This is a genomic window from Salinivibrio sp. SS2, assembly GCF_001722075.1.
GTDB lineage: Bacteria > Pseudomonadota > Gammaproteobacteria > Enterobacterales > Vibrionaceae > Salinivibrio > Salinivibrio proteolyticus.
In genome coordinates, this window is sequence record NZ_MEBP01000064.1 from 56,448 (window position 1) to 114,118 (window position 57,671).

Here is a 57,671-nt window from a genome sequence, read left to right on the forward strand (position 1 = left end):
AAACAGCACCATACCGGCACCCATAGGCGCATAGAGTTGCTTATGCGCATCAATGGTGACAGAGTCGGCCCGTTCAATGCCCTCCAGCTTATGTCGCTGATTATTCGACATCAAGGTCGCACCACCCCAAGCCGCATCGACGTGGAAGTGGATCCCTTCACGCTCGGCAATGTCTGCGAGAGCATTAAGCGGATCAATGTTGCCTGTTTCTGTGGTCCCTGCGACACCGACAATCGCAATTGGCTTGATATTGGCTTGGTTAAGCTCAACAATTTTCTCTTCCAGTGCATCAATGCAAATGCGGTTATTGTCATCAGCAGGAATAGAAATCAGCTGGTCTCGACCGATGCCTAATACATCGGCGGCTTTGCCGAGTGAATAATGACCGCGCTCAGACACCAATATGGCTAGATCTTGGTAGCCATAATGGCGCATGGCACTGAATAGTCCCGCTTTATGAATGCCGGGAAAATCACCGTCTGGTTTCAATACATTGTTACGAGCGACCCAAAGGGCGGTCATATTGGCAATGGTGCCTCCCGAACAAAACGCCCCTAAAGAGTGGTTAGCACTGTGCATCCAGCTTTGGTAGAAGGCATCGTCTTGGCCGTAAATCAAGTTATGTAACATGCCCAAGACTTGACGCTCCAATGGCGTGAAGGCCTTCGATGTCTCGATTTTCACCGTATTTTGATTTAGCCCGATCATAATTTTAGATAGCGGCATCAAAAAGTACGGCAGCGCCGATGTCATGTGACCGATAAATCGCGGCGAGGAAGTATGTACAGACTGAGCGACCAATTTATCGAGCAAAAACTGGGTATGGTCGGACACAAACGCAGGATCTTCAGGGATCGTCGGATCACTAAAGTCACTTTCAATATCTGCCAAAGAGCGATCGCTGGCGGCAATATGGTTTTGCAAAAATCGATTGAGGTTTTGCGAGATCTCTTGCTCGATTTTGCTCAGTGTTGAATCGGGCGCTTCTGGAACAGTAAAAATCCGGTGCAGCGTTTCCGGTGTGGCGTCCGCAGCTTTGTTTTGTGTTGCCATGGAATTCTTCTTTTGTATCTGCTTCGCAGTTCAAGATTGGCCATCATAAAGTGACAAGGTCATTGATGGTCACGAGAGCACTTGCTGAGAAATGGCCACAACATAGCAAAAAAACCGGCTAGCATCAGGCTTTTTTTATCAGTCAGCAAGGTGTTATCCCCAACGCGTAGGGGAGTGAAAGCGAAATGACGTCGTGCTTTGTTCACCGGTAGATGGACAAAGAGCCGGGGTGAACCGGCTCTACCTGCAACCATTCAAAACTAGGTGGCGTTTAAGCGTACAGCCTATTTACACTGGCGCTGATTAATCGCGGCCATTTGATTGTTGTACTGATTAAGCGCGGTATCAATTTCTTTGGGATGGCTGAGCAAGTCGGCGAGTGCACTGCGCAGCGCATAGTTCCCTTCCATGGCTTCGCCTTGGCGAAACTCAAAGACTTCTTTGGCGAGCTTAGCTGGTGGCAATGACGATTGTGAAAGGGCTTTGACGTCTTCTTGCGTGAGTTGTAGCCAAGATTCAACTGGGGCATCGAGGCTTAGCTTGGCGGTATCGTTGCTGAGATAATAGTCAAAGGCTTGTGCGTTGAGCTTAAAATGGTTTTCTCGGCCACGTAAGAACCAATCGGCAACGTCTTTTAACGACTCGTCTTTACTGACAGTCAAGGAGACTAAATCTTGGTACCAGTTGATCGAGGCGTCAACGTAATCGTGGTATTTGGCGGTATAGCAATCCGCATTCTCGACGGGAGCCGCCTGTGACATCGCTGGCATTACCGCTGCTAACAGCGCTAGGGCATAGCGTTTCATAACATTATCCTTATCGTTATTATCATCGCTCTATGCGTTTCACTGCCACAGTTGGTGGTGACAGGGCGACATAACCGCGAGCGATACGTGAGGTTTTGGGCGTTAGTTTAAACGTTAACGGGCGACATTGTAGAACGAGCCTTTGTTAAAGTTAAATAAAACATTGATATAAAAAGCCATCTGTCTAGCTAGGTATGAGGCAGGTCGCAGATTTGGTGGTGATTTTTCGTCCGAACGATATCAAATTGCGTCCTATTATCCCGACATAGCGCGCCTTCGGTTAGCCGGTTATTGACGCTTGAGAGTGAGAAGTTGGTGCGCAAATTCCGCGAAGCCAAAACCGCCCGGTTGGGTGGTGATCCACTGTGGGGGATGGGGCAGTGAGGGTAAATGGTGCGCGATATTCGCGACGCCTACGCTCAAGGGAAACGAAGCGAACATTTGGCTGTCATTTAGCGAGTCGCCAATAAACGCAACTTGTTCACTGTATTGTTTACCGGATAATCCTTGCTCGGCTAAATAGCGAAAACTCGATACCTTCTTACTGTGATCGCCTACCCAGGCATTGATATGAATGGAGCTTGCTGTCGCATTGGCACCATAGGCATGGAGCGCATCAAGAAGGGCTTGGATTTCATCCTTTGGCGCAGCCGGAGTGTGCTGACCGATATCAATCGCCACTTCTGCGACACGGTAGGCTTGATCGCTGGCAATGCGCCGTGCCGGATACTGAGATAAAAGCGTTTGTACGAAAGCGAGTAATGCCGCTTGTGCTTGCTGGGCAGTGTGATTGATGGTGGTGTTTAAGGTTCCGTTTTGACGCTGCATCACGAATGCACCATTTTCTCCAATCACGGCGTCAACGGGCCATGCATTTGCAATATGATCACACCAACCTGCACACGCCCCCGTTACCGGTACCACGCGGATTCCCGCATCGCGAAGTTGGCTAAGTGCCTGTAACGTTTGCCAAGGCAGCGCCCCCTGCCAAGTGAGCGTGTCATCCACGTCTGTTAGCAACCAACGCAGCTCACGCCAGTCTGCAGCAGACTGTGACAATTGAGCAATCGGCAAAGGGGCGGTCATAGGGATACTCCGATGTTAGGATACCGTCTCAATCTGGCGTTCTGGTTGTTGTAGCGTGACATCCAGTCGTTTGCCATGTTCACCGTCGAATACGTGCAGGTTATGAGCAGCTATCGTCAGCGGCAACTGATCGCCTTCTTTCACTTTGGTATGGCCTTCAAGGCGGAGCGTCAGCAAGCTATCGGTGTCACGTATGTGTCCATAAACCAGCAAATCTGCACCGAGTGACTCGGTGAGGGTTACCGTCATGGTGAACAACGCTTTACTCGTATCAACCACTTTCAAATGCTCTGGTCGTAACCCAACAGAGACGGATTGATGACCTACCACATCACAGGTTGCCAGTGTGTGTGCACCGATGTTGAGCTGACCGTGCTCGAGGCTTCCGGTAACAATGTTCATGGCGGGTGAGCCAATAAAGGTCGCGACAAACAAGCTTGCCGGTGCGTCATAAACCTCGAGTGGTGTGCCAATTTGCTCGACGTTGCCACCATTAAGAACCACCAAGCGGTCGGCTAACGTCATGGCTTCGACCTGATCGTGGGTGACATACACCGCCGTGGTATTCAGTTTGCGTTGTAGGCTTTTTATCTCGAGCCGCATTTGTACCCGCAGTTTTGCATCCAGGTTTGATAGCGGCTCATCGAACAAGAAGACTTTTGGTCGACGCACAATGGCGCGCCCCATGGCAACACGTTGGCGTTGTCCACCAGAGAGTTGATTTGGACGTCTGTCTAGTAAGTGGTCGAGTTCAAGCATGGTCGCGACTTCTTGGACCAATTGCTGGATTTTGTCCTTTGGTGTTCCGCGGTTACGCAAGCCATAGGCCATATTATTGAACACACTCATATGCGGGTAGAGCGCATAGTTTTGAAACACCATCGCGATATCACGTTCGCCGGGCTCCAAGTTGTTGACCTTTTTCTGGTCGATAATCAGATCGCCTTTAGAGATCCCTTCCAGACCGGCAATCATACGTAGCAAGGTCGATTTACCGCACCCACTGGGACCGACGAGTACGATCATTTCGCCATCGTCTATGGCTAAATCAATGCCATGAATTGCTTTAAACCCGTTTGGGTACGTTTTCTCAATATGATTAAGGGTTACCGTCGCCATTTACTTCTCCGTCTCCACCAAACCTTTTACAAACAACTTTTGCATCCCCAACACGACTAAAACCGGGGGAAGCATGGCCATCAATGTGGTCGCCATTACGCGGTTCCATTCCACTTCACCATCACCGACCGAGAGCATACGTTGAATACTCATCACAATGGTGTAGTACTGATCGTCGGTGGTGATCAAAATGGGCCAAAGGTATTGGTTCCATCCATAGATAAAGGTAATTACAAACAAAGCCGCGATATTTGTTCGAGAAAGCGGCAGTAAAATGTCTTTGAAAAACTTAAAGGGGCCTGCTCCATCAATGCGTGCCGCTTCTAGCATTTCTCCGGGGACCGTCATAAAAAACTGACGGAATAAGAAAGTGGCGGTGGCACTGGCAATTAACGGAATGGTTAATCCCGGCATTGAATTGAGCATATTGAGGTCAGCAATCACCTGAAACGTGGGCATAATGCGGACTTCAACAGGCAGCATCAGGGTCATAAAGATCACCCAAAAAGCCAGCATGCGACCGGGAAAACGGAAGTACACCACCGCATAGGCCGATAAAATAGAAATGACCAGCTTACCCAGTGAAATTCCCATTGCCATTAAAAAAGAATTCCACAACATGCCTGCGACCGAGATCTTGAGTTCGCGCGAGGTGCCTTCTGTGAGGACCTCTTGAAACACCGACAAACCTTTGTCCCCAAACCACAGCGGCGTCATGCCACTGACAAACGCACTGCTATCGTGTGTAGCGGCAGTAAGTGCAAGCCATACTGGCAAGGCCACTGACGCAACACCCAGCATCAATACCAAGTGCGAGAAAAAAGTTAACCAAGGGCGACGTTCAACCATCAGTAAGCCACCTTCTTTTCAACGTATTTAAATTGGATAACGGTCAGCGCACCGACCAATAGCATGAGCACCACAGATTGCGCCGCTGATGAGCCCAGATTTAGACCGACAAACCCATCGGCGTAGACTTTGTAAACCAAGGTGGTAGTGGACTGGCCCGGGCCACCTTGTGTCATGGCATGAATAACGCCAAAGGTTTCGAAAAAGGCATACACCAAGTTGACCACCAGTAAGAAGAAAGAGGTGGGCGAGAGCAGTGGGAAGATAATGGTAAAAAATCGCTTACCCGGGCCGGCGCCATCAATGGCAGCCGCTTCAATCAAGGAGCGAGGAATAGACTGCAACCCTGCGAGGAAAAACAGAAAGTTGTAGCTGATCTGCTTCCATGTTGCGGCAATGATCACCATGGTCATTGCGTCTCCCGAGTGGGTAAACGGGTTCCAGTCTAGCCCCAGCGCTTTCAGCGCATGTGCCAATACGCCGACGGTTGGGTTAAACATAAAGAGCCACAGCACCCCTGCGACAGCTGGTGCGACGGCATAGGGCCACACTAATAATGTTTTGTAGCCTGTGGCCCCTTTGATCACACGATCAGCCATGACTGCGAGGATAAGGGCAGAGATCAGCGCTATTCCCGCGACGGCAAAACTAAAAAACAGCGTGGTGAAAAAGGAGCCGTAGTAGCTTGAATCACCCAGCAGTTCGATAAAGTTTTCCGCCCCGACAAATTCTGTGCTCAGGCCGAATGGATCCTCTAATAAGGTTGATTGCCAAATGGCCTGTGCGGCGGGCCATAAAAAGAAGACAAACGTAATCAATAACTGAGGTGTGAGGAGCAGTATTGGAAACGCACAATGGTTAAATGTGGGTTTATTGGACATAGGCTTTCTCAATAACGGAGCGGGCCTAAGGCTCCGCTCCTTGATACAACAACTAACTTATTTGTTCGCTTTCGCAAATTTAGACAGCAGGCCATTGGCACGCTCAACGGCTTCATCGAGCGCTTCTTGTGCCGATTTGTCGCCAGACCAAACAGTTTCAAGCTCTTCGTTGATCACATCGCGGATCTGCACGAAGTTGCCCAAGCGAATCCCTTTTGATGCCGGTGTTGGCTCTACTTCTGTCATTTGCTTGATAGCAATGTCAGTCCCTGGGTTCTGCGCATAGAAGCTTTGTTTCTTGCTCAGCTCGTACGCTGCATGGGTGATGGGTAAGTAGCCAGTAAACTGGTGCCAATCAGCTTGGATGTCAGGTTTAGAGAGGAAAGAGAAGAACTGGGCGACGCCTTTGTATTCTTCAGACTCGTGGCCTTGCAGGACCCACAGGGTGGCGCCACCGATAATGGTATTGCGTGGCTGCTCGACCGCTTTGTTCCAGTAAGGCAGTTTTGCAACACCAAACTCGAAGTCTTTAACGCTTTCTTTCACACCGGCATAAGAGGCCGATGAGTTCATGTACATGGCACACTCACCGCTGTAAAACAGTGGAGCACTGTCAGAGCGACGACCACCGTATTCGAAAATGCCAGCTTGCTGCCAATCGGCCATCTTCTGAATGTGATCGACAAAAGGTGCTTTGTTGATCAACATTTTGTTGTCGATACCGGCAAAGCCATTGTCATTGGTCGCAATCGGTGCGTTGTGACGAGCGCCTAGGTTTTCGATTTGTACCCACGATTGCCAACCTGTGGTAAAGCCACATTTCGCGCCGTTCGCGAGGAGCTTTTTCGATGCGGTTTCAACTTCTTCCCAGGTTTTAGGAGGCTGAACACCGGCTTGTTTAAACAAGTCTTTGTTGTAATACAGGACGGGCGTTGAGCTATTGAAAGGCATTGACAGCATGTTGCCGTCTTCATCCGAATAATAGCCGGTGACAGACGAAAGATAATCAGATTGATCGAAGGGCTCGTTGGCATCTTTCATCAGCTTGTACACCGGATAGACGGCGCCTTTTGCTGACATCATGGTCGCGGTGCCAACTTCAAACACCTGCACGATATGAGGTTGTTTGTTGGCGCGGAACGCGGAGACGGCGCCGGTCATGGTTTCGGTATAGTTGCCTTTGTATACCGGTTTAACAACATAGTCATCCTGACTGGCATTGAACTTTTCAGCGATTTCATTCACTTTTTCGCCTAGGTTCCCGCCCATCGCGTGCCACCATTCAATTTCGGTTGCTGCGTTGGCAGAAAAAGAGGCCAACAGAAGGGCCGAAGAGATCGCGGTTAAGCGTTGGGTTTTCATGCATAACTCCTTTTGAGTGGGTGTGAACATGACGCAACTTAATGAACAAAAGTGAACATAATATGAACGGGTATGAAAAGGGAGATGACGATTTGATGACTTTTGACTGGGGTCGCACTTAAGGTTAAATCTCTGTTAACAGACGCAGACTTTGTGCATGAAAACACTGAAATATCTGACACCTGCAAGTAACAAAACTGTAAGCTAGTTCGGCGACAATGCGTCCACTGCGTGCCAAATTGGCGCTGCCATTACTGACTAAAGAGAAATGTTCAAATGAAAATTAGCCCCAAACAACTCTGTGGCCACCGAGGTGTCGCCGCGGATGCTCCTGAAAATACCTTGGCGTCGATTCGCCAAGTGCGCTTGTGGGGAATGGAATGGGTTGAAATCGATGTCCAACTGACACAAGACGGGGTACCCGTTGTGTTTCATGATGACACACTGAGTCGTTGCACCAATGGTGTGGGGCGGTTAGGGGAAACGCCGTATGCACAGCTTGCACAGCTTGATGCCGGTGGATACTTTGACTCGCAATATCAAGGCGAGCGCGTTCCTACTTTGGCCGCCGTGCTAGCCCAAGTGGCTGCCGATGATCTACACATCAATATCGAAATAAAAACTTACCCTGAAACAGATATTCCGCGTTTGTGTGATGCGGTTGCCGTCACGCTGAGTGAAACCGGTTTCCCACTCGAGCGGATACTGCTTTCTTCATTCTCTCTCGAGGCGCTTGCCTACTGTCAAACGGCGATGCCGAGCGTGGCAAGAGCGATTTTATGGGATGTGGTGCCCGAAGACTGGCAACGTTATCAAGATCTCGCAACCTACAGTATCCATTGTCACTATCGCGGCATAACAGAGGTACAAGCCAAAGCCATTAAAGCGTGCGGTTTAAAGATTAAGTGTTACACCCCTAATCACCCTGAAGAGGTTGCGCACCTTTGGGAGTGGGGGGTCGATATGATGATCACTGACGCGCCATCTAACTATTTAGGTTCTGAGCCAACGGAATGAGCGAATCTAGGAGAGGAATACGTTGACAGACGTGGCCGATTTAAACCGACGTCAGCAGGCGATTATGCGCCAGCTCAATGAGGTAGAACACTTAGAAACGGATACCTTGGCGGCCCAGTTTTCGGTGACTACCCAAACTATTCGTCGTGATATCAATCAACTGTGCGCACTTGGGTTAGCGCGACGCCATCATGGTGGGATCAGTGTGCCGGCAGCGTTGGCCAATACCGACTATCAGCGACGCTTACAAAGCCATTCACGCGAAAAAGAAGCCATTGCTCAGGCGGTTGCTGCGCGTATCCCTGATGGTGTCACCGTGATGTTAGGTATTGGCACCACAGCGTCGGCGGTGGCGGATCAGTTGCTTTCTCGTAAAGACCTACGGGTGGTGACTAATAACCTTAAGGTGGCGCATCGTTTGGGGGCGAATCCGCATATTGATGTATGGTTAGCTGGGGGAAAACTACGCGCCAATGATCAAGATATGGTTGGCCATTCGGTAATCCAATTTTTGTCTCGTTTTCAGCCTGATATTGCCATTATTGGCTGTGCGGCTGTCAGTGAACAAGGGTGGGCGTGCGAGTTTACTCCTGACGAAGCGGCGGTGAGTGAGACGATTTTAGCCAATGCAACCGCGCGATGGCTGGTGGCGGACCGCTCAAAATGGCAACGCCAAGCGCCGGTTCGTGTGACATCGCTTGCGACGTTTGATTGTGTCTTTACCAATTACACCGGATTGGATGACACCATTCCTCGCGTACTGTGTCAGCATGATGTGCCGATGGGCGAGGCCTAATATACTGAATTAGGCCTGCGCAGATAAAATGGCGCGATAGAGGGCTTGAGTCGCCTCCTTGGGTGTTTGCTTAGGGTTATAAAAGAACTCATTAATCACATCAAAAATCGCGCTTTGGACGTAACGGGTGGTCGACAATCCATGTGACATGCTTGGGCTTAGTGTGTTGTGCTGCTCGGCGTAGAGAAAGGCCTGACGCGATTTTTCGGCACAGGTGTCCCCGTTCGGGAGCGGGATATCAAAGCGAATAGGCAGTGAGCCTTTGTAGCGATTGAAATCGCGTTGAAACTGGGATGTTAACAAGTATTCAGCCATATCCGTTTGGCTTTGTCGCTCTTCTGCATTGTTTGGCTTGAAAAAGACAAAGCTATCTATGTTATAGCTAAACGCTTGCTCCGTACCGGGGACCGCGACACAGGTAAAGTTTTTTCCTTCTTGCTGATTTGCTGCAAGAAATTCACCTTTCGCCCAATCGCCCATCACTTGCATGCCTGCTTGGTTATCGATCAATAATCGTGTGGTGTCACTCCAATTCCGACCGAGATTGTCGGAGTCAGTGTAGGGGCGCATTTTGGCCAATAGAGAAAATGACTTTGTGACACTGTCACTTAATAGCGCCTCGCGATCAAAGTCGAGAAAGGCTTGTTGATAATGTTCAGGCCCCATCACGGATAAGGCGAGTGTGTCGAATAAGGTCGCCACCTGCCAAGGTTCTCCGCCTAATGCCAGTGGGATATAGCCAGCCTGTTGTAGTTTATCGGCAGCGGTAAAAAAGCTTTCAAAATCATGGGGAATGGCAGCCCCCGCGTCCTTAAAGGCACGTAGATTGATCCAGAGCCAGTTGACGCGGTGAATATTAATTGGGGCCGCGACATAATCCCCTTGGTATTGCATCACGTCACGAAGCGGGGCTGGAATTTTGTCTTCCCAGTGTTCTGCTTCCGCAATGTCATTGAGGTTGCGTAAAAAGCCTAAACGCGCCCATTCGGTAATCTCTGGTCCTTTAATTTGTGCGGCGAGGGGAGGGTTACCACTGATTGCGCGGATCCTTAGGGTATTCATCGCGCTGATCCCCGCTTGTCCGCCGACCGCAAAATCACGCCACTGATGACCGCGTTGCTCGATCCCGGCGCGTAAAACGGAGGCCGATTTGGCTTCTCCCGCCGATGTCCACCAATGGAGCACTTCCACCTCGCTGGCATGGGCGGCAGGCGTAATATACAGCAGTGTCGATTGAATGACGCTGGCGCACAGTGCTTTAAGAGTCAATCGCATTATTCTTCTACCCGTGGAAAACTAATATCGACTTGCAGGCCACCTTCATTGCGGTTGCTGAGTACCATGTCACCGCCGTGGGCATGAATAATATCACGCGCAATGCCAAGCCCTAACCCTGATCCCTCGTTATCAGTGTGAAGGCGCACATAGGGGTCAAAGACTGAGTCGAGCTCTTCTTCCGGGATCCCTGGCCCTTGGTCGATTAGGGTGATATCCAGCGTATGTTCGGCATCCATCACATAGATGGTGACTTGTTCGCCGTATTTAACGCCGTTATCAATCAAATTAGATAGGCAGCGTTTAAACGCCAGAGGTTTACAGGTAAAGCCTTTCACTGCCTCACATTCGATGGTGACACGCACCCGATCTTGATTGTGGGGCTCGGCAATTACCGCCAAGAAATCAATCACATCAATCTCGGCCATGTTTTCGTGAATGTCGGTATCACGCACGGTTTGAACGGCGCCTTTTACCATGATTTCAAGCTCATCCAAGTCTTTGTTCATTTTGGCGGCCTGGATATCATCATCAATCAATTCGGCCCGCAGACGTAATCGGGTTATCGGGGTTTTTAAATCATGTGACATCGAGCGAAACAGGGTTTCACGCTCTCGCAAATGCCGTTGCAATCGACGCTGCATACGGTTGAATGCGCGTGTCACAATCGCGATTTCTGCAGCGCCTTCTTCTTTTAGTGGCGGTTGTTCAATGTCTGTACTAAATAGGTTAGCCGCTTTCGCTAAGCGTTTGAGTGGTCGCGCTTGTTGGCGAATCAAACTATAGGTAAACAGCAAAAGTAACGCGGTGATCACCACAATAAAGACCACTTGATCCGCTGTAATCAACGTATCGTCCAAGGTGACATACGGCGCGGGAAGCAGGGCAGCGATGTAAATCCACTCATTAGTTTTGAGCTCCATTTGCACCACCAAAATTGGTGGGTTGAGTGGCTCAAGGCTTAGCGTGTGATGCGCCCATGACTTGGGCAGGTCGCGGAGTAAAATGTCGTTATTTAAAACGCGCAGTGTCTCGGGGCGTGAAAACTCCACGTCAATGGTGCTCAGCGCGGGCAGTTGCGCCTCTAGCACTTGCGAGACGGTATTGACCGCCACCTGTTTCGCTTGAGTCTCTTCTATTGGCGTGATGGTAATTTTTTCTTTATTGAAAGAGACAAAAAACCGCGTTCCGCCCATATTGCGTAGCTGATTTAATGCGATGTGGCGATACGCGACGGGCAAGGACTGAAAAAAGGTGGTTGTCGAGGCGAACATATTCGCCAAGCTGGCTGACGCGGACTCTAAGCCCGCCAGCTGTGTGCGTTTGGATTGAGTATACCAAATGGATGTCGCGATCACCTGTGCGAGCACGACAGACAATAGGGTCAGGAGCAGCGTACGCGAGAGGAGAGAACGCGGCACGAGCCGTTGTAACCACTCATGATTCATATTGGATCTCAGCGACAAACATATAGCCCGCACCGCGGACGGTTTTGATTAGGTTTGCTTTACCATTATCACGCAGGCGCTGTCGTAGGCGACTCACTTGGACATCTATGCCTCGTTCTTGTGGCTGAGCGTCGCGACCGCGGGTGGCTTGGCTAATGGCGTTGCGATCTAGCAATTGGTGGGGATTGTCTATAAACAACATCAGTAGCGCATAATCCGATGCAGAGAGTTCAATCTCCATGCCGGTAACTACTTGATGTAGCTGTTGTGTCGCCGGTTCCAAGCGCCATTGACCAAAACGGATCGCTTTCGGCCGTGACAAGGTCGTTTCTTGCAACTGTTGGGTGCGGCGAAGCAAAGCACGAATACGCGCAATGAGCTGACGAGGGCTAAAGGGTTTGGCAATATAATCATCCGCGCCCAGCTCTAAGCCAACGATTTGATCGGTTTCATCAGACACCGCGGTGAGCATAATGATTGGCACGCTGGAGTCTTTGCGAATGGCTTTACATAAGGTAAACCCATCATCACCGGGAAGCATCACGTCAAGTAAGATAAGGTCCGGGTATTGGACCGCAAGCTTAGAGCGCATTTCATGACCATTTTGCGCGGTGGTCACTTCATATCCTGCTTTGGACAGATAGGCCTGCAAAAGCTCGCGAATTTCTACATCGTCATCAACCACTAAAATGCGTTTGGCTGCAGCCATAGCGCCGATACCCTTTCTTACCAACATCAATGAGCGCCATTATCGGTGGTTTGGGCCTGTGATGCTACTGACAATGACGCACTTTGCATAATTAATCAGCGACTTGATCAAGGTCAGACCACATCCCCTAGACAGGACGAACGAGAATGCAGGCAAACAAAGAATCAAAATCGCTGGAAACGAAAAGCCCTCCGAAGAGGGCTTTAGAAACCTTAGTGAGATGTCAGACAGGATTACTCGCTATCGCTGTGCATCGCTTTGTGAATACACAGTGCCGCGCCACCCCATGTGACCGCGAAACCAATGATCATCATTACAATTGCGCCTGTGGTCATGATTCTGTCTCCATATCGCGTGCGGGCGTTGTGGTTGAGTTCACGATGATACCAACCACAACCATGGCTGCGACGAGCCCCCAACCTAGGGTGATGAGTTCGAACTGTGCATAGCCGCCGTATCCTTCATTAACCGTGTTGATCAAGTTTTTGGTGATGATCACGGCCAACATAATTGGGCTGACAAAGCGGATACACACTTCCATCCACTGGCCAACACTAAACTCAGATACGCGGTTAACGTATTGGCGAATATCGGAAAGTTTCACCAACCAGCCGACGACAATGAGCTCAATCAAACAGCTTGCTAGCAGCGCTACGTTGTTGACGAAGTAGTCCACCAAATCGAGAAGCAACAAGCCGCCGTTAGTTGCAAAGGCCATCGAAACCACGAAGCCAACGCCGCAGACGGCTGTCGCTGCCTTTTCACGTGCAAGGTTCAGCTTATCCATGATCGATGCAGTCACTGCTTCGATAATCGAAATGTGTGAGCTTAGCCCAGCGACGACGAGCGCAAGGAAGAACAATGGCCCGAGGATGTAGGGGATCGGCAGTAAGTTGATCGCCGCTGGTAGCGTGACAAAGGCAAGTCCTACGCCGCCACTGACAACATCGGTAATGCCTTTGCTTTGCTCTGCCGCCATGTAGCCCAAAATGGAGAAGATCAATACCCCCGCCACAATGGAGAAGCCACAGTTGATCAGCACTGTCATCAAGGCGTTATTGTTCACGTCCGACTTTTCAGGCAGGTAGCTGGAGTAGGCCAGCATGATGGCAAATCCCACGGACAAGGTGAAGAAAATCTGCCCATAGGCGGCCGACCACACTTTTGCATCTAACAACTTGCTAAAGTCAGGCGCAAATAAGTAGTTCAAGCCATCGAGGGCACCCGGCAGCATCACTACGCGGCCAATCAGCAAGATCACCATGATGAATAGCAGTGGCATCATAATCTTGCTGGCTTTTTCAATCCCGCCTTTGACGCCACGATAGACGGCTGCATAAGTGATTGCCCATGCGATGATCATCGGAATAGCAATATGCCATTGCCAATCGCCTAAGTTGGTGGGTGAATTTTCTCCCAGTTTTAAATAGTCAGAGAAAAAGAACGCGTTGGTATCTGTGCCCCAATCTTGGCCAAACGAGAAGCCAAAGTAAGAGATGGCCCAACCAATAACGGCAACATAGTAAATACCGATGGTTGCGGCGATCAGAACTTGGAACCAGCCTAACCATTCGAACTTGGTATTGAGTTTAGAAAAGACCACAGGTGATGAGCCGCGGAGTTTTTTGCCTAACCCAAACTCCATGATCATAAAGGGGATACCGGCGGTGAGCATGGCGAAAAGGTATGGAATAAAAAAGGCGCCGCCACCGTTTTCGTAGGCCATATAAGGGAATCGCCAAATGTTCCCTAAGCCAATCGCTGACCCGACAGCGGCTAAAATAAAGCCAGCGCGCGAGCCCCATTGTTCTCGTTTCATATCTACTCCTTTGCGAATCGCTACCATCTTTCACCATATAGGTATCGCAGTGTTGTGAGGCTGCAGATCGTTTTATGGCTTATATGAAAGAAATAGCACATTCCCACAATTATAAGTTTTAACTTCCTGTTGCCCGTATGTTGAAATTTTTATCTAGGACGGGCATTGATGGCAGATTAAGCACTGGTCAGGCCTAAATCAATAGCCGCAAAACCAAGCAGTTAGCACAAAAATTTTTGTTAACTTGGTGTAAACAATTATAAGTGGTGTTTCATGCTGGGCTTTTACTTTTGAGGCAGATGATTGAACTATCAAGATTATCAATAGAGGCGAATGATCGTTATTTTGATTTGCTGTCTGGGTGACGAAAAAAACAGCAAAATGCCTCTTGAATTTAAGTTCACGCGCACATCATCACTCGCGGAGCGTCACGGTGAGGATAAGGAAATATGATTATCGCCTCAGATTCGCTCTTTAGTTCGCGACATAATGGTAATGTTTTTCACCTTTTAATCAGCAGTTTAGCTTTATAAGAGCCAACCTAATCGACGTCGGTGCAGCTTTGACAGAAGAGGGTATATACTTGGATTAACAGGTATTGCACCTGACTCGCGGCGTCTTTGAGGTTAATCATTATGTCAACAAGGAGTATCAGCATGGATAAAACACTTGCATACGCACTGACAACCGCTGTTTGCGCGCTGGGTATGATTTTCACCTTTGCTGCTGTCGCTGTGTTGTCTTAATTATCACCGATTCGCTGTTAACGAGAACGGACACTTAAGCCCTAATTGTGAGTGGCGACGTTGCGCGGTAAGCGTTACCATGCACAGCGGCCAGCGTGCTGGAAGTGAACTAACACACTGAAAGCGATGCGTTAATCAAGAGCTGTACGCTAATAAAGAGCTTTGCTCGCATAAAGCGTTATGCACGATGAATAAGGGGCGAAAGTGTTAAGAAGTAAGCAAGCTTTGACAGACAACTCTCCCGGTACGGCAATGCCAATTGCTCCGCGCCATTTTACCCGGCCACAGCGTATCGCGCTGGTACTGCAGGGAGGCGGGCAACGCGGGATTTTTACCGCAGGCGTGCTTGATGCATTTCTTAATGCCCGATTTGATCCATTTCAACTTTATTTAGGGACGTCTGCCGGCGCACTCAACTTGACGGCGTATGTATGCCAGCAGCATCGCTACGGGCATCGGTTTATCACTGAGCTCACCACGCAAGAGCGCTTTTTTCATCTGATGAAGTACGTGCGCCGTCAACACCATATGGATTTAGATTGGGCGCTTAGTACGGCATTGCCGGGTCATGAGGCTGCGCTGGACATTGAAACAGCGAAGCTACACTTGAACGGAAGAGAGGCCTACGCGTGCGTGACTGAGGTTGATACCCTGAAACCGGCCTTTTTCTCGATTACCGATGACACTTGGCCAGATGCACTCAAAGCAACCTGTGCCATCCCTTTGCTTTATCCGCACCCTGTTTGCATTAATGGTAAGCGCTATGTTGACGGTGGCGTGAGTGCCGCGGTGCCGGCGAAAGAAGCCTTCGCCCGTGGGGCGGATATTATTGTAGTGATTCGCACCGAGCCGGCGTTGGAGCAAGACAAAGGTGGCCCAGAAGATCAAAGCCACTTTTTGGATACATTACGGACCAAGTTTGAAGCCAAAAAGCCGCAGTTTAAGCTCTCTGACTATCTCTCTAATTTTGAATTTAAGTACCGTCTAACCCGGTTTGAGACCTTCCAGAAGGAGTTGAACAAGCAGTTGGCCGAACTCTCCGAACGCTACAAGTCTAGCCGTGAGCAATGGGTGAGCCGTGTTCGCGATGGAATGAGAGAAAAAGCGATGCAAAACGGTGGACGCTGGCTCTTTGGCGGCGACACGATTTACCGGTTGCAGTCGTTATCGGGTAAACCGCTGAGCAGCGAGATGCTCAAAATGCTCACTACGCACTATCAAAGCTATCAAAACGAATTGCAGTTTTTAGCCGAGCCACCACCTCGTGCACAGGTGTTACAAATTGCGCCGAGCGCACCGCTACAAAGCAGTGCATTATTGAGCAAGCCTGAGCAACTCGATGCGGACTATCAACTGGGCTTATCGCTTGGCAATCAGTTTATGGCGCAATACGGCGATGCTTTCAATACCATATCAACCGTTAAAAGTGAGGCTTTTGAGCCCACCTCAATAGCGTTACCACACCAAGGATAGGCGATGACGGAGTTTGAAAAAATGCAGCGGGGGTTGCCGTATTCCCCAGCCGATGAGGAATTAACCTTATTTCGCTATGCTGCGCGCCGCTTATGCCAACAGTTTAATCGTATCGATCCTGAAGACGCCGATAACCTTGCGATAGTAACGACCAAGCTATTTGCAGGGATTGGATCCAATGTGGATATTGATGCGCCGTTTTTTTGTCACTACGGAATGAATATCGAAATCGGCGATAACGTCAGTATTGGACCTAATTGCACCATGCTTGATGGGGCCCATGTTCGGATTGGGCATAATGTCAGCATCGGTCCCAATGTGGGTATCTATACCACGCGCCATCGCGTACTGCCGCTCGACATTGCTCGCGGAGAGTGTGAAACCTCACAAAGCGTGATTGTCGGCAATAACGTCATTATCGAAGGCAACAGTGTGATCAAAGCAGGCGTTGCGATTGGTGAAGGTGTGGTGATTGAGGCGGGATCAGTGGTGGATACAGATATCGAACCCTTTTCCATAGTGGCAGGTAATCCAGCCGAGGTTGTCCGGCGTTTACAATAGAGGTAGCCATTACTTGGGTGGAAAATGTTATAATATAACATTTTCTAATTGGCATCCTGGTAACGCTGTAGTAATGTTAACGCCCTGATTCGGGTGTCAGTAGTAAGAGACAAATTCTAATGGTAAAAGTAAGGGCTCGGGTGCCTCTGAACGTTGGAGTAGGGAGCCACATCCCTGCCGAAATTCTATCTTTTGAGGGACTAGCGTCTGGACAGGAGCACGTTGCGCTTATTTTTAAACAAGCGGACGTGACCGATCAAACTCCCCTAGTGCGAATGCATTCTGAGTGCTTAACGGGCGATGTATTCCATTCATCACGGTGTGATTGTGGTGAGCAGCTCGAAGAAACGATCCAAAAGATGGGTGAAAATGGCGGGATTATCCTCTATCTTCGTCAAGAAGGGCGTGGAATTGGCCTATACAATAAGCTTGATGCTTATGAGCTGCAAAGCCAAGGCATGACTACTTACGAAGCCAATAACCATCTTGGCTTTGCGGACGATTTACGTGACTTTACTGAAGCCGCACAAATGCTAAAAGCCTTGGACATTCATCGCATTCGGTTAGTGACCAACAACCCGAAAAAAATTGAAGAACTCCAAGCTGCCGGTATTGATCTCAAAGAAGTGATTGGCACCAAAGCGCACCTCAAAGAAGGTAATCGCAATTACTTAAAAGCTAAAATTGAGCATGGCAAACATCGTCTGAATATCGAGCAAGACTGAGTGGTAGTGAGTTGTGCTTAGTCGCAAACTTTACGCAAGGGCAGTGACAGTCACTGCCCTTTTTCGATACAGTGCGGCGCGATATATAAGCTTTCACTCAAGGACGAGTCATGAAAACGCAATTTTGGCAGTATGTTTTCCCACCTTTGCCACCCATTGCGATGTTACTCACCGTGGGTTTCGGTGTGTTGCTCAACCACTATTTTTCTTTTCCGTTCACATTAGGTTCGCCATATTGGGCTGTATTTCCTCTTACGCTCGCCATTGGATTGCTGGTGGCGGCGAAATGGGCATTTCATCGTCATCATACCACCGTTGATCCAATCAAAGAGCCATCAGCCCTGGTCACAACCGGCATTTATGCCTATACGCGCAATCCGATGTATCTCGCTTTGGTATTGCTCATCGTTAGCGCTGGATTCTACTTTAACTCTCTTTGGTGTTGGGGCTTGGTGCCCGCTTATATGACCTACCTGTCAATGACCTTTATCTTCTCTGAAGAGCAGCGGCTCGCTGCGCATTGGCCCGACGCATTTACTGAATATCGGGCACACGTCAGACGCTGGATTTGAAATTATAAAAACTAATCTCAATCATGATAAAGAATCGTGTTGCGGCGACTAAACACCCATTGCTTTCCTCACTGCTCAGGCCTATTATCGCGCTGTCTTTGGTTGTTATGTTTTTTCGTGTGACTAGCGTAAAACTTTGCAACATCCACTTATCAAATCATTATTTCGCATAATTCATTTTTAGGAGTGTAGGAATGTCTTCGGCAATGCCTATGGGTAAGTTGTTGCTGCTCATTGTAATGCTGGCTGCGGTGGGTCAAATGACTCAAACCATGTATGTTCCATCGATTGCAGCGATGGCCGCAGATTTCTCGGTATCACCGGCGCTATTGCAGGCGGTGATGGCGTGCTACTTGATCCCGTACGGGCTGTCTCAGTTTATTTATGGCCCCATCTCCGACCGCATTGGACGTAAGCCCGTTATTTTGGCCGGGCTTGCCTTATTCTTGGTCGGGACAGGGATCACGCTGTTGGCGCATTCCTATACGTGGTTTTTAGTGGGTAGTGTGGTGCAAGGCGCTGGGATTGGCTGTGGTGGTGCCATGGCGAGAACCTTAACCAGAGATTGTTTCTCTGGCGCGAAGTTGCACCGTGCCAACAGTTTAGTGAGTATGGGGCTTATCTTCTCACCATTAATGGCCCCTTTATTAGGAGGATACCTTACCGAGGTGTTGAACTGGCGGGCGAGTTACTTTTTCTTGCTGCTGTTAGCGATCGTGGTCTATGCAGTGATGGCGCTGCGTTTTACCGAAACGTTACCGCAAGAGGCTCGTCAGCCCGGTAATTTTATCGGTCGTTACCGCCATGTCATGAGCTCGCGGCGTTTTCGAGGTTACCTATTGTGTTTGATTACGGTCTTCTCGGGCGTGTCGGTCTTTGAAGCGGCCGCTGGGGTGATTATGTCTGATGGATTACAATTATCACCGACGCTGATCAGTGTCCTTTTTGTCGCGCCACTGCCTGCCTATTTAGTGGGCTCGGGCCTATCTAGCCGCTTTGCCGATACCATAGGCTACTACGCGACATTGACGCTGGGTAGCGTAATGGCATTAATGGGAGCAGGGATCCTTGTTGTATCAGGACTAATGGGCGAGATTTCTGTGTATAGCTTAATTGGTGGCGGTTGTGTGTATTTTGCCGGTGCAGGCGTGTTATTCCCAGCGGCCAGCACGGGGGCACTGAGCCCATTTCCTTATCATGCGGGCACAGCCGGTGCTATCTTGGGGGGCGCTCAAAACCTGCTTGCGGGTCTTGTGACGCTAGCGGCCAGTCGATTAGGTGTCGCGAGTCAGCTTTCTCTGGGCTCAATGATGCTTGCTCTCGGCATACTCGCGAGCATTGGCTTAATGATGAGTTATCGTGCGGACCAACACGGGGACGATCCCACCTCGGCACCAGTCCACTAAGGATACAAATGCAAACGGCAGCATGGGCTGCCGTTTTTAATTTCTCATCCTGACCATAGCGGTCGATAAAGGCGAGCTGTCACGTCAATCATCGACGTGAGGTCTGCCATCAGTGCAGTTGTGTGGGGCTGCGTTTCCATAGTAAGTGACAGAATTTTTTTTCCGGATCACGGCTGAGTAGCATACGCACAAACACATCGGCCAAGGCGCCTTCTTTTGCCATCCCAATTTGTACTTCCGCACAGTGGGCGAGGTTGATGTCAGGCCCGACATGCTCAGGCCAATCGCTGCCGACTTCAACCACGATGGCGCCGCCGTTTTCCTCAAAATGGGATTCGTATGCCGCCAAATCGTCATACTCCAAGTTATCTGGTGCCATCTCCGCGAAGATCTCAAAGGCGGTTTCGAGGATCTCATCCAAGCTCATTAGCGCTGATTGCGTCATTGGGTGCTCTCTATTCGTTCTGGGCGTGCTCGGACTATACCACGGTGGTTACGAATTCTCAGCCCGTCAATTATCCAACGCGACAGCTGGCAAGGATTATGCTTAACTTTACGCAAACGCCTGTACTCAATTTAAGCAAGCGCGTTGATACAGGGTGAGATTCGGTGGTAGAGCGTTGATTTGTCCATGCAGATGACCAACAATAGCGCACGCATTCAACCTTGTGTGAAAGTCGTGACTCAGTTGCAATCTCAAACGGCTTATTTACCAGAGCCGGATCGGCGCTCGCCGCTACAATCTGAATTTATCCCTGTCATGGTCAAAGCGATCAAACAGCTTCGTGCTTTGATCGGTAAACGGCTCCACAGTGTCTACGTGAGCGGCGATATTGTCTGGCGCCGTGCGACAGTAGGGGAGTCTGTCCTGCATTTAACCGTGGTATGCCACCAACCACTAACGCTTGACCAATCCAGTGCCATGAATACCTTGTTGTGGCGAATTAAAACCAGTCATAGCAAAGTCATCGATGGCTGTCATATCGACACAGTGACAGTGTCACAAGTCCGTGATTTGGCCGAAATCTTTCACTGGGGCTTCTTTTTTAAACATCGTGCAATGTGCCTGTATGGCCAAGATCTTTCCGAGAGTTTTGGCCATTTCGAGGCGAGTTGGGAAGTGGCGAAAGCGATGAATCCCGATTTGAGCGGTAAACTCGCACGTGCCAAGCATAAAATACAAGCGGGCACGACATGGAACACGCAACTGACTGCAGCACAGTGCATTGCCGATACCTTAATTCGTGGTGCGTTTGGTTTGGTATTGCATAAAGAAGGGACGTGGACGGAATCGCTACCTGACTGTGCAGAGTTGTTTATTAAGCATTATCCTGCTAAACAACAAGCAATTGAGCGACTTTTTATCCTGCTAGATCGCAAACCTGTAAAAAAACGTGCTGTTATGATGCTCCTCAATGACTTTGGTGACTGGTTGATCAAAGAATATGCGCGTATTGACTTTAAAATCGGTTAGCAGGACCAATACGCAGCGTATATCAGCTCGTTATCCAAAAACGTGGTTACGATAATCTGTGAGCTGGCCCACCTTATGCCCTACAAGTCGCTAACGGAATCTGATCTTGGTCAATAAAATAGTGTAACAAACTTTTCACAAATGAAGGTTTGATGAACTATAAAACGCAATTGAGCCGTAGTAGTTGTGCTCTATAGATGTATTTATTCAGTATTTATGACTAAATAAACATTTACATCGCATGCATGATTCGGTAATCTCGATTGCAGATAGTCACTGTGAGTGAATAATTAATCGACAATTCGTCGTTTTGTCACGGTGATACAAATAAAAATTCAGGATTCAGACGTATGCAAAAAACTGACTCTCTCTCGACGACGGTGCCTTCGATGAGAAATATTCTGATGTTCGCCATCCCATCGCTTCTTGGCTTACTCCTCTTTATGACGCCGGTAAACTTCGGCGATGGTGTCACCATTCCCATTGCGGTCATGGCTGGCAGCGTTCTTGATTTATTGGGTGGCTCGGCAACTGCTGTGGTCACCGCATTGGTGGTTTTCAGTGCGGTCACCTCATTGATTGTTACGCTAACAAAACCCCGCTTTATTACTCGCCACGGTTTTCTCAACGGCCTATTTAATGTTTCACCGATTTGGCTAGCCACCCGTGTGATCGGTGGTGTATTTGTTGCCATGACCTTCTTCGGTTACGGATCTGAACTTATCATGGGTGAGCTCACTGGCGCGTTCGTGCTTAATGATTTGCTGCCTATCCTGCTTTCTGTGTTTATTTTTGCTGGATTGCTGTTGCCATTGCTGACCAGTTTTGGCCTGTTGGAGATGTTAGGCGCCGTTTTCACCAAAGTGATGCGTCCATTGTTTGGCTTGCCTGGCCGCTCGGCGGTTGACTGTGCGGCATCGTGGTTAGGAGACGGCAGTGTCGGTATCTTGATGACGAGCAAGCAATACGAGCAAGGTTTTTACACACAGCGTGAAGCCGCGGTTGTCGGCACCACCTTCTCTGCGGTATCGATTAGCTTTAGCTTGGTTGTGATCGCCCAAGTTGACTTGATGCACATGTTTACTTGGTTCTATTTAGCAGTGTGTCTGGCGGGGATTGCTGCAGCGATTATCGTTCCTCGTCTTCCGCCGCTTTGCTGGAAAAAAGACGAGTTGATTGACGGCTCAACCCGCCAATCGAACGAAGAAGTGTTACCTGAAGGCCATACCACGCTGAGCTACGGCTTACAGTGCGCGCTTAACCGTGCTGAAAAAATTCGCTCGGTGAACAGCGTGCTCAAAGAAGGGGCTCAAAACGCGGTTGATATGGTGCTGGGCGTACTCCCTGTTGTGATGGCGATTGGTACAGCGGCATTGATGGTGGCTGAGTACACCAGTATCTTTAACGTACTGGGTGCACCGTTTGTTCCTTTGCTTGAGCTACTGCATATTCCCGAGGCGGTCAAAGCATCAGAAACTATGGTGATTGGTTTTGCGGATATGTTTATCCCTGCCATTCTTGCCGCGGAAATTGACAACGAGATGACTCGCTTTGTGATTGCAGCGATGTCTGTCACCCAGCTGATTTACATGTCAGAAGTTGGTGCTTTGCTGCTAGGCAGTAAAATTCCAGTCAAAATCTGGGAACTGTTTGTGATCTTTATCTTGCGTACCTTGGTGACCTTACCGGTGATCGCGGGTGTCGCACATTTGATTTTCTAAGCCGATAGGCCAAGAACAGTCTGTTAAGCGCCTCGCGTTTTCAACGTGAGGCGTTTTTTTGGGTCACGAATCCATGCAGTAGCACGTTATGCTTGGTATGGTAAATGCGTGCGAACTATCTGGCATGTTACCCCTCGTCTATCACCAACATAATGAGCGGTAAGGGTTTAATAAGGAGATGGGATGAAAATAGTGACACTTCATGGGCTGTACATGCACGGTGTGTTTTTGATCCCGCTAAGTGAACGCCTAGAAAAGCAAGGACATGAGGTGCTCAACCTTTCTTATAACACCCTAGATCCGGACTTTGAGCAAATTGCTCGTCGCATCAATGCGTTTATTGATCATCAGCCCACGATTTTAATCGGCCACTCGATGGGCGGGCTGATTATTCGCCGCTATTTGGAGCAGAGTGCGCAACTAGAAGATAACCCTGCTGATGCGGTGCACGCGGTGATTACCCTCGGCACCCCCCATCAAGGCGCAACACTGGCCAAAGTATTTGATGATTTAGGGTGGGGCGGCTGGCTGTTCCAACGGAGCCAATCTATTTTATTGCCCGATGAGGTGATGCCCTGGCAGGGATTACCACCTTTGCACAGTATTGCTGGAAATTGCCCGTGGGGCCCAGCATCGCTGCTGATAAAGAACCAAGTTTGCGACGGTACTGTGCTGGTCGAAGAAACTAAAATCGAAGGCATGAGCAGTCATGATATCTTTCCGCTCACCCACATTGCATTGCTTTTTTCTCGTCGGGTGAGCGATAAAGTGATCGCCATTATCGACAGCTACCAGCCTGCTTCCGACCAAGCCGCACAAGTTGAACCCTAACGCTAATGTGACGGAACCTCATCGGCGAGCCAGCGAGCAATAAACGTCCCCTCAGGATCGTATTGTGCAGTTTGCTTGTCGAGATTAAACCGACGACTGCCGCGCGGGTCTGCACCGACACCGGCGAGGTGTTGCCAATTACCATAGTTAGCGGCGACATCGAAATCAATCAGTTGCTGCTCAAAGTAAGCTGCGCCGTAACGCCAGTCCACACCGAGCTCATGTACCAAGCAGCTCGCGACTAATTGACGACTCCGATTCGACATCCATCCCGTGTGTTTTAGCTGGCGCATGGCGGCGTTGACGATCGGGAAATCGGTGTTGCCTTCACGCCATGCCATAAAGGCTTCGGCGTAAAACGTGGTGAGCGGACGTTTATCGGCAATGCCTTTAAAACGGAAAAAGCGCGCTCCGTAGTGATACAACATCCACTGGAAATACTCCCGCCACAGGAGCTCAAAATAGAGCCAATAGGTAGACTCATTTTTTTCCACATTACGCTCATAACGGTCCAGCTCTGCAGCGACCCAACGCACAGACAAACAACCATTGGCTAGCCATGCGGATAAACGGGATGAAAAATCCCAACCATCCAAACCATTTCGCGTCTCTTTGTAGCGCTGAATACGATGGGTATCCCATAAGTAATGATTCAGTTGCGCGCGGCCAGCAATCTCTCCACCTTGATATGGTGCAATACGGCGATCCGATAAAGGTGCGGGCTCGGTAACTATGCCATCGATAGGACGCGGTAAGGACTCTGGCACGGCAAGCGGTAGACGTGGCGGAATGTCGCGCTTTTCGACCGCTTTTCTAAATTGCGTAAAGGTGGCTGGAATATCCGGTAAATCAAAGGGTAACTGATGCTGACTAAACAGCGTATGTGCATCAGACACCACCACACGTTGTGGAAACCGGCTAACAAGGGTATCTATTTGCTGGCGCTCAAAGGGGCCTGGGTGATCGGTGACACCAATAACATCAATCTGATGTTGAGTACACAGGTCGGCGAGCACTTCCAAAGGTGCGCCTGTTCTAATAATGAGCTTTTGTCCCATGACGTCGAGCGCACGATGAAGTTCGATAAGGCTTTGCCATAAAAAGGCTTCGCGCTGAGGGCCGAGATGTTTACTTTGGAAGTGATCGGCGCGTGACCAGCGTGGATCAATGACGAACACACAGGTGATCTCGTCACAGCTCGAAGCAAGATTGGCGAGAGCAGGGTTGTCATGAATTCGAAGGTCGTGGCGAAACCACATCAGTCCGCGTTGCATGTTGATCTCCTTTTTCTCGCCAATACGCCGAGAATCGACATCCAGATTGATCAGTAAGTATGGATGCCGATGTTTTAAACAGCGAATTGGGTCTAGGATTAGATCTGTCGTTGACGTTGCGCCCAATAGCCAACAAACACAAAGACGCCTACCACAGCGCACATCAGCCATTGATCAGGCCATGCGCGCATTTTCGCGGCGAGCCAAGGGGAGACTGCCACAATAAATGCGCCATAGCCAAATGCATTGATGCCAATAAACACCAAGGTGCGGACAAAAAAGTTGTGGCCGGTCAGTAAACGACGCAGGGTACGATTAATGTCGTTACCAAACACCACCAATAAAGATGCGGTGACCGCAATGGCGATCTCGTTTAACCAAGGGGTTAGCCAAGCCCCGCCTTGGGTAAGCCAAGAGATAATAATATTCATAATTCGTCACACTCTGTAGAATGCTGCTAGGTTACTGATTTCTACTAGCGACTTCCAGTCTCAGCGTAAGTCGCGCGGTAAGGAGAAAACATGAGAATTGCCTCGATAGGATTGGGTGATATCGCCCAAAAAGCATACCTGCCACTGCTTGCAAGTTGGCCCGAACTTGACTGGGTTATGTGCAGCCGCCAAGCCGATACACTAGCGGAATTGGCGCAGCAGTATCGGGTGGCGCACACAGCAGCCAATGTTGAAGAAGTATTGGCGTTGAACGTGGATGGGGTGATGATTCATGCTGCCACTCATGCTCATCCGGCGTTGGTGCGTCCGTTCTTAGCCGCAGGTATTCCCGTGTTTGTCGACAAACCGGTGGCCCAATCGGGGGCGGATGTTGAAGCTCTCTTTAACCTTGCTGAAAAGCATAATACGCCTTTGTTTGCAGGATTTAATCGCCGTTATTTGCCGTTGTTAAACGCCCATTTAAACGGCCAGCGCCCAGAAGATGAACTCGGCTCGCCCCTGTTATCGTTGCGGTGGGAAAAGCATCGTCATGCACTGCCAGATGCGCCCCGTCGATTCATTTTCGATGACTTTATTCACCCGCTTGACAGTATTAACCTGCACGGTGACATGAACATTGATGATTTGGATGTGTTTGCCCAGTTTGATGAAGGACTGCTTGCGCGTTTAGATATTCGTTGGCATCGCGACAATAGCTTATTTGAAGCCAGTATGAATCGCCAATATGGCGCCACCAAGGAAACTATTGCCGCAGCCTACCGTAACGAGTGTTACTTCTTTGATGGATTTACGCGTGGTGAGCGCATGCAAGACAATCAAGTCGCGCAATTGGCTCTACCTGATTGGACGGGCATGCAGGCCAGCAAAGGGTTTGAAGCCATGCTGACCCACTGGTTTGAGGTCGTCAAAACGGGCCGGATAGATGCCGCTATCACCGCACGCAGTGTGGCCTCTCATTGGGTGGCCGAAGACTTAGTCGCCTATTGTGAAGCGCTGCGAGACAATGGTTAATTTGGCTTCACGGTTACGCTGTTTTTACGCGTTCTGCCGTGAGGTAAGGCATCAATAAGGCTCGCACATTTAAGGTGACATCCAATTTGGCAGCCAGCAAATACAGCCCCGCAATTTTACGATGCAAAAATAGCGCATCCGCCGGCGGCGTATGCCAATAGCCTTGCTCCATACTCAGCGCCATCCCACGGTTGCGTAAACGGGTGGCTAAATCGGCTTGACCAAAATTAAAGGGCGCGTCCGTCGCTATTGGCTCACAGGCGGTGTTCACAAGCTCAAGCACACTGGCTTTTTGCTCCGGTAAGATCGCCTCGGCAAAAAAGCCAATCTGGGTCAGCGCTGCGTCAATGCCGGGGTTATCTTTTTCAATGGCAGCTAAGAACAACTTGCGATAGCCCTCAGTAAATCGTGAGGTGTACTGACGGGTGGCACCAAAATCGAGCAAGACGATACGGCCACTTTCTGGTTGGTATAAATAATTGGCGAAGTTAGGATCTGTTTGGACTTCCCCAAACACAAACACCTCTTCAAAGAGTAGGGTAAAGAGTTGACTCACCGCGCGGTGACGCACGGCAGGCTCGGCTTTTGTTAGGGTTTCAATCGGTTCACCCGCCATAAAATCCATGGTCAACACGCGATCTGTGGTTAAGGTTGAATGGATATTGGGCACCACTAAATCCGTATGGGCATTCAGCCGCTCGTTAAAGCGCATCATGGCCTTCGCTTCTTTACGATAATCGGCTTCATCATGCAGCTGTTGCTTCGCTTCATCGAGTAAAGCTTGGTAATTCGCGTCTTTGGGGATCAGGCCACTCAAGCGCAATAAGGTAATCACATTATCAACATCGCTATCGATGCTGTCTTTAATCCGCGGGTACTGAACCTTCACCGCCACTTTGTCACCAGCATCAGTATAGGCTTCGTGCACTTGACCTATCGACGCTGACGCGATGGGCGAAAAACGAAAGTGGGTAAAATCTTGCTTCCATTCGGGCCCCCACTGCTCGGTGAGTACTTGGTTAAGTTGGGTTGATGGCATAGGCGTGGCATGATTGCGTAATCGAGCCAATAAATCACTGAGCTCGGGTGGGATCAAATCTCCCGCATCCATTGACAGTAACTGACCGACCTTCATTGCCGCGCCGCGCAAATCCGCCAGTTTATCCGCTACATGAGCAATATTAGCCGGCGACATCACCAAATCTTTACGGCTCGGCCGATTGCCTTGTGCAAACTGCTTCGCACCTTCCCACGCCACATTCGACGCCACACGCCCCGCTAGGGAAGCCAGCGCTCCTAACCGAGAATACCGCCCATGAGGAACCTTGCTACTTTTCATCACCGTCTCCTTATCAGCCAATAAGTGTACGGTATAAACCGAGGAATGGTTTGGTTGGGGGGGTTGGTTGGCCATTCCAACATTGTTTGTTCTTACGCTTCCACCCAGTAAGGTATAAGGTTCCCGGGTTGTTCAATATACCATCATCCGATTTGTAGTGTGATCTAACAACTGGTGTAGGAAATTGCCTACATATACACTTAGCCGCAACATAAAAGATGCCTCGAACAATACAGTCGCTATTGTGTACGAAGCCGGCTGATTTCTCGTTTCCGCACAGGTACGAAAGAAGGCATAAAAAACAGGAATGTTTATTAATATGGTTAAGAAAAACACAAGTATCATCGGCAGATTGCTGTTCGGCATTGCATTCTTTTTGAAATGGGCTTGGCTCTTAACGCTATTTTTATTAGGCCTATTCGCCTATGCGTTGACACCTTTCGAGGTTTTTGAATACGTCTTTTCTTTCACAGAGATCGATCTAATCGAGACACTGTTTTTAGTTTTCTTAGTGGTATTTTTTTATCATTACATAAAGCGTTGCTGGCAGATAGATGTACCAATCGTAAGAAAAATTATCACGCCGTGGGTGCATCAGGCTTGTGTGCTTTTACTAGTGATTGCTGTGTTTGTAGTAAATAAGCAATACTTTCATTTTAACTGGGAACGCTACGCTAGATTACCTTTGGTTGATTTATTGTCTTATCTGTCGATGGCAGTTACCTTCCTTTATAGCTATTATCGAATCAACACGCTTGCTAGAACTAAATACCAAACGAGCGAAATCAACCGCGAAGGAGTTGCAGAATGAGAGTCGTTTGGTATTTAGTATTATGCCTTTTATGCGTTGCTAAGCCCAGCTACGCGTTAATACATTCGGATGCTAAAGCAGGCAGTGCTGATTTTTTGATCTCCGCTTGTCAAGAATATATCGAAATCTATGACAAGAAAGATGCTCCCTATTTTGGTGCCTTTCTCACCACTTCGAAGGAAGAAAGCTTTCGTGCAGGATATTGCTTAGGAGCACTCATGAATGCCGACAATATGTGTACCAGTTATGGCACACAGTCTGTGTATAGAGCCGCAGAGATAATCGCCTCTGTGACGCTTGATGATGCCTATTCTGAAACGCGGTTGTTGGAGCATGCTGTATGTCGTTAATGAATACCAATGAAGCAGTGAAAAGTCTATTCGGTGTTGAAGGAAGCCAGCTCCTTCGCTTAAAAGCGAACAGCTACGTGCGCAACCAAGTCATCCCGCCTACGCCTGAGTGGGTGCGAAAAGAAGAGTTTAGTGACGCAAGCATAAACAAGCGTGGAAAAACGTATTTGACCTCACAAGGGCAAGACTGCTTGTTTAACGCACTGGTGTTAGATGCTTTTTTTAGTGACACCAAATTCGTCAAAAAAGTATTTGATGATTCCTCCGCTCGTACCGAAAGCGCCACCTTATGCGAAGAGATCTTGCTCAACGCGCAATCTGTTCAGTCGACTGCACATTTAACACAGGCGGCGCAGCAGTTTATCGGTGAGATGCAAAATGGTGGGTTCAAATTGCGAGAACAGCGTTTAACGAGTCCCTTCCCCGATCAGCGCTTACCCAATGCGGATATGGCGATGCATAACACAGGGCTGCTCTATCAATTGCTTAGAGAACAGCGGTTGTCACTGTCATTGAAAGAGCAAATTCTCTTTCACTGGTTCGAGCAAGATCTGACAAAAGCGGCACAACTTGCCGAGCAAGTCGATAGTGCCTTGATGGACCGTGATCACGGTTTAGCTGCGCTGGTGAGTCGGGTGAATCAAGAGTATCAAGAGGCTCTGCGCTTTACGTCATTGCTAAACAGTTTACCCGAGTAAAAAAAAGCTTTTTTGTGCACTGCACAAATCAACACTACTTCTGTCACCCAGAAGGAGTAGTGTTATGAACAAAGCAAATCAACTCGTTATCAATTACCACATTACTGAGAAGTGCAATTACGACTGCCATTACTGCTATGCAAAATGGGCAAAGCCTAATGAGATCCACCGAAATATAGACGATATGCGGTCGCTGCTTTTCAAGCTAGCGCAGTACTTCTTTTCACCAAATCCTATTAAGAAAGAGTTGAAGTATCAACGTGTTAGATTAAATTTTGCAGGTGGAGAGCCTTTGCTTTTAAAGCAACGCTTTATTGACGCATTGGATTATGCCATCGAGTTAGGCTTTGATACATCTATTATTACGAACGGCCATTTAATTACAGACCAATTTATTGAGGCGCATAGCCACAAGCTCCAATTACTGGGGATTAGTTATGATGCTTGCGACCTCGAGCGACAGCAGATTATTGGTCGCAAGACAGCTGCGGGTCATGCGTTATCTTTCCACCGACTAGACTCAATTTTTACCCAAGTAAAACACTACTCACCTCACACCGAACTCAAAGTTAATACCGTCGTCAATACGTTTAATATTGAAGAAGATTTCACCACTTTAATGGCACGCATTCAGCCCCATAAATGGAAGGTACTGCGGGTATTACCTGTGTTTGATTCAGTTCAAGCCATCACGGACCAACAATTTCAGGCGTTTGTTGATCGACATCGTTCCGTGTCTCATTGCATGTCGGTTGAAGATAACGACTCAATGACCAATTCGTACCTTATGCTCAGTCCTGATGGTGCATTTTTCCAAAATGGGAATGATGGGCAAGGTTACTTTAAAAGCCGTTCATTGCTTACCACGCCTGTTGACGTTGCATTAGCGGAAACCGGATTTGATGCCGAGAAATTTTCGCAACGTTATCAGTAAGGAGGGGAGCATGACAAAGGAAATTGTAAGTGATGGTGTTAGCGTTCAAATCATTATGCCTAAAACCTCTTCTCGACTTCTCCATCAAGCTGAAGAGGTGGTGGTAAAAATATTGGATCACAAGATCTCGCCAGGCATGCACCCAAAGGTTATTCAGACGAACAAGGACTGGCTAAGTTATCGCGTTAATCGAAAATATAGACTGTTGGTAAAGCGCTCTTGCATTTCTACCGGCCCATATCACTGTATGAGCCATAAAGAATTTGATCGGTGGGCGAGTAAGCGCTGGATTAAAGCTCCGCAACGAAAGAAATTCCCCAGATACAGAGTAATATGGTCTAAATAATACTAGTCTTGCTCGTTCCCGCATGGGAACGAGTCAAATCCACGCCACGATATGACACGGTTCCTACCAGTTACATGACACTTCAACCAGTATCACAGCTTCGCTAATTGAGTGTCGCTTAGTTCATAGAAAACAGCTGGTTATGTTTTATCCTGTCTAGCTAAGTAGTAGCATTTGCTTACAAAATTAGTCTGTAGGGTAAATGCTAATGAAGCTGATGTTTAAAACAAAAATACTGCTGCTTGCCATTGTGCCGCTAATTGCCTCGATATTGATTTTGAGTGCGATCACGGCACATAACGAGCGGACATTAATAGAAGAGAACATTGCCACGTTTCGGGAAAAATTAGTCAACGAGCGTAAAAAACAACTCGAAGAAGTGACTCAGGTGGCCGAGAACATTGTAGAACGCATCAATCCCGGTACCAGTGAGGCACGTCTAGCGGCGCTGAAAACGGCGCTTACTGATGTGAAATTTGGCGAAGCGGGTTACTTTTTTATCTACAACAAACAGGGGATTAATGTGTTTCACCCTGTTAAACCAGCCCTTGAAGGGAAAAACCTGATTGATTTTACCGATCCGAAAGGCAACAAGGTTATTCAAGGCCTGCTTGAGGCCGCACAGCAAGGCGATGGCTTTTTCAATTTTATGTTTGATAAGCCCGGCGCTGACCAGCTGATTGAGAAAATTGGCTATGCGGTGATGATCAATAATGGTCGATGGTTGCTTGGTACCGGTGCCTATATCGATGATATCGAGCGAGAGGTAGCCGCTTATCGCAGTGAAGCAGAGCAAGCATTGGATGCTCAGATCTGGCGTTTAACCTTGCTTGGTTTGGGCACGGTGATTATCACAGTGTTGCTAGTGAGCTGGTTTGCGCAGCGCATTGGTGAACCAGTGAAAAATATGCTCGATAAGCTTAATGATATTGCCAGTGGCGAGGGCGATCTCACTCAGCGCTTGCATGTGCACGGCCATGATGAAATTGCCCAACTTGGTCATGCGTTTAATCGCTTTGTGGACAAACTGCAGCAAACTATTCAACGGGTCGCTCAGGTCACCGCACAAGTGAATAGCACTGCCAGTGATATGGCGCGGCAGACCGCGACGGTAGCCCAGCACTTACAAACTCATGATAACGAAACCGAGCAAGTGGTAACCGCGGTGACAGAGATGAGCTCTGCTGCGCAGGAAGTAGCACAAAACACCACGCAGGTTGCTGATGCCGCTACGTCTGCCACCCAAGATGCGCAAAACGCGCAAACCCAAGTGCATGAATCTATCGCGTCGGTTGAGCGGTTGGTGGCAAAAATGAGCGAGTCGAGTCAGCAAGTGGATCAGCTTAAAGCCCAGTCAGATAAAATTACCTCGGTACTGTCTGTGATTGGTGAAATTGCGGAACAAACCAATCTGCTGGCGCTAAATGCAGCGATTGAAGCCGCCCGTGCGGGCGAGCAGGGCAGAGGCTTTGCGGTGGTGGCCGATGAAGTGCGCACCTTGGCCAGTCGTACCCAAACCAGCACTCATGAGATCCGTGACATGCTTGATGGTCTTCATGTGCATGTAGATAGTGCCGTCAAAACCATTGCCGACAGTGATCAAGAGTGCCAAAGCATGGCAACGATTTCAGCGCAAATTGGCGAACGAATCACCTCGGTGAGTGCGGCTTTCTCGCAAGTAAACGATATGACCTCTCAAATTGCTAGCGCGGCGTCAGAGCAAACCACGGTCACAGAAGATATTCATCGCAATCTGGTATCGATTCGCGACATTGTCGCTAGCTTGTTGACCTCCAGTGAGGCATCGTCACACGCGGCGGAAGAGCTGAGCTCGCTTGGCCAAGATCTCGATACCTTGGTCGGGCAGTTTAAAGTCGCCTAAATCTCTCTTGATTCGCTCCCACGCGAAAGCGTACGCGCAAGGCATGATAAAAACGTTAAAGGACACTTACGGCAAGTGTCCTTTCGCTTTACAATAGGTATTTTAGCGGTATTATGCTCACGCAAACGTTTGCTTTGAACATATTGTGCGCTATTGAGAGGGTTTCATGCTGCCTGATGTCGAGATCTGTCGTAACACCACACTCGCCCCCATATCTACCATTGCCAAGCAAGCTGGCCTCCTTGACTCAGAGTTTAAAACGCAAGGTAGCTATAAAGCCAAAATCTCTCTCGATTGCTTAAAGCGTCTTGCCCCCAAGCGAACGGGAAAGTTAGTCCTGGTCACCGCCATCACTCCCACGCCCTTGGGTGAGGGCAAAACCGTCACCACCATTGGTTTGGCGCAAGGCTTAGCGAAGCTGAATCATTCTGTGACGGCGTGTATTCGTCAGCCTTCGATGGGGCCCGTATTTGGTGTGAAAGGTGGCGCAGCTGGCGGTGGTTATTCGCAAGTGGCTCCGATGGAGGAGCTCAACCTCCACCTGACGGGAGATATTCACGCGGTGACCGCGGCGCACAACTTGGCTGCTGCGGCTATTGATGCGCGAATCTATCACGAGCAACGTCGAGGCTATGACGATTTTGAGGCGCGTAGTGGCTTAAAAGCGTTAAAAATCGACCCAAGTCGTGTGGTATGGAAGCGGGTGATGGATCACAACGATCGCGCCTTGCGTATGGTAACTGTGGGTAAAAACGAACCGGGCAAAACCATCAACGGCTACGAGCGTGAGGGCGGATTTGATATCTCGGCCGCCTCTGAGCTAATGGCGATTCTGGCGTTGGCGAGCGATCTTCGCGATCTGCGTCAGCGCATCGGCCGCATAGTGCTGGCTTATAGCCATACCGGTGAGCCGATCACCACCGAAGATTTGCAAGTGGCCGGCGCGATGGCGGTCAGTATGAAAGAAGCGATTGAACCCACCTTGATGCAAACCCTAGAAGGTGTGCCGACACTGATTCACGCCGGTCCGTTTGCCAATATTGCCCATGGCAATTCGTCGATTATCGCCGATAACATTGCGCTTAAGCTAGGTGATTATACCGTCACCGAAGGTGGCTTTGGCTCGGACATGGGGTTTGAAAAAGCCTGCAACATTAAAGCGCAAGCATCCGGTAAAGCGCCAGACTGTGCAGTGATTGTGGCGACATTGCGTGGCTTAAAAGCCAACTCGGGTCACTACAATTTACAGCCTGGTCAGCCTATGCCCGACGCGCTCTTTGCGGATGATAACGAGGCATTAGTCGCAGGGTGCGAAAACCTCAAATGGCATATCAATAATGTGACGCAATATGGTGCGCCGGCGGTGGTGGCGATTAATCGCTTTCCACAAGACAGTGATGCGGAGCTTGCGACACTCAAGGCGATGATTGAAGCACTGCCCAACAAGGTGCGGGTAGCGATCAGTGATGGCTTTGCCCAAGGTGGCGAGGGTACGCGTGAACTGGCGGAACAAGTGGTCGCGCAATGTGAAACCAATGCATCATTCTCGCCCTTGTATCGTGCCCAGCAAAGCTTGGAAGAAAAACTAATGGCGGTTGCGGAAGTTGGTTATGGTGCGGGAAGCGTGACGTTAAGTGAGACCGCGAAACAGCAACTGCAACAATTTAAAGCGCAAGGATATGACGGCTTGGCAGTCTGTTTGGCGAAAACGCCACTGTCTATTTCAACCGATGGTGCTATAAAAGGCGCTCCCAAAGGCTTTGATGTACCGATCCGCGAGTTGAAATTGTGCGCGGGTGCCGGATTTGTCTATGCCTTATGTGGCAACGTGATGACCATGCCCGGTCTACCGGAAAAACCAGCGTTTATGAACCTTGACCTTGATGATGAGGGTAATATTGTTGGGTTAAGTTAATGACTTAGCGTTCGAGCAGAGTGCTAGGGTTAGATGACGTTGCTCGTTTAAAGGTGAAATCAATGGATGATCAACAAACTACGGATAAAGCTATAAAGCAAGCAAAAGCAATGAAAAAAGTGATTGCCAGAAAGCTTGTTGATCATTTGCCCGAGGAGGAGGAAGCGGCTTCTGTATTTATGGCAGGGTCGCCAGGCGCAGGTAAAACGGAAGCGGCTAGAGCGATGGTTCGTGCTTTCAAGAATGAACACGATCTGACATTGGTGCACATAGAGAACGATGAGTTAAGAAAGGAGTTTGAAGATTATCAAGGTTATAATTCGCCCTTGTTTCAGCGTCCAGCTACAATCTTGGTAGAGGCGATTCATGATCGCGCTTTGAAGCGAAGAGTCAGCTTTATTCTTGATTCAACGCTGTCCAATTTCGAAAAAGCGAAAGATAATATTGAGCGATCTTTGAAAAAAGGCCGCTTTGTCATGATTGTTTTTGTATATCAAGAGCCAGTGCAAGCTTGGCGGTTAGTGAAAGCGAGAGAAAGCGTTGAAGGCCGTCGTGTCCCTAGTGAAGTCTTCATAAATCAGTTCCTAGAGTCACAACGTGTGGTGAGTGAACTAAAGAAACTATTTAGGGATCAGATTGATATCACTTTTATTGAGAAAAACGTCGATGGCGATAACAAGAGACCACACTTTAACGTCAGTGACATTGACGCACTATTGCGCAAAAAGTACAATCGAGAGTCGCTTGAACGTATCGTCGGTATAACGAGAGGAGGAAGCCATGCAGAACAAGCGTAATAAGGTAAAATCTACCGCTTTCTCTGACTTCGTGCGTCACTCATCGTCGAGAGAAAAGCGAAAGTTTTTTGATAAGATAGTGAAAGAAACGATCAAAGAGCAGCAAGACATGCTCACAAAAGCAGAGCAAATAGCTAAATGTCAGTGATCGTTTATATACCTCGCGAGAGCCGCTGTTATCAGCGGCTTTTTTGTTTGTGCTAGATGCGGCCACGCTGACATTGTCTTCACGGTTGCGTGATGTGGTATCCTCTCTGACTTCAATTCTCCCACCGACTGTGAGCCTGACTTGAAAAAAATCGCGGTTTTTGTCGACGTTCAAAATATCTACTACACCACACGCCAAGCCTACGGGCGTCAGTTTAATTATCGCCAGTTGTGGCAAACCCTCAATGATATGGGGAAGGTGGTAACCGCGTATGCCTACGCCATTCGCCGCGATGACGATCAGCAAATCAAATTTCAAGATGCCCTTCGCCACATTGGCTTTACCGTCAAGCTTAAACCTTATATTCAACGCGCCGATGGCAGTACCAAAGGCGATTGGGATGTGGGTATTGCCATTGATGTGATGGAAACCGCACCCGAGGTTGATACCGTGGTGCTGTTATCCGGCGACGGAGATTTTGATTTGCTGATGAACAAAATCCGCTTGCGCTATCACACTGAAGCGGTAGTGCTTGGTGTGCCTTCCCTAACGGCTAATTCCTTGGTGAACAGTGTCGATCGCTTTATCGCGATTGAAGACGATATGTTGTTGTAGGCACGGCGTTTAGTTTGCGGTTCTGGGACAATTTCTGATTTTATGTTGATGTTGAAGTGAGTAAACGATGTACAAATTAATCGCCCTAGATATGGACGGCACCTTGTTAAACAGCGAGAAAGCAATATCTGCTGAGAATAAGCAAGCCATTGCCCGCGCGCGTGAGAAAGGCGTGACTGTGGTATTAGCGTCTGGCCGTCCGCTTGAGGGCATGCAGCCTAAGCTAGACGAACTGGGAATCGGGTCGGATAAAGACTTTGTGCTGTATTACAACGGCTCGATGGTGAAAAACGTGGGGACCGATGAGGTGATCTTGCAAAAAGGGCTAGACGGCAAAGCCGCGAAAGCGCTGGCTCGACATGCTGAAGCATTGGGTGCCTACGTGCACGCGTTTAGTACTGAGCACGGTTTAATTACACCAGCACAGAATCCGTATACCGAAATTGAAGGCAAGATCAACGGCCTAGATATTACCGTGATGGATTTCGAGACCCTAAGCGATGATCATCCGATTATCAAAGTGTTGATGGTGGCAGAGCCAAGCAAGTTAAACGAAGTAATCAGTGCGTTACCATCCGCGCTACGCGAGGAATTTACGGTCGTGCAAAGTGCGCCTTTCTTCCTCGAGTTTTTAAATCCTACGAGCAATAAAGGGGCGGGGGTGGCCGCCATTGCAGCGCATCTAGGTATTCAACCCGATGAAGTGATTTGCATGGGCGATGCTGAAAACGATCACGCGATGTTGGAATACGCGGGCCTTGGCATTGCGATGGCGAATGCCATGGAAGCAACCAAGCAAATCGCGGATTACATTACCGAGAGCAATGATGAGCACGGTGTGGCCAAAGCGATTGAAAAGTTTGTGTTAGCAGCGGATAGCGCCGTAGCGTAAAACGAACAAGCATGAATCAATGGGGCGGGTGCTTGTGCCTGCCTCGTTTTAATTTCATGGTATTGATGGTGTTGTTTACTGATGTGGCGTGAGCCTATCTTGCTTTAAAGAACAGGTAGCGGTATTCGCGGAAAACAAAAAAACCTGCTAAAAAGCAGGCTCTCTGGAAATGGTGCGTCCGGGCAGACTCGAACTGCCGACCCCCGCCATGTCAAGGCGGTACTCTAACCAACTGAGCTACGGACGCGAATTTCAAAATGTGGTGCGTCTGAGTGGACTCGAACCACCGACTTCCACCATGTCAAGGTGACACTCTAACCAACTGAGTTACAGACGCATAATTTGTCGTTTCAAGCAAAGTGGTGCGTCCGAGTGGACTCGAACCACCGACCCCCGCCATGTCAAGGCGATACTCTAACCAGCTGAGCTACGGACGCACAGTGCTTGAAAGCGGGATGAATAGTAGCGAGTTCATCTGTGTCACGCAAGCGCTTGAGCGCACTTTTTTACACATTGACGTCTGTTTGGCGATTTGGTGGTCAAATTGATGGTTTTTCACCATTTTTCTTTATGATCGCGACGTGACAGGCGGACACTTACCCGCCTAAGGTCACGTTACAGCGTTGGAACAGCTGTTGCCATACATCGGCATGATGACGAATGGCCTGTTTATACGCCGTGTATGCCTCGCCTTGCCAATAGGCGGATTTATACGCAGAAAAAGGCGGAGGCGTTTCTAGGGAGGCAAGTTGGTTTAATGTTGGCGATACATCACGATACAAGCCGTCTACGCGCGCCAAATAAGGTTGTACTTCACCCACATAATATTTGTAAAACACGGTTTTTAATCGCTCGAGGCGGGTAGTATCAAAATTTTCACCACACAGTACTTTGGATTGATTGTCGGCAATCAACTGGCTGGTTTGATTAAGCCAATCCGTATGTGCTGTCAGGCTGACGAATAATGCGCCTAAAATCGGTTGTTTTTCAATACTTTCTTGCCACTCAAGAATGCTTTCATGAGTCGACGATGGCTGTTGAACCAAGCGGCCGAATTGTGTCATCGCGCTGACCGCATTGCTATGCGCGGGAAGTTCAACCGGCAACGTGTGAATCGGCAATGACCACTGAGCTTGCCAGGCGCTGCTATCAATCACCGTATTCCAGATAACGATGGGAAGTTGCTGGGTTTTGCTTACGATGGCGTCATTGAGCGCGGTTCGGATGCTGTCATCTTTCACCTTTGGCAGGCATTGCTTAGCGACACGGATAAAACTGAGTTCGTAATCAAGCTGACGAAAGCGATCGGCGACTTTTCCCAGTGAGGAATTACGCTCGGCAATTAAATTAAACAGCCCGCATTGGCGCAGTTCATAAGCATCGAGTAACCCTAAACGGAGATCGGCGATGGGTTGTACCAGCTCCCGTTTACGAGGCAAAGAGGGTAGCGCCGGTAGGTTAAGGGGAGAGGGATCTGCATCCAACACATTTCCGAGGCGTTGTTGGTAGTCGGCCATCATGGCTTTAGCCGGATCGGCTGGTTCACAGGCAGTCAGCAAGCTTATCGATAGAACAATCAGAAGGGGAGCGAGTAAGCGCATAACACGGTGATTCCTTTAGCGTCGATGCCAGTCGATACGAAGGCGACCCGCAACCCGATCGCCACGTCTCATAGTTTACGCAACTTACTGAGTTTATGTCAGTAGGATGGTTTTATTCTCGTTACATCGCTCTAGAACCGATAAGGTCGACTATCGAACAGCGGGGTCGACACTGTCGATACGGATCACCACTGCGTCGGGTCGCCAATATTCAAATTCGCAATCCATCAACTCACCATCTTGCTTGTAGTTGATTCGGCATATTTTGAGGATGGGTTGCCCATTGGCAAGGTTCAATGCTTTGGCAACGTGAGCGGGGGCTGAGGTGGGGATGACTTCAAACCGCGAGCGTTTCGTTTCGTAGTGATATTTGTCTCGGTAAATCCCTGTCAGTGACTGGGTTAAATCCTCAGTTAAGATACCTTCAAACAAAGCGGCTTTCAGCACATTCTCGACAAACAGTACCGCTCGACCATCGATATAACGTAACCGCTCAATGATATGAATGGGCAACATAGGGCCTGCGTCCAACGCACGAGCGTACTCGCCGGATGCGACTTCGTTGCGCACTCTGATTAATCGAGTATCCGCGGTGCGATCTTGTTCGCGGATCATTTGGTGGAAGTGGGTCCGAGATAGAGGGTTATAGCCAATTCGTTCGGGGGACACATACCAACCTCGACGTTCTTCGCGATAAATCAGCCCTTCAGTCTCCAGTGAAACCAAGGCGTCTTTAACCGTAATACGCGTGGTACCGTAGAGCTCACTGAGTTCGCGTTCTGAAGGGAGTTTCTGTCCTTGATGTATCACACCTGCTTGGATTTGCTCTCGCAGATTCTGCTTGATGTATGTCAGCTGCGTACCGTATTGGCGAGTTGTCGTCACGCTCATTAGTGATCTAGTCCAGTAAAGAGTATCCCCGCAAGATAAGTCACAGAGTTAACAGAAATATGACAGCTATCAGTCGCTTGGACACAGGATGCCTGCAATAAAAGTGACATGAAATGTAAGCAGAAATGTCAATCTATTGATGCCTAATCGTCATATTTGCGCCCTAGCATGCAAAACGAACTTACTGACCTAGTCCAGAAGGATAGAGACAATGAAAACTTTGCTAAGTCGTTCCGTTGCTTTACCGGCGAAGCGTATGGTGCCAGCAGCACTGATCGCCGCCACACTGGCGTTTCCTGCGGTGGCTAAAGAGACCAACCTGGAATCTTTGACCAAGGCTGCCCAGCAAGAGGGGGCTGTTTATAGCGTGGGTATGCCCGACAGTTGGGCGAATTGGAAAGACACGTGGGCGGATTTGAAGGCAAATTATGGGTTAATCCACCAAGACACTGACATGAGCTCGGCACAAGAAATTGCCAAATTTGAAGCTGAGAAGAAAAATGCCACCGCGGATATTGGTGACGTCGGCTTTGCATTTGCGCGTGTTGCGGTGAAAAAGGGCGTCACCCAGCCCTATAAGCCGAGTACTTGGGATGATATTCCTGACTGGGCAAAAGACAAAGACGGCCACTGGGCGTTGGCTTATACCGGCACGATCGCGTTTATCGCCAACAATAACTTGGTAAAAGATGCGCCAACATCGTGGCAGGACCTACTTGAAGGGGACTACAAGGTTACGGTCGGGGATGTGGGCGTTGCGTCTCAGGCAAACAATGCTGTCTTAGCGGCTTCATTTGCCAATGGCGGTGATGAATCCAACCTAAAGCCAGCGATCGATTTCTTTGCAAAACTGGCCAAGCAGGGACGCTTATCGTTCACCAACCCAAGCATTGCGAACCTTGAAAAAGGTGAAATTGAAGTGGCTATTATGTGGGACTTCAATGCGCTGAATTACCGCGACAAAATTGATCGTGAGCGTTTCACAGTAAATATTCCTCAAGATGGCTCCGTGATTTCTGGTTACACCACCATTATCAACAAATACGCGAAAAACCCCAACGCGGCGAAGTTGGCGCGTGAGTACATTTTTAGTGACCAAGGGCAAATTAATCTTGCCGAGGGATATGCTCGTCCGATTCGTACCAATGTCACCTTACCTCAGTCGATCCAAGACAAACTGATCGCCAATGACCAATACAGCAATGTGCGCCCAGTGACGAACTTCTCGGCATGGGAAAAGTCAGCGCGCCGTCTACCTCGTCAATGGCAAGAAAGTGTACTTATCCACCAGCAATAGAAGTCGGTTAGTATGAATAATAAGGTGATCCTTGTTGTTCTTGACGGACTGAATTATCAGGTAGCCCGTGATTGCATGGGCTATCTGAACGGTCTTGTAGAACAACCTCATTCCCAATCAGCGCTGCGCACCACGCTTTATCAGCTGCAAAGTGAATTGCCATCCATGTCTCGCCCTTTGTATGAGTGCATCTTAACCGGGATCCGCCCGATAGAAAGCGGCATCGTCAACAATACGATTGTGCGTTTATCCAAGCATGATTCAGTTTTTAGCTTGGCGAGCGCACAAGGCAAGGTAACCGCGGCTGCGGCCTATCATTGGATCAGCGAGCTCTATAATCGTGCGCCTTTTGAGCCGGTTAGAGATCGCTTTACGCATGACACATCACTCAATATTCAGCATGGCTGTTTCTACCATTGGGATCATTACCCAGATGAAGCCTTGTTGTTGGACGCAGAGTATTTACGTCGTACTTTCGAGCCCGATTTTTTGCTCATCCACCCCATGAATATGGATGATCTCGGGCACAAACACGGCTTGGATTCTCAGCAATATCGCAATGGTGCGCGGCATATTGATAGTTTGCTCGCGAATTACATCGAAGCTTGGGTAGCCGACGGTTATCAAGTGCTGATCACCAGCGATCATGGGATGAATAATGATAGGTCGCACGGTGGTACGTTGGCAGAAGAGCGCGATGTGCCTTTGTTTGTTATCGGTGAGCGTTTTAGCCATCAAGCCTGCCAGGTTAAACAAACCGAACTGTGCGGCACTGTGTGTCAGCTATTGCAGCTCGACCACCCCAAACCTTTTACTCAGGAATTGTTAGCATGATGGACAGTTCTCTTACTCCCACGCACACCCATACACCGACCAAAACCAAGCTCGCTTGGGTGACTCGACTTAAACGTTGGAAACCCGCGCTGTGGTTAGTTCCTTTTGGCTGCTTTTTCTATCTGTTTCAGATTGCGCCCATGGTCTGGGTGTTCGTTAATAGCTTTATTTACGACGACACATTAAGCGTCGATAACTATGTCGAAATCATCGACTCTGCGTTTATGCTTCAGGCGTTTAGTAATAGCTTGTGGCTGGCGTTTTGGTCGAGTGTGGTGGGGTTGGCCATCGCAACTTTGTTGGTGTCTTCGCTACGTCGTGTCGATTCTAAACTTCGTGATGGCGTGATTGCCTTTACCAATATGAGCAGCAACTTTGCCGGCGTGCCATTGGCGTTTGCCTTTATCATTATTTTGGGTACCAATGGCGCCATTACCTTGCTCCTCAAGCAATACGGTGTACTGGGCGAGTTTGACCTTTACGGCAAGTGGGGATTGTTGGCGATCTATATTTATTTTCAAATTCCACTTGCGGTGTTGCTTCTCTATCCCGCGTTTGATGCGTTGAGTGATGACTGGCAAGCCGCCGCTGCCCTGTTGGGGGCTCGTACATCACAATACTGGGCGCGAGTGGCCTTGCCTGTTCTCTCTCCCGCGTTATTTGGCACCTTTATTATCCTCATTGCCAATGCTATCGGCGCTTATGCCAGTGTTTATGCGCTAACGTCGGGTAATTACAACCTTGTCACCGTGCGCATTGCCAGTTTGGTATCGGGCGATTTATTCCTTGAGCCCAATCTGGCAGCGGCGATTTCTGTCATTCTGATGGTGTTACTGGCGTTTATCACCGTCGTTAACCAATGGCTTATTGCGAAAAGCTACGCGGGCAAAAAGGGGAGAAAATAGCGATGGATACGATGAATAACCGATACCACAAAACCGTGGTTTACGGCATTGTTGGCGTGATGCTAGTCCCGATCTTAGCGACCTTAATCTATTCATTCTCATCGCGTTGGGGCGCCACAGTGTTACCCGATGGATTTACGTTGGATTGGTACCTAAAGCTGGTTACCGATCCGCGTTTTTTAGAAGCATTTGGTCGCTCGCTGTTTATTTGTATCGCCGCGTTGACGCTCAGTGTGGTGTTGATCTTACCGGCAATTTTTGTCGTGTTTTACTACTTTCCATCCCTCGATAAGCTAATGAATATGCTGATCTTGCTTCCCTTTGCCGTGCCACCTGTGGTGTCTTCGGTGGGGTTACTTCAGCTTTATGCCGACAGCGAGATTGCACTGATTGGCACCCCTTGGATTTTGATTGGCACCTACTTCACTATTGCGTTGCCCTTTATGTACCGTGCGATTGCCAATAGCTTCGAGGCAATTCACCTGCATGATCTGATGGATGCCGCTCATTTACTCGGCGCGAGTACCCGCCAAGCCTTTTTACTGATCGTACTACCGAATGTGAAAAAAGGCCTCATGGCGTCGCTGTTCTTGTCGTTTTCGTTTCTACTCGGCGAGTTTGTTTTTGCCAATATCTTGGTGGGAACCCGTTACGAGACACTGCAAATCTATCTCTACAATATGCGTCAAACCAGTGGTCACTTTACTTCCGCCTTGGTCATGACCTATTTCCTGTTTATTTTCTTACTGACTTGGCTCGCAAGTCGTTTTAGCCGAGGGGTGAAATAATGAGTTACGTTCGTGCCAATAACCTGACGAAACGCTTTGGTGATAACACTGTCTTTGAAGACATTGAGTTCACGATTGAGCAAGGCGAATTTATTACTTTGTTGGGGCCGAGTGGTTGCGGTAAATCAACCTTGCTACGCAGCCTGGCTGGCTTGAACCCCGTTGATGATGGTGAGATATGGGTAAATGGTGAAAATATTACTCACCAAACGCCTCAGCAGCGAGGGATTGGCATGGTGTTTCAGTCATACGCCTTGTTCCCCAATATGACGGTTGAAGCCAATATTGCTTTTGGATTGAAAATGAAGCGATGGGGGACGGCTGACATCCAACGTGAAGTGGCTAAGGTTATTGCGCTGGTTGATCTGACGGGGAAGGAAAAACACTATCCACACCAATTATCTGGCGGACAGCGTCAACGTGTTGCCCTTGCTCGCGCTTTGGTCGTGAAACCGCGAATTTTATTGCTAGATGAGCCACTCTCGGCACTGGATGCCAAAATTCGCAAACACCTTCGCCAGCAAATCCGTGACATTCAAAAAGAGATGGATTTGACCACGATCTTTGTTACCCATGACCAAGAAGAAGCGATGATCATGTCAGATCGTATTTTCTTGATGGACAAAGGTGAAATCGTACAAGCGGGCACGCCGGAAGCCATTTATACCCAGCCGGCCAATGAGTTTGTTGCCGGGTTTATGGGCCATTACAACTTGGTAGAGGCCAAGAAAGCGAAACAGCTGTTTAATCTGGATACCGAGTGGAAAGTGGCGATTCGCCCTGAGTCCATTTATATCAAAGAGCCGGGACGCCAATATGGCTCACATATTTCTGCGCCACGTGTCGGTCGGATCCATAACCATCAACTGCTTGGTAATGTGATTCGCTACCAAGTGGCGGTCGATGACTGCCACCTCACCGTGGATCTACTCAATCGCTCATCTGAGCGTTTGTTGGCGAACGGTAGTCAGCTCGAGCTGCTTTTTAACCTTAATGAACTCCAACCCGTGAGGCCTTAGCTATGTCGTCACCTTTGTACGTTTTTGATATGGACGATACCTTGATTAATGGTGACTGTGCCATGTTGTTTAACGCGTTTTTGGTAGAAAAAGGCGTGGTGACGCAATCCGATTTTTTAAAGGAAGATCAGCGTTTAATGCAGCTTTATACGCAAGGAAAGCTCGACATGGCGAGCTACCTTCAATTTGCGATGGCGCCCCTGACCGACTTATCCGTCGAACAGGTCCATGCGTTGGTAGAAGAGTGTTTGCACACCAAAATTTTACCTAAGCAGTTTGCCGAGTCGAAAACATTGCTGGCGCAGTTAGACCGTGATGGCATCGATAGGGTGATTATTTCAGCCAGCGTTACGTTTCTTGTCGAGGCGGTGGGGCGCCACCTTGGGATCCCTGACGCCTTGGGGATTGATTTAGTGACAGCGCACAATCGTTATACCGCTACCATTGCTGGCGTACCAAGCTATCGAGAAGGGAAGGTGGCACGTTTAGAGGCATGGCTAAATGCTCAGTCAACCGACTATTCAGCGATTCACTTTTTCACCGATTCGATCAACGATTTGCCTTTATGCTTGTACGCTGATTATGTTTACTTGGTCAACCCTTGTTCGCAGTTACGCGCCCAAGCCGATCAGCCCAATTGGACGATTTTAAGTTGGGAATAGATTATAGGTGGGAGAGGAGGTTGCCCTGCTGAAAGAAAACCTCAGCAGGGCGATAGGATTAGCGTTCTGACATGGCAAGTTGAAACTCAGAGGACTGGTTGCGCATCCAAAACAATCGCAGACCGAGCAAGAGGGCGGCGGTGGAAATACCAATAATGATCCCAACCCAAAAGCCGTGAGCGCCCATTGCCGGTACCAGCCAATCTGTCATGCCTAATACGTAGCCGAGTGGCAAACCAAACACCCAGTAAGACACCAATGTTCGTTGGAAGATGGCGCGCATATCTTTATAACCACGCAGTGCACCGGCGGCAACCACTTGAATAGAGTCGGTAATTTGATATACCGCTGCCAATAACATCAAGGATGAGGCCAGTGTCGCCACTTCCACATTATCCGAGTAGAGTGCGATGATGGGGTCGCGGAGCCAAACGGTAAGGATAGCCGTAATACACGCGGTGCTTACGCCAAGCCAAATACCAATTTTGGCCGAATTGCCCGCACCTACCGTGGTGCGTTTGCCCAGCAAATGACCCACGCGAATACTGACTGCTGCACTGAGGCTCATCGGTAGCATAAAAATCATGGTCGAAAAGTTAATCGCAACTTGGTGAGCGGCCACGGTAATCGGTCCCAGCGGAGCAATCAAAATCGCAATGGCTGCAAACAAGGTCACTTCAAAAAAGAGTGACGCGGCAACAGGAAAACCGAGGCGAAACAGGCGGATTTGTTCTTTAAACGCAGGCGCATAAAGCGAAACAAACAGCTGTAAGGTGCTCAGTTTTTTACTGAATACCACATAAATCCACATCAATACGGCCATCAGCCAATACACAATGGCGGTTGCGACCCCACAGCCGACACCGCCAAGCTCAGGCGCACCGAGTTTGCCATACACAAACATCCAGTTTAACGGAATGTTGGCGGCAAGGCCGATAAAACCAATGACCATCGCGGGAATGGTCATCGACATGCCTTCGCAAAGGTTACGAATCGCTTGGAACACCAAAAAGGCCGGAACCGCCCAAATCACGGCGTGTAAGTAACCGATTGTTTTATCGGTTAATGCAGCTTCAACATCCATCAAGTTGATGATGACGCCAGCTTTATACAAAACCAATCCGATAGGAATACTCAGAAACAGCGCCATATAGAGGCCTTGCTGAAATTGATAGGGGATCTGGTCGTCCTTGCTTGCGCCATTAAGCTGAGCAATCATCGGGACCATAGCCATCAACAGGCCAATACCAAACAAAATAGCTGGCATCCACACACTGGATGCAACGGCGACGGCGGCCATGTCGGTCGCGCTATAGCCACCGGCCATGACGGTGTCGACAAAGCCCATCGACGTTTGCGCGATTTGCGCGATAAACACTGGAATACTGAGCCTAATTATGGCGCTCGCTTCATCACGATACTGCTGCACGACTGCCTCAACACGGTTGTCTAAAAGGGAAGGAGGGAACAGATAATACGAGGGAGATTATACGTGCTAGAGCGGTGAAAGAGAAAGCAAAACTCGGCACGGCGCCTGTATTTCTGACAGACGGGACAACGCTGAGTGTGTCGCGTTAGATAGGCCCGAGCGCGTCTTATCCGTTAAAAGATTTGCTCGTCGTCTGCATCGACAAATAAATTGACCGTTTTATGCAACTCATCAATCTGCATATTGTAGTGAATGGCATTGCAGCAATTTGGGCAATCTTCATAGAACTCTTGGTTTCCGCCGCTTAAGTCAAGCGTAATATCAAAACGGTGTCCACAATGGGGGCAGCTCACGATCCGGTCAGTGATGTCTTTCATTATTCCTCCTCATGATGGGACGTCACTTTCTCTCCAATAAGGCTTTCTTGATAAGTATAGAAGATATGATGAGGCGCGGTCCTCCTCGGATAAAGTGTATCGAGGTGCTGAGGGAGGTGGTAAAGTGATGGAAATAAAAGAGGCGGCCAATGCCGCCTTATGGAAATGCCCATGAACGATATCGGTGTTACAGCATCTCCGAGGTAAAGTCGCCAAGAGTCTCAAGTTTGTGATCCGCAATGACAAAGCGTGGATCATCCCATTCGTGAGCGGCGGGTACTACAATGGTTTTCATCGAGGCCGCTTTGGCGGCGAGCAGACCAGTGAATGAGTCCTCGAAGGCAATACATTGCTCAGGCTCAACGTCTAGTGCTTGCGCGGCATTCAGGTAGACTTCTGGATGGGGTTTTCCGTGCTTTAAATCACCGGCGGATTCAATAATAGAAAACTGATCACTTAACCCTAATGCATCTAGCGTTGGGTGAATGAGCGACAGGGGAGACGAAGACGCAAGCCCGATTTTAAGTCCGGCTTGGCGACAAATGGCCAATGCCTCTTTCACGCCCGGCATCATGGGTTTTTCTTGCTGAACCAATTCGACCACACGCGCGACGATACGCTCTCTAACCTCGGCATTTGAAGGGCCCTGCCAAGGTTGCGTACGTGCATAGTGTTTTACAATTTCATCGATGCGAACACCAGTGGTGTCACGGGTGTCTTGCAAACTAATGGAAACTCCTAGCTCGCTCAGTACATCGATTTGAGCGCGTTGCCAGAAGGGTTCTGAGTCGACCAAAAGGCCGTCCATATCGAAAATTGCGGCAGATAACATTGCCAACCTCTATCTGTATGCATGGATAGCGCATGCTACACCGTCAGTCCCAGTTTTGTCAGCAACTGCTCTGTTTTCGTTAAATAAGGGCCGCCGAATAGGTTTACGTGGTTGAGTACATGATAAAGGTTATAAATGTCTTTACGCTGTTGGTAGCCTTCATCTAACGGCCATTCGGCGTGATAGCCATTGTAGAAACTTTCAGGGAAGCCGCCGAACAGCTCAGTCAGTGCGATATCGGTTTCACGGTCGCCCCAGTAACTGGCAGGGTCGAACACGACTGGGCCGTTCACCGATAATCCGGCATTACCATGCCACAAATCACCGTGTAGCAGAGATGGCTTGGGAGTGTGGCCCGCTAAAGCGAGTTTTACCCCTTGAATGATGGCTTCGATGTCGCCGAAATGGAGGCCTTTTTCGGCAGCAAGTTGCAACTGCCAGCCAATCCGTTGCTCAGCAAAAAACTGACACCATTTGCGGTGCCAGCAGTTACGCTGCTCCGTCATGCCGATGTAGTTATCATCATCAAACCCATATTCAACCTGTTCGCCCCAACGGTGATGGCGAGCGAGGTGTTGGCCCAGTAGATAGGCTTGGGTGTCATCGAGAGGTTTAATCGGGAGATAACTTAATACTAATGCCGCTTGATCTTTCACTGGGCCAACATAATGGACCTGTGGCACTTGTATTTGTTCACTGATAGCCAGTTGTCGCAGTGCTTCTGCTTCGGCCTCAAAAACGGGTAGGCATTCGCGTTCATTAATTTTAACGAAGAACCGCTGTGCTTTATCGTCACTGACACAATAAGCGTCGTGAATATCACCGCCAGAAACCGGCGTTTTCTCTGTGATTTCAAAATCAATATTGAGTTGATCTGAAAGGTGAACCGACAGTGCATGCCACATAAGCGACTCCGTTACATCGAGGTCAGGGGGAAGTAACAGCGATTGGTTATATATTAGCCTATGATTTCGCCCAATATCTGTGGAGATGGCGACACTTTATATAAAAAACGACCCAAATCCTTAGTTATGCGTGTGTTAACACGATTCGTTAGGACAGGGCCGTTTCACTCATGGTTAGATTATGTAGATAACGCGCAAATCATTGATGCAAACTTGGCAACGCGCCAGCAGGCATCAGACGATTGTAGGTGCCTGTTTGGAGGAGTGCATTTGCTTTTTCAATATCAGGGGCAAAGTAACGGTCCTTGTCGTAAAAAGGCACGACGCCACGTAGCTCCGCCTTCGCCTGCTCCAATTTCTCTGAGCTTTGCAGCGGTGCTCGGAAGTCGATACCTTGGCAAGCAGAAAGCAACTCAACGGCGAGGATCCCACGTGTATTACTGCTCATGTCTTTGAGGCGACGGGCGGCAAAGGTAGCCATAGATACATGATCTTCTTGGTTGGCCGATGTGGGCAAGCTGTCAATCGAGGCTGGGTGCGCTAAGGTTTTGTTTTCGCTTGCGAGCGCGGCGGCGGTGACTTGCGCGATCATAAAGCCCGAGTTAACGCCACCATTGTTAACCAAAAATGCAGGCAGCTTGCTGAGATTGCTATCGATAAGTAGGGCCATACGACGTTCAGATAAGCTGCCAATCTCTGCAATGGCTAATGCGAGGTTATCCGCTGCCATCGCCACCGGCTCAGCATGGAAATTGCCCCCAGAGAGGATGTCACCATCTTCTGGGAAAACCAAAGGATTATCAGATACTGCATTGGCTTCGGTGGTCAATACGTCGGCAGCGTGGCGAATTTGCTGTAAACACGCGCCCATCACTTGCGGCTGACAGCGCAGCGAGTATGGGTCTTGTACTTTTTCACAGTTTTGGTGGCTATCGCCAATTTCACTGGTTTCACCCAGTAGATGACGATAGGCAGCGGCGGCATCCATTTGCGTCTGATGTCCACGTACAGCATGAATGCGAGGATCAAACGGCCGGCGACTTCCCAATGCCGCTTCGACAGATAGGGCACCACACACAGTGGCGGCAGCATACAAATCTTCGGCTTCAAACAAGCCTTCTAGTGCAAATGCCGTGGATGCTTGCGTACCGTTAAGTAGTGCAAGGCCCTCTTTAGGCCCAAGCGTGATCGGGGACAGTCCGGCAATTTTGAGCGCGGCTTCACCTGAGATCACTTCGCCTTTGTAGCGTGCTTGGCCTTCACCCAATAAAACAGTACTCATATGCGCCAAAGGCGCGAGGTCGCCTGAAGCGCCAACAGAGCCTTTCTTGGGAATACAAGGGTACACTTCGTGATTAATCAGTGCTGCCAAGGCTTCGACGACGCTAAAGCGAATACCCGAATAGCCGCGCGCAAGGCTGGCAATTTTGAGCACGATCATCAATCGTACTGTGGCATCGTCCATAAACTCGCCAATGCCAGCTGCGTGAGATAATACGATGGAGCGCTGCAGTGTTTCCAAATCATCAAGTTCGATACGGGTGTTAGCAAGCAAGCCAAACCCGGTGTTGATGCCATAAACCACACGTCCTTGATCAAGGACCTCTGCAACTGTGTCTGTGCTTGCTTTCATGGTGGATTCAATGCCATCTGCAAATGCAATTTTTACCGGTTCACGGCTCACTTGGCGTAGCTGGGCAAGCGTGAGCTCGCCCGGTTGTAACGTCAATGTGGTCATTTTGCTCTCCTTAGCGCAGCGGCTGGTTAGGAATATCCAGCAGCGGTAAATCTAGGTTCTGTTCTTTGGCACAATTAATCGCGATGTCATACCCCGCGTCAGCGTGGCGCATCACTCCGGTTGCAGGGTCGTTATGGAGCACACGACCAATACGTGCATGGGCGTCATCTGTACCATCACAGACAATCACGACGCCTGAATGTTGCGAGAAGCCCATGCCGACGCCACCACCGTGGTGAAGTGACACCCAGGTCGCGCCTGATGCGGTATTAAGTAGCGCGTTGAGCAAAGGCCAATCAGAGACAGCATCAGAGCCATCCATCATGCCCTCGGTTTCACGGTTAGGGCTGGCAACCGAGCCAGAATCCAGATGGTCTCGGCCGATCACGATAGGCGCTTTGAGTTCGCCACTTTTTACCATCTCATTGAAAGCCAACGCTAAGCGTGCCCGATCTTTAAGGCCGACCCAGCAAATGCGCGCAGGTAACCCTTGGAATTGAATACGCTCTTTTGCCATATCTAGCCAGTTGTGTAGATGCGGATCATCGGGGATCAACTCTTTTACTTTTTGGTCAGTTTTATAGATATCTTCGGGATCGCCGGATAATGCTGCCCAGCGGAATGGCCCAATACCTTCACAGAACAGAGGACGAATATACGCAGGGACAAAGCCCGGAAAATCAAACGCATTTTCAACGCCCACTTCTAATGCCATTTGGCGAATATTGTTGCCGTAATCTAGAGTTGCCGCACCGCGAGATTGGAGTTCAAGCATGGCTTTAACTTGTACTGCCATCGATGCTTTTGCCGCTTTGACGACCTCAGATTCGTTTTCTTTTCGTTGTGCGACGGCTTGCTCCATCGTCCAGCCTTGCGGCAAGTAGCCGTTTAGAGGGTCGTGCGCTGACGTTTGATCGGTAACTACATCAGGGACGATGTTTCGTGCCACAAGTTCTGGGAAGATATCGGCAGCATTGGCTAATAGACCGACAGAGACGGGCTTACCGGACTGTTTGGCGTCTTCAATCATTCCAAGCGCTTCATCGAGTGATGTTGCTTTGCGATCGACGTAGCCAGTGCGCAGGCGATAATCAATACGGCTTTCGTCACATTCAACCGCAATCATCGAGAAGCCCGCCATGGTTGCAGCAAGTGGCTGAGCGCCACCCATGCCACCCAGACCACCCGTTAAGATCCAACGTCCCTTGGCGTCGCCGCCAAAGTGCTTTTTAGCAACCGCAACAAAGGTTTCGTAAGTGCCTTGCACAATGCCCTGCGAGCCAATGTAGATCCAGCTTCCTGCAGTCATTTGGCCGTACATCATCAAGCCTTGCTTGTCGAGCTCGTTAAAGTGTTCCCAATTTGCCCAATGAGGCACCAAGTTTGAGTTGGCAATCAGAACACGAGGTGCATCTTTATGAGTGGTAAAGACTCCAACGGGTTTACCGGATTGCACTAGTAAAGTTTGGTTATCTTCAAGGCGTTTTAGCACCTCGACAATCTTGTCATAGCATTGCCAGTTGCGTGCGGCTCGACCAATACCTCCGTAAACCACCAGTCCATGCGGATGCTCGGCGACATCTGGATGTAAGTTATTCATCAACATGCGTAAAGGCGCTTCGGTCAGCCAACTTTTAGCGTTTAGTTTCGTACCTGTTGGTGCTTGGATGGTCCGTGAGTCAAAACGTGGATCCGTCATGGTTACTCTCCTTGATTGTCGATACGGGTTGGCGATGCATGCAACATTGACCATGCCATGCGTGCGGCAAGGCGGCTGGTTTGTTGGTCGCGGTCATAGTTTGGGTTCACTTCGGTGATGTCACACACAGGAATACGGATGGCCTGCTGGTGGGCATCGGTAAAGATTTGTTGGAGCAAAGGCTCGATGACATGAACGGGCACACCATAAGCGGCAGGCGCACTAACGCCGGGTGCACTTGCGGCTGGGAATACATCCATGTCGAGAGTGAGGTAGAGATAATCACACCCTTGGATAAATTGGGTGAGCTTGGTTTTGAGTGCCGGCAGTGCGTCAGTGTGCATCTGGGTGTCTTCTTCGACCCAGCAATTAAGCTGCTCTGCTTTATCAAATAAGGCTTGGGTATTGCTAGTGCGACTGACGCCCAAGCAAGCATAATGGAATGGCCAGTCTCGTTGTTGGCAAAACTGCGCAATTTGTGCAAAGGGCGTCCCTGAGCTACCTTCCTGACTCAGCCCTTGGGGCGTACGCAAGTCAAAGTGCGCATCAAAATTGATAATGCCAATTTTAGGAGCGCGTTGGCTGTTTTCAGATAAGTGGCGCGATATATAACTGGATAAGCCTTGAAAGCTTGCCCACGCCGTTTCATGCCCGCCACCCAGCGTTAGTACATTGTGGTGGGGAAGGACATTCGCAATCTGTGCGCTTAGGCTTTGCTGTGCTAATACAAGGTCACCGTCGTCACAGGCGATAGTGCCACCATCAAATAATGGCGGACATTGATGCCAAGCGAGGTTCGCGAGTGCTTGACGGATCGCATCCGGTGCCAGCGCCGCGCCTTGACGGCCTTTATTGCGCGCGACACCTTCATCACACGCAAAGCCAAATAAGACAGTCCCAGCGTGCGAACTTCCGTCACTCAGTGCTTGAATATGTTGATGCAAACGCAGGCCGCGCTCGCCATCTTCAGGGTCGGTACGTCCTTGCCAGAGCGACATATCGGCAGGTATATGTTTCATCCTCGGACTCCTTGCTCATCATACCAATCACCATTGACGATACGGCCAAGTAGTGGGGCGGTAGCGACCATGTAGCTGAGCTCGGCTGGCGTTTCACAGTCCCATACGGCTAAGTCGGCATCGAACCCGACAGCGATTTGTCCTTTGTGTGATAATCCCAATGCTTGCGCGGCATGGCGTGTGACGCCGTATAAGTTTTCCTTGGGGGTTAAACCAAATAAGGTTGATGCCATATTCATCATCAACGTGAGTGACGCAAACGGTGAGGTGCCGGGATTAAAGTCGGTGGCAAGTGCCATAGGGACCCGGCTTTCACGAAGAGCGGCAATCGGAGGCTGCTGTGTTTCACGCAAAAAGTAAAACGCACCGGGTAGCAGCGTCGCAACGGTATCGTATTCAGCGAGGACTTGCACATCGGCCTCTGACAAATACTCAATATGATCCACGGATAAAGCGCCTGCTTTGGCCGCAGCGACACTGCCACCCAGATCGCTAAGTTGTTCGGTATGTGCTTTTACTTTTAAGCCATGAGCGTTGGCGGCGGCGAAAACACGCTCTGCTTGCTCGACACTGAACGCGATATTCTCGCAGAATACATCAACAGCATCTGCCAGTTGTTGTTCTGCCACAGCCGGAATCATGGCGTGGCAGACAAAATCAATGTAGCTATCTGCATCATTACGGTATTCAGGTGGCAGTGCATGTGCGGCCAATAGCGTCGTTGATACATTGACCGGTAAGTGTTGGTCTATTGATTTCGCGACACGTAGCATTTTGAGCTCGTCTTCCAGCGTGAGCCCATAACCGGATTTGATTTCAATTGTTGTGACGCCGTCACGTATCAACGCATTGGCGCGCGGTAAAGCCAGTTCCAATAAGGTTGTTTCACTGGCTGCTCGTGTCGCTTTTACTGTCGACAGAATGCCACCACCTTGAGCTGCAATAGTTTGATATGGCACACCGTTTAAGCGCTGTTCAAACTCGCCGGCGCGGTTACCTGCAAAAACTAAATGGGTATGGCTATCGATGAACCCCGGCGTCACTAACTTGCCATTCAGTGATTGGGAGGGCCAATCCAGCGCTTCAGCGTCGTGTCCAAGGGCGACAATCTTGCCGTCTTCGACCGCGATAGATTGGTTGTCTTGGCAGCTGTAACCGTCAGATGCATAAACATCGGTGGCCATAGTCACTAATTTGGCGTGGGTATATACCTTTCTCATCGGTGATGCCTTACTACCTCTTTAAATGTCTATACAAATGTATAGACAAATAAGTGGTTGGGTACAAGAGGGGATGTAAAGGTTTTGTGATCGATTCGATCTAATTATCGATCGGTGCGTGAAGTCAGCTTGTAACGAGTGCCGGGATGGTAGAGTAGTGCCGCACTGACCAATGATTGTTGGCTCCATGTTCTCCTATGCAGCAACAAGCACGGCTCGTCGGCTTTCATCGCTAGCGCCTGACGGACCGAATCCGAGGCAATGATCGCTTCTACCGTGTGTTCAATGGTATTTACTGGACATACCTGCGACAGGTACTCGTTGGGCGTGTGTTGACTAAAGTCTTGATGCAGATAATCGGGGGCCAATGCAGGATTAACCCACCGTTGCTCTAGCTGCAGAGGGACATTATCGGCGTAGTGCACTATCTCACTAAAAAAGACGTCAGTGCCAAGCATGACACCGAGGCGCATCGCGACATCTGCAGAGGCCGATATCCGTTTTAGGGTGCGAATATCACTATGATAGGTTTGGCCTCGCGCCGTTACTTCATCAGCAATGTTGCGGATATCCATTAGCGGCGATTCTGCTTTGGGTTGCGTAACAAATGTGCCTAGTCGCGGTGTACGCTCAAGCCGGCCTTCGGTCACCAAATCGCGTACCGCTTTATTCACTGTCATGCGACTTACATTAAACTGCGCGCAGAGCTCATGCTCAGTAGGAATACGCGCGCCCACAGGCCACACTTGCTGCTCAATCTTATTTACGATGTAGTCTTTGATTTGCTGAAAGCGGGGCGCTTTGGCCATGCGTGATCCTTTCATTGTTTATTGTGTATACAAATGAGCATTGATGAAGTTTATAACAAAATCAAGTGACTGGCAGGCGCAAATAGGTTGATAAGGACGAAAAGAAAAGGGAATTAATTGAGGGGATGACTTGCATCACAAAAGCGGTATCTTCATAATCGACGCTTACTTATTCTGCGCGGTTATTCTCAAACCGTGAAATACATTCATGTGCCACTTGGTGTGTGGCACCACTGAGAAGGATTGTTATCAATGCCTGTAATTACCCTCCCTGACGGCAGTCAGCGTGCTTTTGACCACCCCGTTTCTACTTTTGATGTTGCCAGTGATATTGGCCCAGGCCTTGCCAAAGCGTGCATTGCCGGTCGTGTAGATGGTGTGCGTGTTGACGCTTGCGACCTTATTGAAACTGACGCACAGCTAGAAATCATTACTGCGAAAGATGAAGACGGTTTAGAAATCATCCGTCACTCGTGTGCCCACTTGTTAGGTCACGCGATTAAGCAGCTTTTCCCAGAAACCAAAATGGCGATTGGTCCAACCATCGACAATGGTTTTTATTACGATATCGATCTTGAGCGGTCGTTGACTCAAGACGATCTCGATGCGATTGAAAAACGCATGAAAGAGCTGGCGAAAACCAAATATCAAGTCGTTAAGAAAAACGTCAGCTGGCAAGAAGCTCGCGATACGTTTGAAGCGCGCGGTGAGTCATACAAGATGGAAATCTTGGATGAGAATGTATCACGCGACGACCGTCCAGGCTTGTACCATCACGAAGAATACATTGATATGTGTCGTGGCCCACACGTGCCAAATATGAGCTTTTGTCAGAACTTCAAAATTTTGAACGTAGCGGGCGCGTACTGGCGTGGTAACAGCGACAACAAAATGCTGCAGCGTATTTACGGCACAGCATTTGCGGATAAAAAGCAACTTAAAGCACACCTAGTGCGTCTCGAAGAAGCCGCGAAGCGCGATCACCGTAAACTGGGTAAGCAACTTGATCTGTACCATATGCAGCAAGAAGCGCCCGGGATGGTATTCTGGCATCACAATGGCTGGACGATCTTCCGTGAGCTTGAGCAATTTATTCGCGACAAACTGACTGAGTACGATTATCAGGAAGTTAAAGGCCCATTAATCATGGACCGTATCTTGTGGGAACGTTCTGGTCACTGGGACAAGTACGCTGACTACATGTTTACCACTAACTCTGAAAACCGTGAATATGCACTCAAACCAATGAACTGCCCTGGTCACGTGCAGATCTTTAACCAAGGCTTGAAGTCATATCGCGATCTGCCATTGCGTATGGCGGAATTTGGTAGCTGTCACCGAAATGAGCCCTCAGGTGCACTGCACGGTCTCATGCGTGTGCGTGGCTTTACCCAAGACGATGCCCACATCTTCTGTACGCCTGAGCAGGTTCAGCAAGAGGTAAGTGCGTGTATCGAAATGGTTTACGATACCTACAAAACATTTGGCTTTGAGAACATTGAAGTCAAACTGTCTACACGTCCTGAAATGCGTGTTGGCTCAGAAGAAATGTGGGATCGTGCCGAAGAGGCGTTAAACCAAGCACTGACTTCAATGGATATTCCATTTGAAGTTCAAGAAGGTGAGGGCGCGTTCTATGGTCCGAAAATTGAGTTTACTTTGCATGATTGCCTCGATCGCGCTTGGCAGTGTGGTACGGTGCAACTCGATTTTGCTCTACCAGAGCGTTTGAGCGCCACTTATGTCGGCGAAGATAACGAACGCCATACGCCAGTGATGATCCACCGCGCTATCTTGGGCTCATTGGAACGTTTCATCGGTATTCTTATTGAAGAATACGCAGGACACTTCCCTGCATGGCTCGCACCACAGCAAGCGGTTGTGATGAATATCACGGATAACCAAGCTGATTATGTGCAAGAGATTGCGAAAAAACTGCAAAAAGCTGGATTTAGAGCATCTGCGGACTTGAGAAACGAGAAGATTGGCTTTAAAATCCGCGAACACACTCTGAAGCGTGTTCCGTATATGCTGGTTTGTGGTGACCAAGAAATGGAAGCTGGTGAAATCGCAGTACGGACCCGTAAAGGTAAAGATTTGGGTAAATTCAAGATTGATGATTTCTTAGCTCAATTGAAGCAAGAAGTGCAAGATCGAACACTCAATATTGTGGAGGAATAAGGTATTAAAGGCGCAAGAAAAGCCCCGGCAAAGAAGAACGCTCATCGTCTAAACAACGAAATTCGTGGTGTCAAAGAAGTTCGATTGTCTGATGACAGCGGCGAACAACTCGGTATCGTACCCTTTGATGAAGCGCTTGCGAAAGCGGAAGCTGAAAGCTTAGATTTGGTCGAGATCAGTCCGAACGCTGAGCCGCCGGTTTGTCGTATTATGGATTACGGCAAATTCCTTTACGAGAAGAGTAAAGCTGCGAAAGAGCAGAAGAAAAAACA

General features: G+C 49.1%; 56 protein-coding genes and 3 tRNA genes (2 of these 59 cut by a window edge). 29 read left to right on the forward strand and 30 right to left on the reverse strand.

What is annotated here, in order from left to right; all coding sequences use genetic code 11:
- The 7 genes from panP to ugpB all read right to left on the reverse strand — a co-directional run.
- Positions 1 to 1,053 carry the 5' portion of a pyridoxal-dependent aspartate 1-decarboxylase PanP gene (gene panP / locus BGK46_RS05625; protein WP_069587588.1) on the reverse strand. 597 nt of this gene lie to the left of the window's left edge, so only the first 1,053 of its 1,650 coding nucleotides appear in the window; its start codon is at positions 1,051 to 1,053; its stop codon lies off the left edge, out of view.
- Positions 1,054 to 1,337: 284 nt separating this feature from the next.
- Positions 1,338 to 1,859, reverse strand: a complete 522-nt coding sequence (locus BGK46_RS05630; protein WP_069587589.1) for a hypothetical protein — start codon at positions 1,857 to 1,859, stop codon at positions 1,338 to 1,340.
- Between the two features lie 288 nt (positions 1,860 to 2,147).
- Positions 2,148 to 2,945 carry an HAD family hydrolase gene (locus tag BGK46_RS05635; protein ID WP_069587590.1) on the reverse strand — a complete coding sequence of 266 codons (798 nt, stop codon included), beginning with the start codon at positions 2,943 to 2,945 and terminating at the stop codon, positions 2,148 to 2,150.
- A 15-nt stretch (positions 2,946 to 2,960) separates the two neighbouring features.
- On the reverse strand, positions 2,961 to 4,064 hold the full coding sequence (ugpC, locus tag BGK46_RS05640; RefSeq protein WP_069587591.1) for a sn-glycerol-3-phosphate ABC transporter ATP-binding protein UgpC: 1,104 nt from the start codon (positions 4,062 to 4,064) through the stop codon (positions 2,961 to 2,963).
- Complete coding sequence (gene ugpE / locus BGK46_RS05645) at positions 4,065 to 4,913, reverse strand: sn-glycerol-3-phosphate ABC transporter permease UgpE (RefSeq protein ID WP_069587592.1); 849 nt, start codon at positions 4,911 to 4,913, stop codon at positions 4,065 to 4,067.
- Positions 4,913 to 5,794, reverse strand: a complete 882-nt coding sequence (gene ugpA, locus BGK46_RS05650) for a sn-glycerol-3-phosphate ABC transporter permease UgpA (RefSeq protein ID WP_069587593.1) — start codon at positions 5,792 to 5,794, stop codon at positions 4,913 to 4,915. Before ugpA ends, ugpE begins: the two co-directional genes overlap by 1 nt.
- 57 nt (positions 5,795 to 5,851) lie before the next feature.
- The gene (gene ugpB, locus BGK46_RS05655; protein ID WP_069587594.1) at positions 5,852 to 7,156 is read right to left on the reverse strand and encodes a sn-glycerol-3-phosphate ABC transporter substrate-binding protein UgpB; all 1,305 of its coding nucleotides are present in this window, start codon (positions 7,154 to 7,156) and stop codon (positions 5,852 to 5,854) included.
- A gap of 276 nt (positions 7,157 to 7,432) precedes the next feature.
- Between ugpB and BGK46_RS05660 the strand changes: the two genes are divergently transcribed.
- Both BGK46_RS05660 and BGK46_RS05665 read left to right on the forward strand, forming a co-directional pair.
- On the forward strand, positions 7,433 to 8,173 hold the full coding sequence (locus tag BGK46_RS05660) for a glycerophosphodiester phosphodiesterase family protein (protein WP_069587595.1): 741 nt from the start codon (positions 7,433 to 7,435) through the stop codon (positions 8,171 to 8,173).
- Between the two features lie 31 nt (positions 8,174 to 8,204).
- Positions 8,205 to 8,969 (forward strand): DeoR/GlpR family DNA-binding transcription regulator, encoded by a 765-nt coding sequence (locus BGK46_RS05665; protein WP_256388320.1) that lies wholly within the window; start codon positions 8,205 to 8,207, stop codon positions 8,967 to 8,969.
- Positions 8,970 to 8,978: 9 nt separating this feature from the next.
- Here the strand turns inward: BGK46_RS05665 and BGK46_RS05670 are convergent, their stop codons facing one another.
- The 5 genes from BGK46_RS05670 to BGK46_RS05685 form a co-directional block, all read right to left on the reverse strand.
- On the reverse strand, positions 8,979 to 10,244 hold the full coding sequence (locus BGK46_RS05670) for an ABC transporter substrate-binding protein (protein WP_069587596.1): 1,266 nt from the start codon (positions 10,242 to 10,244) through the stop codon (positions 8,979 to 8,981).
- Positions 10,244 to 11,692 carry an ATP-binding protein gene (locus BGK46_RS05675; protein ID WP_069587597.1) on the reverse strand — a complete coding sequence of 483 codons (1,449 nt, stop codon included), beginning with the start codon at positions 11,690 to 11,692 and terminating at the stop codon, positions 10,244 to 10,246. The genes BGK46_RS05670 and BGK46_RS05675 overlap by 1 nt, the downstream gene beginning before the upstream one ends.
- Positions 11,682 to 12,401: a response regulator gene (locus tag BGK46_RS05680; RefSeq protein ID WP_069587752.1), complete on the reverse strand. Its 720-nt coding sequence runs from the start codon at positions 12,399 to 12,401 to the stop codon at positions 11,682 to 11,684. Before BGK46_RS05680 ends, BGK46_RS05675 begins: the two co-directional genes overlap by 11 nt.
- A gap of 233 nt (positions 12,402 to 12,634) precedes the next feature.
- The gene (locus BGK46_RS17410; RefSeq protein ID WP_096628241.1) at positions 12,635 to 12,736 is read right to left on the reverse strand and encodes a MetS family NSS transporter small subunit; all 102 of its coding nucleotides are present in this window, start codon (positions 12,734 to 12,736) and stop codon (positions 12,635 to 12,637) included.
- Entirely contained in the window at positions 12,733 to 14,220 is a 1,488-nt protein-coding gene (locus BGK46_RS05685; protein ID WP_069587598.1) for a sodium-dependent transporter, read from the reverse strand. The genes BGK46_RS17410 and BGK46_RS05685 overlap by 4 nt, the downstream gene beginning before the upstream one ends.
- 971 nt (positions 14,221 to 15,191) lie before the next feature.
- Here BGK46_RS05685 and BGK46_RS05690 point away from each other — a divergent pair.
- The 5 genes from BGK46_RS05690 (at position 15,192) to emrD (ending at position 19,703) form a co-directional block, all read left to right on the forward strand.
- Positions 15,192 to 16,439: a patatin-like phospholipase family protein gene (locus BGK46_RS05690; RefSeq protein WP_254659662.1), complete on the forward strand. Its 1,248-nt coding sequence runs from the start codon at positions 15,192 to 15,194 to the stop codon at positions 16,437 to 16,439.
- A gap of 3 nt (positions 16,440 to 16,442) precedes the next feature.
- Positions 16,443 to 17,000, forward strand: a complete 558-nt coding sequence (locus BGK46_RS05695; protein WP_069587600.1) for a sugar O-acetyltransferase — start codon at positions 16,443 to 16,445, stop codon at positions 16,998 to 17,000.
- A gap of 119 nt (positions 17,001 to 17,119) precedes the next feature.
- Positions 17,120 to 17,725, forward strand: a complete 606-nt coding sequence (locus BGK46_RS05700; protein WP_069587601.1) for a GTP cyclohydrolase II — start codon at positions 17,120 to 17,122, stop codon at positions 17,723 to 17,725.
- A gap of 110 nt (positions 17,726 to 17,835) precedes the next feature.
- On the forward strand, positions 17,836 to 18,297 hold the full coding sequence (locus BGK46_RS05705; protein WP_069587602.1) for a methyltransferase family protein: 462 nt from the start codon (positions 17,836 to 17,838) through the stop codon (positions 18,295 to 18,297).
- A gap of 194 nt (positions 18,298 to 18,491) precedes the next feature.
- The gene (emrD, locus tag BGK46_RS05710; RefSeq protein ID WP_069587603.1) at positions 18,492 to 19,703 is read left to right on the forward strand and encodes a multidrug efflux MFS transporter EmrD; all 1,212 of its coding nucleotides are present in this window, start codon (positions 18,492 to 18,494) and stop codon (positions 19,701 to 19,703) included.
- 109 nt (positions 19,704 to 19,812) lie between these two features.
- Here emrD and BGK46_RS05715 read toward each other — a convergent pair whose 3' ends face one another.
- A complete protein-coding gene (locus BGK46_RS05715) occupies positions 19,813 to 20,148 on the reverse strand; it encodes a DUF440 family protein (protein WP_069587604.1) in 336 nt (111 codons plus the stop codon).
- A gap of 186 nt (positions 20,149 to 20,334) precedes the next feature.
- On the opposite strand from BGK46_RS05715, the gene BGK46_RS05720 reads away from it, so the two are divergent.
- From BGK46_RS05720 to BGK46_RS05730, 3 genes are all read left to right on the forward strand, one after another.
- Positions 20,335 to 21,177, forward strand: coding sequence for a hypothetical protein (locus BGK46_RS05720; protein ID WP_084781299.1), 843 nt, complete (start codon positions 20,335 to 20,337; stop codon positions 21,175 to 21,177).
- Between the two features lie 350 nt (positions 21,178 to 21,527).
- The gene (locus BGK46_RS05725) at positions 21,528 to 22,898 is read left to right on the forward strand and encodes a YjiH family protein (RefSeq protein ID WP_235608149.1); all 1,371 of its coding nucleotides are present in this window, start codon (positions 21,528 to 21,530) and stop codon (positions 22,896 to 22,898) included.
- Positions 22,899 to 23,081: 183 nt separating this feature from the next.
- Positions 23,082 to 23,729, forward strand: a complete 648-nt coding sequence (locus tag BGK46_RS05730) for an esterase/lipase family protein (RefSeq protein WP_069587605.1) — start codon at positions 23,082 to 23,084, stop codon at positions 23,727 to 23,729.
- Positions 23,730 to 23,731: 2 nt separating this feature from the next.
- Here BGK46_RS05730 and BGK46_RS05735 read toward each other — a convergent pair whose 3' ends face one another.
- Positions 23,732 to 25,003 (reverse strand): DASH family cryptochrome, encoded by a 1,272-nt coding sequence (locus BGK46_RS05735; RefSeq protein WP_069587606.1) that lies wholly within the window; start codon positions 25,001 to 25,003, stop codon positions 23,732 to 23,734.
- Between the two features lie 98 nt (positions 25,004 to 25,101).
- Positions 25,102 to 25,434: a DUF3392 domain-containing protein gene (locus BGK46_RS05740; RefSeq protein WP_069587607.1), complete on the reverse strand. Its 333-nt coding sequence runs from the start codon at positions 25,432 to 25,434 to the stop codon at positions 25,102 to 25,104.
- Positions 25,435 to 25,524: 90 nt separating this feature from the next.
- Here BGK46_RS05740 and BGK46_RS05745 point away from each other — a divergent pair, with 90 nt between their 5' ends.
- A complete protein-coding gene (locus BGK46_RS05745; RefSeq protein ID WP_069587608.1) occupies positions 25,525 to 26,466 on the forward strand; it encodes a Gfo/Idh/MocA family protein in 942 nt (313 codons plus the stop codon).
- Positions 26,467 to 26,479: 13 nt separating this feature from the next.
- On the opposite strand, the gene BGK46_RS05750 is transcribed toward BGK46_RS05745, so the two are convergent.
- The gene (locus BGK46_RS05750) at positions 26,480 to 27,805 is read right to left on the reverse strand and encodes an ABC1 kinase family protein (RefSeq protein WP_069587609.1); all 1,326 of its coding nucleotides are present in this window, start codon (positions 27,803 to 27,805) and stop codon (positions 26,480 to 26,482) included.
- Positions 27,806 to 28,124: 319 nt separating this feature from the next.
- Here BGK46_RS05750 and BGK46_RS05755 point away from each other — a divergent pair, with 319 nt between their 5' ends.
- The 10 genes from BGK46_RS05755 (at position 28,125) to BGK46_RS05800 (ending at position 37,193) form a co-directional block, all read left to right on the forward strand.
- Positions 28,125 to 28,616, forward strand: coding sequence for a hypothetical protein (locus BGK46_RS05755; RefSeq protein WP_139130737.1), 492 nt, complete (start codon positions 28,125 to 28,127; stop codon positions 28,614 to 28,616).
- Entirely contained in the window at positions 28,613 to 28,966 is a 354-nt protein-coding gene (locus tag BGK46_RS05760; RefSeq protein ID WP_069587611.1) for a hypothetical protein, read from the forward strand. The genes BGK46_RS05755 and BGK46_RS05760 overlap by 4 nt, the downstream gene beginning before the upstream one ends.
- Entirely contained in the window at positions 28,957 to 29,664 is a 708-nt protein-coding gene (locus BGK46_RS05765; protein ID WP_069587612.1) for a hypothetical protein, read from the forward strand. The genes BGK46_RS05760 and BGK46_RS05765 overlap by 10 nt, the downstream gene beginning before the upstream one ends.
- Before the next feature lie 64 nt (positions 29,665 to 29,728).
- Complete coding sequence (locus tag BGK46_RS05770; protein WP_069587613.1) at positions 29,729 to 30,598, forward strand: viperin family antiviral radical SAM protein; 870 nt, start codon at positions 29,729 to 29,731, stop codon at positions 30,596 to 30,598.
- Between the two features lie 10 nt (positions 30,599 to 30,608).
- Entirely contained in the window at positions 30,609 to 30,944 is a 336-nt protein-coding gene (locus tag BGK46_RS05775) for a hypothetical protein (protein ID WP_069587614.1), read from the forward strand.
- Between the two features lie 208 nt (positions 30,945 to 31,152).
- Entirely contained in the window at positions 31,153 to 32,826 is a 1,674-nt protein-coding gene (locus BGK46_RS05780; RefSeq protein ID WP_217492720.1) for a methyl-accepting chemotaxis protein, read from the forward strand.
- Between the two features lie 166 nt (positions 32,827 to 32,992).
- Entirely contained in the window at positions 32,993 to 34,741 is a 1,749-nt protein-coding gene (locus tag BGK46_RS05785) for a formate--tetrahydrofolate ligase (RefSeq protein ID WP_069587616.1), read from the forward strand.
- Positions 34,742 to 34,803: 62 nt separating this feature from the next.
- Positions 34,804 to 35,538, forward strand: coding sequence for a zeta toxin family protein (locus tag BGK46_RS05790; RefSeq protein ID WP_069587617.1), 735 nt, complete (start codon positions 34,804 to 34,806; stop codon positions 35,536 to 35,538).
- Positions 35,539 to 35,827: 289 nt separating this feature from the next.
- Positions 35,828 to 36,301 carry an NYN domain-containing protein gene (locus BGK46_RS05795; RefSeq protein ID WP_069587618.1) on the forward strand — a complete coding sequence of 158 codons (474 nt, stop codon included), beginning with the start codon at positions 35,828 to 35,830 and terminating at the stop codon, positions 36,299 to 36,301.
- A gap of 67 nt (positions 36,302 to 36,368) precedes the next feature.
- The gene (locus BGK46_RS05800; RefSeq protein WP_069587619.1) at positions 36,369 to 37,193 is read left to right on the forward strand and encodes a Cof-type HAD-IIB family hydrolase; all 825 of its coding nucleotides are present in this window, start codon (positions 36,369 to 36,371) and stop codon (positions 37,191 to 37,193) included.
- A gap of 170 nt (positions 37,194 to 37,363) precedes the next feature.
- Here BGK46_RS05800 and BGK46_RS05805 read toward each other — a convergent pair.
- The 5 genes from BGK46_RS05805 to BGK46_RS05825 form a co-directional block, all read right to left on the reverse strand.
- Positions 37,364 to 37,440: transfer RNA gene (locus tag BGK46_RS05805), tRNA-Val, on the reverse strand.
- Positions 37,441 to 37,453: 13 nt separating this feature from the next.
- Positions 37,454 to 37,530, reverse strand: a tRNA-Val gene (locus tag BGK46_RS05810).
- Positions 37,531 to 37,553: 23 nt separating this feature from the next.
- A tRNA-Val gene (locus BGK46_RS05815) sits at positions 37,554 to 37,630 on the reverse strand.
- Between the two features lie 159 nt (positions 37,631 to 37,789).
- Positions 37,790 to 38,794: a DUF3080 domain-containing protein gene (locus BGK46_RS05820; RefSeq protein WP_069587620.1), complete on the reverse strand. Its 1,005-nt coding sequence runs from the start codon at positions 38,792 to 38,794 to the stop codon at positions 37,790 to 37,792.
- Positions 38,795 to 38,944: 150 nt separating this feature from the next.
- On the reverse strand, positions 38,945 to 39,685 hold the full coding sequence (locus BGK46_RS05825; RefSeq protein ID WP_069587621.1) for a UTRA domain-containing protein: 741 nt from the start codon (positions 39,683 to 39,685) through the stop codon (positions 38,945 to 38,947).
- 211 nt (positions 39,686 to 39,896) lie between these two features.
- On the opposite strand from BGK46_RS05825, the gene BGK46_RS05830 reads away from it, so the two are divergent.
- From BGK46_RS05830 to BGK46_RS05855, 6 genes are read left to right on the forward strand one after another with little or no spacing between them, the layout of a single operon-like run.
- On the forward strand, positions 39,897 to 40,982 hold the full coding sequence (locus BGK46_RS05830) for an ABC transporter substrate-binding protein (protein ID WP_069587622.1): 1,086 nt from the start codon (positions 39,897 to 39,899) through the stop codon (positions 40,980 to 40,982).
- Between the two features lie 12 nt (positions 40,983 to 40,994).
- Positions 40,995 to 41,816, forward strand: coding sequence for an alkaline phosphatase family protein (locus BGK46_RS05835; protein WP_069587623.1), 822 nt, complete (start codon positions 40,995 to 40,997; stop codon positions 41,814 to 41,816).
- Complete coding sequence (locus tag BGK46_RS05840; protein WP_077640339.1) at positions 41,813 to 42,721, forward strand: ABC transporter permease; 909 nt, start codon at positions 41,813 to 41,815, stop codon at positions 42,719 to 42,721. The genes BGK46_RS05835 and BGK46_RS05840 overlap by 4 nt, the downstream gene beginning before the upstream one ends.
- A 2-nt stretch (positions 42,722 to 42,723) precedes the next feature.
- Positions 42,724 to 43,509 carry an ABC transporter permease gene (locus BGK46_RS05845; RefSeq protein ID WP_069587624.1) on the forward strand — a complete coding sequence of 262 codons (786 nt, stop codon included), beginning with the start codon at positions 42,724 to 42,726 and terminating at the stop codon, positions 43,507 to 43,509.
- The gene (locus BGK46_RS05850) at positions 43,509 to 44,528 is read left to right on the forward strand and encodes an ABC transporter ATP-binding protein (protein ID WP_069587625.1); all 1,020 of its coding nucleotides are present in this window, start codon (positions 43,509 to 43,511) and stop codon (positions 44,526 to 44,528) included. The genes BGK46_RS05845 and BGK46_RS05850 overlap by 1 nt, the downstream gene beginning before the upstream one ends.
- Positions 44,529 to 44,530: 2 nt before the next feature.
- Complete coding sequence (locus BGK46_RS05855) at positions 44,531 to 45,190, forward strand: HAD family hydrolase (protein ID WP_069587626.1); 660 nt, start codon at positions 44,531 to 44,533, stop codon at positions 45,188 to 45,190.
- Between the two features lie 58 nt (positions 45,191 to 45,248).
- Here the strand turns inward: BGK46_RS05855 and BGK46_RS05860 are convergent, their stop codons facing one another.
- The 9 genes from BGK46_RS05860 to hutC all read right to left on the reverse strand — a co-directional run bounded on the left by BGK46_RS05860 (position 45,249) and on the right by hutC (position 55,218).
- Entirely contained in the window at positions 45,249 to 46,619 is a 1,371-nt protein-coding gene (locus BGK46_RS05860; protein WP_069587627.1) for an MATE family efflux transporter, read from the reverse strand.
- A gap of 173 nt (positions 46,620 to 46,792) precedes the next feature.
- Positions 46,793 to 46,996: a CPXCG motif-containing cysteine-rich protein gene (locus BGK46_RS05865; protein ID WP_069587628.1), complete on the reverse strand. Its 204-nt coding sequence runs from the start codon at positions 46,994 to 46,996 to the stop codon at positions 46,793 to 46,795.
- Positions 46,997 to 47,183: 187 nt separating this feature from the next.
- On the reverse strand, positions 47,184 to 47,828 hold the full coding sequence (hxpB, locus tag BGK46_RS05870) for a hexitol phosphatase HxpB (RefSeq protein ID WP_069587629.1): 645 nt from the start codon (positions 47,826 to 47,828) through the stop codon (positions 47,184 to 47,186).
- Between the two features lie 35 nt (positions 47,829 to 47,863).
- Positions 47,864 to 48,733, reverse strand: a complete 870-nt coding sequence (locus BGK46_RS05875; protein WP_069587630.1) for a fructosamine kinase family protein — start codon at positions 48,731 to 48,733, stop codon at positions 47,864 to 47,866.
- A gap of 199 nt (positions 48,734 to 48,932) precedes the next feature.
- Positions 48,933 to 50,471, reverse strand: a complete 1,539-nt coding sequence (gene hutH, locus BGK46_RS05880; protein WP_069587631.1) for a histidine ammonia-lyase — start codon at positions 50,469 to 50,471, stop codon at positions 48,933 to 48,935.
- A 10-nt stretch (positions 50,472 to 50,481) separates the two neighbouring features.
- A complete protein-coding gene (hutU, locus tag BGK46_RS05885) occupies positions 50,482 to 52,170 on the reverse strand; it encodes a urocanate hydratase (RefSeq protein WP_069587632.1) in 1,689 nt (562 codons plus the stop codon).
- Between the two features lie 2 nt (positions 52,171 to 52,172).
- Positions 52,173 to 53,189: a formimidoylglutamase gene (hutG, locus tag BGK46_RS05890; RefSeq protein WP_069587633.1), complete on the reverse strand. Its 1,017-nt coding sequence runs from the start codon at positions 53,187 to 53,189 to the stop codon at positions 52,173 to 52,175.
- A complete protein-coding gene (gene hutI / locus BGK46_RS05895) occupies positions 53,186 to 54,409 on the reverse strand; it encodes an imidazolonepropionase (RefSeq protein WP_069587634.1) in 1,224 nt (407 codons plus the stop codon). The genes hutG and hutI overlap by 4 nt, the downstream gene beginning before the upstream one ends.
- Before the next feature lie 104 nt (positions 54,410 to 54,513).
- Positions 54,514 to 55,218 (reverse strand): histidine utilization repressor, encoded by a 705-nt coding sequence (gene hutC, locus BGK46_RS05900; RefSeq protein ID WP_069587635.1) that lies wholly within the window; start codon positions 55,216 to 55,218, stop codon positions 54,514 to 54,516.
- 252 nt (positions 55,219 to 55,470) lie between these two features.
- Between hutC and thrS the strand changes: the two genes are divergently transcribed.
- On the forward strand, positions 55,471 to 57,399 hold the full coding sequence (gene thrS / locus BGK46_RS05905; RefSeq protein WP_069587636.1) for a threonine--tRNA ligase: 1,929 nt from the start codon (positions 55,471 to 55,473) through the stop codon (positions 57,397 to 57,399).
- Positions 57,400 to 57,402: 3 nt separating this feature from the next.
- Positions 57,403 to 57,671, forward strand: the beginning of a protein-coding gene (gene infC, locus BGK46_RS05910) for a translation initiation factor IF-3 (protein WP_069587637.1). It continues 277 nt past the right edge of the window; only the first 269 of its 546 coding nucleotides appear in the window; the start codon lies at positions 57,403 to 57,405; its stop codon lies off the right edge, out of view.

Coding starts and splice junctions, on each gene's coding strand:
- BGK46_RS05630 (WP_069587589.1), bottom strand. CDS start 1,859: ATGAAACGCTATGCCCTAGCGCTGTTAGCAGCGGTAATGCCAGCGATG.
- BGK46_RS05635 (WP_069587590.1), bottom strand. CDS start 2,945: ATGACCGCCCCTTTGCCGATTGCTCAATTGTCACAGTCTGCTGCAGAC.
- ugpC (WP_069587591.1), bottom strand. CDS start 4,064: ATGGCGACGGTAACCCTTAATCATATTGAGAAAACGTACCCAAACGGG.
- ugpE (WP_069587592.1), bottom strand. CDS start 4,913: ATGGTTGAACGTCGCCCTTGGTTAACTTTTTTCTCGCACTTGGTATTG.
- ugpA (WP_069587593.1), bottom strand. CDS start 5,794: ATGTCCAATAAACCCACATTTAACCATTGTGCGTTTCCAATACTGCTC.
- ugpB (WP_069587594.1), bottom strand. CDS start 7,156: ATGAAAACCCAACGCTTAACCGCGATCTCTTCGGCCCTTCTGTTGGCC.
- BGK46_RS05660 (WP_069587595.1), top strand. CDS start 7,433: ATGAAAATTAGCCCCAAACAACTCTGTGGCCACCGAGGTGTCGCCGCG.
- BGK46_RS05670 (WP_069587596.1), bottom strand. CDS start 10,244: ATGCGATTGACTCTTAAAGCACTGTGCGCCAGCGTCATTCAATCGACA.
- BGK46_RS05675 (WP_069587597.1), bottom strand. CDS start 11,692: ATGAATCATGAGTGGTTACAACGGCTCGTGCCGCGTTCTCTCCTCTCG.
- BGK46_RS05680 (WP_069587752.1), bottom strand. CDS start 12,401: ATGGCTGCAGCCAAACGCATTTTAGTGGTTGATGACGATGTAGAAATT.
- BGK46_RS17410 (WP_096628241.1), bottom strand. CDS start 12,736: ATGACCACAGGCGCAATTGTAATGATGATCATTGGTTTCGCGGTCACA.
- BGK46_RS05685 (WP_069587598.1), bottom strand. CDS start 14,220: ATGAAACGAGAACAATGGGGCTCGCGCGCTGGCTTTATTTTAGCCGCT.
- BGK46_RS05695 (WP_069587600.1), top strand. CDS start 16,443: ATGACGGAGTTTGAAAAAATGCAGCGGGGGTTGCCGTATTCCCCAGCC.
- BGK46_RS05700 (WP_069587601.1), top strand. CDS start 17,120: ATGGTAAAAGTAAGGGCTCGGGTGCCTCTGAACGTTGGAGTAGGGAGC.
- BGK46_RS05705 (WP_069587602.1), top strand. CDS start 17,836: ATGAAAACGCAATTTTGGCAGTATGTTTTCCCACCTTTGCCACCCATT.
- emrD (WP_069587603.1), top strand. CDS start 18,492: ATGTCTTCGGCAATGCCTATGGGTAAGTTGTTGCTGCTCATTGTAATG.
- BGK46_RS05715 (WP_069587604.1), bottom strand. CDS start 20,148: ATGACGCAATCAGCGCTAATGAGCTTGGATGAGATCCTCGAAACCGCC.
- BGK46_RS05720 (WP_084781299.1), top strand. CDS start 20,335: ATGCAGATGACCAACAATAGCGCACGCATTCAACCTTGTGTGAAAGTC.
- BGK46_RS05725 (WP_235608149.1), top strand. CDS start 21,528: ATGCAAAAAACTGACTCTCTCTCGACGACGGTGCCTTCGATGAGAAAT.
- BGK46_RS05730 (WP_069587605.1), top strand. CDS start 23,082: ATGAAAATAGTGACACTTCATGGGCTGTACATGCACGGTGTGTTTTTG.
- BGK46_RS05735 (WP_069587606.1), bottom strand. CDS start 25,003: ATGCAACGCGGACTGATGTGGTTTCGCCACGACCTTCGAATTCATGAC.
- BGK46_RS05740 (WP_069587607.1), bottom strand. CDS start 25,434: ATGAATATTATTATCTCTTGGCTTACCCAAGGCGGGGCTTGGCTAACC.
- BGK46_RS05745 (WP_069587608.1), top strand. CDS start 25,525: ATGAGAATTGCCTCGATAGGATTGGGTGATATCGCCCAAAAAGCATAC.
- BGK46_RS05750 (WP_069587609.1), bottom strand. CDS start 27,805: ATGAAAAGTAGCAAGGTTCCTCATGGGCGGTATTCTCGGTTAGGAGCG.
- BGK46_RS05755 (WP_139130737.1), top strand. CDS start 28,125: ATGGTTAAGAAAAACACAAGTATCATCGGCAGATTGCTGTTCGGCATT.
- BGK46_RS05760 (WP_069587611.1), top strand. CDS start 28,613: ATGAGAGTCGTTTGGTATTTAGTATTATGCCTTTTATGCGTTGCTAAG.
- BGK46_RS05765 (WP_069587612.1), top strand. CDS start 28,957: ATGTCGTTAATGAATACCAATGAAGCAGTGAAAAGTCTATTCGGTGTT.
- BGK46_RS05770 (WP_069587613.1), top strand. CDS start 29,729: ATGAACAAAGCAAATCAACTCGTTATCAATTACCACATTACTGAGAAG.
- BGK46_RS05775 (WP_069587614.1), top strand. CDS start 30,609: ATGACAAAGGAAATTGTAAGTGATGGTGTTAGCGTTCAAATCATTATG.
- BGK46_RS05780 (WP_217492720.1), top strand. CDS start 31,153: ATGAAGCTGATGTTTAAAACAAAAATACTGCTGCTTGCCATTGTGCCG.
- BGK46_RS05785 (WP_069587616.1), top strand. CDS start 32,993: ATGCTGCCTGATGTCGAGATCTGTCGTAACACCACACTCGCCCCCATA.
- BGK46_RS05790 (WP_069587617.1), top strand. CDS start 34,804: ATGGATGATCAACAAACTACGGATAAAGCTATAAAGCAAGCAAAAGCA.
- BGK46_RS05800 (WP_069587619.1), top strand. CDS start 36,369: ATGTACAAATTAATCGCCCTAGATATGGACGGCACCTTGTTAAACAGC.
- BGK46_RS05820 (WP_069587620.1), bottom strand. CDS start 38,794: ATGCGCTTACTCGCTCCCCTTCTGATTGTTCTATCGATAAGCTTGCTG.
- BGK46_RS05825 (WP_069587621.1), bottom strand. CDS start 39,685: ATGAGCGTGACGACAACTCGCCAATACGGTACGCAGCTGACATACATC.
- BGK46_RS05830 (WP_069587622.1), top strand. CDS start 39,897: ATGAAAACTTTGCTAAGTCGTTCCGTTGCTTTACCGGCGAAGCGTATG.
- BGK46_RS05835 (WP_069587623.1), top strand. CDS start 40,995: ATGAATAATAAGGTGATCCTTGTTGTTCTTGACGGACTGAATTATCAG.
- BGK46_RS05840 (WP_077640339.1), top strand. CDS start 41,813: ATGATGGACAGTTCTCTTACTCCCACGCACACCCATACACCGACCAAA.
- BGK46_RS05845 (WP_069587624.1), top strand. CDS start 42,724: ATGGATACGATGAATAACCGATACCACAAAACCGTGGTTTACGGCATT.
- BGK46_RS05850 (WP_069587625.1), top strand. CDS start 43,509: ATGAGTTACGTTCGTGCCAATAACCTGACGAAACGCTTTGGTGATAAC.
- BGK46_RS05855 (WP_069587626.1), top strand. CDS start 44,531: ATGTCGTCACCTTTGTACGTTTTTGATATGGACGATACCTTGATTAAT.
- BGK46_RS05865 (WP_069587628.1), bottom strand. CDS start 46,996: ATGAAAGACATCACTGACCGGATCGTGAGCTGCCCCCATTGTGGACAC.
- hxpB (WP_069587629.1), bottom strand. CDS start 47,828: ATGTTATCTGCCGCAATTTTCGATATGGACGGCCTTTTGGTCGACTCA.
- BGK46_RS05875 (WP_069587630.1), bottom strand. CDS start 48,733: ATGTGGCATGCACTGTCGGTTCACCTTTCAGATCAACTCAATATTGAT.
- hutH (WP_069587631.1), bottom strand. CDS start 50,471: ATGACCACATTGACGTTACAACCGGGCGAGCTCACGCTTGCCCAGCTA.
- hutU (WP_069587632.1), bottom strand. CDS start 52,170: ATGACGGATCCACGTTTTGACTCACGGACCATCCAAGCACCAACAGGT.
- hutG (WP_069587633.1), bottom strand. CDS start 53,189: ATGAAACATATACCTGCCGATATGTCGCTCTGGCAAGGACGTACCGAC.
- hutI (WP_069587634.1), bottom strand. CDS start 54,409: ATGAGAAAGGTATATACCCACGCCAAATTAGTGACTATGGCCACCGAT.
- hutC (WP_069587635.1), bottom strand. CDS start 55,218: ATGGCCAAAGCGCCCCGCTTTCAGCAAATCAAAGACTACATCGTAAAT.
- thrS (WP_069587636.1), top strand. CDS start 55,471: ATGCCTGTAATTACCCTCCCTGACGGCAGTCAGCGTGCTTTTGACCAC.